The organism is Maribacter ulvicola (assembly GCF_900155985.1).
In the GTDB taxonomy this organism is placed as follows: Bacteria; Bacteroidota; Bacteroidia; order Flavobacteriales; family Flavobacteriaceae; genus Maribacter; species Maribacter ulvicola.
Genome location: NZ_FTMA01000012.1, coordinates 1 through 57,671, shown reverse-complemented (window position 1 = coordinate 57,671; position 57,671 = coordinate 1). Strand labels below are relative to the sequence as shown.

Below are 57,671 nucleotides of genomic sequence, written 5' to 3'. Positions count from 1 at the left end.
TTGAGCAACAGCATATACTTTATCGTAAGCCATGTCATGAATTTTCTTAGCTAAATCAGCATCTTCACGTTCTGGTTCGTACTCACGTACATCTTTTTTACCGAAAGCTTTCGCTAAAGCTTCTTGAGCAGCACATTGAACCTTAATAGCTTCATGAGCAAACTTAATAGCTTCGGTCATTTCTTCTTCAGAAATCTCATCCATCTCACCTTCAACCATCATTACAGAATCAGCAGAAGCACCGATCATCATATCAATGTCAGACTCTAATAATTGAGCACGAGTAGGGTTAATAACGAATTCACCGTTTATACGACCAACTCTAGCTTCAGAGATAGCACATTCAAAAGGGAAATCTGATAACTGAATAGCGGCAGAAGCAGCTAAACCTGCCATTGCATCTGGCATAACATCATCATCATGAGACATTAATTGAATCATCACCTGAGTTTCTGAGTGATAATCTTTAGGGAATAACGGACGTAAAACACGATCCACCAAACGCATAGTCAAAACTTCACCGTCACTTGGTCTTGCTTCTCTTTTGAAGAAACCACCAGGGTAACGACCTGCAGCAGCAAATTTTTCACGGTAATCTACCGTTAGTGGAAGAAAGTCCACATCACTTTGTTTGTAATTGGAAACAACTGTACATAATAACATACATTTTCCAGATTGAACAACAACAGATCCGTGTGCCTGTTTTGCCAATTTTCCGGTTTCAATAGAAATTTCTCTACCGTCACCAAGGTCTATGACCTCTTTAAATACTTTTGGAATCATAAAATTCGATTAAAATTTGCATCGTGCAAATTTGTTAAACAATGGTCTTTCCGACTGAAATTTCTCTGGTCGGAGTTGTTGTGTTGTTGTGTTGACCAATGAAAAACCGTGTGTAGCTTTTTATTCACCTTTGCCAATATGTTTGGCTTAAACTCCTAAGGCAGGAGTATTAAAAAAGGGGATAGCTAAACTATCCCCTTTTGCAATATTATTTTCTAATACCTAGCTCTTTAATTAGCTCTCTGTATTTTACAATATCATTTTTAATCATGTAATCAAGAAGACTTCTTCTCTTACCTACGAGCTTTACTAGTGAACGCTCAGTATTGTAATCTTTATGGTTCTTTTTTAAGTGACCAGTTAAGTGATTAATTCTGTGTGTAAACAAAGCAATTTGTCCTTCTGTAGAACCAGTGTTTGTTTCGCTACCGCCGTGTTTTTTAAAAATTTCAGCTTTTACTTCTTTTGATAAATACATTCCAATATTATTTTAAATGATTTTTATGTACGTGATTGATTTTCAATCAAGCCGCAAAGGTAAGGTATTTTTTGAAATGTTGAATTTAAATATTGATAATTTAATTTCAAAAAGCACAACCATTTGGTAAGGGTTCTACGTTCTCTAAACCTTTGGCAAATTCAGCGTTCAATTCATTAGTAGAAAAGTCAGTATTAATAGAGCCTTTTAGAACTGCAGTTGAATAACCAGTAATATTCATATGTAAAATTCTGTGGTACGATCTAGTTGATTGTTGCTCCTTGATTTTGTAGATACTTGCTCTTTAACGTGGCTATAGGTTAAAACTCTACTATAAATAAGATATCCTTTTACATCTATGTATTTGCCGCCAATCTGCATATTGATTACATCCTATATCTAAACTTGAAATTATAGTGTTAATGGTGTATGGGTTTGGTTCCCTTTATATGCTTACCTACATAAACCTGTGCATTAAAATTAAAAATGCTCGTCGAATCTAAATTCTTCGACGAGCACTTTTTCTTTATCTTTAATATAGTATAAAAACCAAAAAGATAGTATGATGAAAACTAATGATTTTACGCTGTAGCTTTTTCAGCTCTTACAGGATTGTTCTGAATTAAGTCAATATATAGGTTCACTTTTTTCTTTAAATCTCTTCTATGTGAAATGAAATCTAAAAATCCGTGTTCCAATAAAAATTCAGAGGACTGAAAACCTTCGGGCAGATCTTTACCTGTAGTATCTTTTACAATTCTTGGTCCGGCAAAACCGATCAATGCTCCTGGCTCAGCAATATTAATATCACCAAGCATGGCATATGATGCGGTAGTACCGCCAGTTGTAGGATCGGTACATAAAGAGATATATGGTAAGCCAGCTTCAGATAACTGAGCTAATTTAGCTGATGTTTTTGCTAGTTGCATTAACGAAAGCGCTGCCTCCATCATACGAGCTCCACCAGACTTAGAAATCATCATAAATGGTGCTTTCTTTTTAATAGCATAGTCTATGCCGCGTGCAATTTTCTCACCAACGACACTACCCATAGAACCGCCAATGAATTTAAAATCCATACAGCAGATAACAATGTCTTTACCGTACGACTTTCCGTATCCTGTTCTCACAGCATCTTTAAGTCCGGTTTTTTTCTGTGCCGCTTTTAAACGCTCACTATATTTCTTGGTATCCTCAAATTTTAAAGGATCTTTAGAACTAAGGTTGGCGTCAAGTTCCGTAAACTTATTGTTATCGAACAAAATTTCAAAATACTCCTTACTGCCAATTCTTACGTGATAATCATCTTCCGGACTTACATAAAAGTTTTTTGCAAGATCGTCAGACTCCACTATTTTACCTGTTGGTGATTTGTACCACAGGCCTTTAGGTGTGTCTTTTTTTTCCTCTGTAGAGGTTTGAATACCTTTTTCTTTTCTTTTAAACCAAGCCGTCATTTCATCCATTTTTTGGTTGTCCTATAATGTATTTACATTGTTTAAGTCTTCAAAGGTTTTTTTCAAACGCTCTATGAAAGCAGTTTCCCCTTTTCTTAACCAAACTCTTGGATCGTAAAATTTCTTGTTAGGTTCGTCTGCGCCTTTAGGGTTACCTATTTGTGCTTGTAAGTAATCTTTATTGTCCTGGACATAGTCACGAACACCTGCTAAGAAAGCGTATTGTAAATCCGTATCAATGTTCATTTTAATAACACCGTAGCTAATACCTTCTCTAATTTCTTCTACTGTTGATCCAGAACCACCATGGAATACAAAATCGATATGGTTGTGCTCAACACCATATTTTTCAGAAATATACTCTTGAGAGTTTTTAAGGATTTTTGGTGTCAATTTAACGTTACCTGGTTTGTAAACACCGTGTACATTACCAAATGCAGCGGCGATAGTAAATTTAGGGCTAACTTTAGAAAGCTCTTCATAAGCATATGCTACTTCTTCTGGTTGTGTGTATAACTTAGAATCATCTACATCAGAATTATCAACACCATCTTCTTCACCACCTGTGATACCTAGTTCAATTTCTAGCGTCATGTTCATTTTGCTCATGCGCTCTAAGTACCCTTTACATATTTCTATATTCTCTTCTAAAGGCTCTTCAGAAAGATCGATCATATGTGAGCTGAACAAAGATTTTCCTGTTTCAGCGAAATGTTTTTCACTAGCATCTAAAAGACCATCTATCCAAGGTAATAATTTTTTTGCACAGTGATCTGTATGTAATATAACAGTTGCACCATAAGCTTCCGCTAATTGATGAACATGTTTAGCTCCGGCAACAGCACCTAAAATAGCTGCTTTTTGACCATCATTTGACAGACCTTTACCAGCATTGAACTGAGCTCCGCCATTAGAAAATTGTATGATAACAGGGGCATTTAAACTTGCAGCTGTCTCTAAAACACCATTAATAGTATCTGATCCTATTACGTTTACTGCAGGTAATGCAAAACCTTTTTCTTTTGCGTAGTTGAAAATTGCTTGTACTTCATCCCCGGTAGCAACGCCCGGCTTAATATTGTGAGCCATAATTTTGTAGTCTGTTAGTTTCTAAAAAAATGAAAAACAAAAGTAATAAAACAATTATATTTAAAAGGGATAGTTGATGCCTATTTGCAAAACAGAGTTTGCAAAGTTGTAATCTTTAAACCAACGCTTGGATTGAATTTCAGCAGGGTTATAGGTTTTAAAGCCCAGATCTAATCGAAATATAAAATAGGTAAAATCGTATCGTAAGCCTATACCTGTTCCTAAAGCAATATCTTTTAAAGAGCTTACACCGTCAAAAGTAGCATCAGGGTCTTCAACATTGTCAAGAACATTCCAAATGTTACCTGCATCTGCAAAAATAGCTCCGTTAATATCACCGGCAACAGGAAATCTATATTCTAGATTTAAGGCTAATTTCAAATTTGCTTCGTTAAAATCGTTCACGGCAGAAACACTTCCTGGGCCTAATGAGTAAGGAAACCACGCACGGTTGTCATTTGAACCACCGCCAAAATAACTTCGAACAAAAGGAATATTATCAGAATTTCCGTAAGGAATAGCAATGCCGAAAAAAGCACGCGCCGCTAATACATTGGAACGAGATAGATCCCAATATTTAACATACTCAAATTCATTCTTTATATATTGGGAAAAAGGTACACCAAAAACCAAAAGTTGGTCATCATCATTTTTATTGAACGGAATGAATGTTGAAAAAGCTGATAATACATTACCTGCACCTTCAATTTTCCATCGGAACTGATAAAAGGTGTTATCGAGAATTCCAGTTCTATTTGTCTTGTTAAAAGTGTAGTTAGATGCAAAGATTAAGTTGTTTTCGGTAAGTCTAATTCTTCTTTCTTCAATAGTGTTTACATCATTAAAGTCTTTATTTATAGATGGCACCTCATTATTTAATACTGCATTTGTGAAACCTCTAGTGCCGGACGGAATTATTAAATTAAGTTGGTCGTTGTCACTATTGGAATTAAAATATGCTGCTAACTCAGGATATAATGTAGCGTCTTCATAATTATCGGCAATGTCATTTAAAAGTTCATAAGTATTTGTGTAAACGTTGTAAAAACGATTACTATTTACATTTCTAACAAACTGAATGTTCAATAATTCTACATCATGGTTAACAAAATCACTAGGTACCCAATTGTAGCCTAAAATAGTATTGAAGGTCTGTTTGTCTAGACCTATGTTATTTTGAAAATTTGTTCCAATGGCAATTCTCGTTTTTGGTAAGGTGTAATTTGGTATCAACCGGGTGGTGTTGACGAAAGGAAACCAAATTCTAGGAAAATCTAATGTGATATCACCACCAAATTCAGAAAAGTAATTGGCTTCAAAGGTATTGTTACTTAATAAACCATATGATCCATTTGCAGAAATACTTAAATTCTCAGCCCCTTTAAAAATATTTCTAATAAGTAGGGTGGTACCTAAGCCAACTCCTAATCTACGTAAGTTAGAACGGCTAACTTCAAAATTGGTACCAAGAGAATATTTGGCTTTTGGGGCAAGATAAATATTTGTATTTACTTTATTACCTAGAGAATCTGCCTCGAAAATAATATTTGGATATTTAAACACGTTCAATGCATTCAATTGCCTTGAAGTTCTAATTTTGTCTACATCTCTGTAGATACTATCTTTTTTAAAAAAAATGGCATTTGCTAAAGTCTTTGGCTTAATGTCAAAATTCTTGGAGTAATGTATTGTGTAGTCTTGATAGTCAATGGTGTAAACAGAGTCTATTGTGTTTGTAGATAAGTAATCAGTATAAATATTGATTTTATTGATTTTTTCTACTTTGTAGGCAGATGTGGTGACTTCGTTCTCTCCCCTAGTTTTTAAATCTCCAATATTGAGGGTAATGGTCATTTGCTGATCATTTGCTGATTTGATGGTATCTCGTAAAATATCAAACGTAATAGAACTTTCTTGAAAATTACGAATACCATTATTTCTAAAGATACCTGTTAGCCGTTCTCGTTCATTGTTAAAATTACTTAGGTTGAACTGTTGCCCTTCTTTTATTAATGATTGTTTCGAATTTAAAAAATATAAGGAGTCTATTGCGGTAGATGAAATGTTATTCCCAAGCGAATCGATCATATAAGGGTCGCCAAGTTCTATGTGGTAATTTACTATGGCTTTTTTACGCTTGGCACTATCAATTTGGTAAGAAGTATTATTGGTAAAATAACCTTTGCTTTGGTAATATGCACTAAGTTTTACTAAGCTTAATCGTGTTTTTGTAGTATCTAAAATTGTGGGTTCCTCTCCAATATCTTTCAGCCAATTGCTTAATCCTTTTACTATAAATGACTCTCCCAGCCGCTCCACTTGTTTTGCTGAAAGCAGTTTGTCAAGTCTTTTTTTTCTATTCGCTTTTTTATATAACCATGCATTATATGATGAATCTGGGTTTTCTTTGGCAATATTGTAAAGATTCAATCTTAGAGGGAAACCTAATACGGTTGAATTGGGTTTTTGATAGATAAGACTTTCCAGTTCTTCATTGTTTACCTTGATAGAATCGGTATAAATGGCATTTTTAATTACCAAGTATTCATCGGCCTCAACTTTTTTTAATGAGTTGCAAGATAGCAAGAGTATTGCCAGTAGGGATAATAAGCTTAATTTAGCCATGTTGTTTTTGGAGCATAGTGCCATCCTCATAGAAATCAAAAATACATTATTTGAATGGTTGTCAAAAGTGAATTGAAACTTATCAAAAGTCTACAGCAAAAAAAGTGCCGTAATGAGCATGGACTATTTGTTGTAGAAGGAAAAAAGACTGTGGAGGAAGTAGTGAACTCTAACATAAATGCGTATAAGATTTTTGCAGTTGATCCTAGCGGATTAAAGGAGGAAGATATACAGGTTGAAAAAGTAACTGCAAGGGAATTGAGTCAAATGAGCAGTCTTAAAAACCCCAATGGATATCTTGGAGTTTTTTATATTCCAAAACCAATAGAAAGAATAACATCTGATTGGGTGTTGGTGCTTGACGGCGTCCAGGATCCCGGAAACCTTGGAACGATCATAAGGCTTTGCGATTGGTTTGGTATCAGCGATATTGTTTGTTCTACGGATACGGTAGATTGTTATAATTCAAAAGTGTTGCAAGCTACTATGGGTTCAATTACTAGAATCAATATTAAGTACATGAATCTTGAATCTTTTTTATCTGAAACAAAACTGCCTATTTATGGTACTTTTATGGACGGCATAAGTGTTAACGAGTCTAGACTTCCAGAAAAAGGAATTATGGTTATGGGTAATGAAGGCAAAGGTGTTTCTGATGCCGTAGCTCAATTATGTACAGATAGACTGGCAATACCCCAATTTGGAGGTGTTACTACAGAAAGTTTAAATGTTGCATCGGCAACGGCAATCTTACTTCATGAAATTAGAAAGTAATTTGGTATTATAAATTGAAAAATTTATTTTTTGCTAATTGCTAATTGCTAATTGCTAATTGCTAATTGCTAATTGCTAATTGCTAATTGCTAATTGCTAATTGCTAATTGCTAATTGCTAATTGCTATTCAAAAGTAAAATTGATAAAAATACCGCGGGTTTTAAGAGACTCAATATTTCCTGTCCAAGGGCTATTAGGGTCATTGTCAGGAACTAGTTCATCGGTGATAGCAAACACACCGCGTATAGAGGGTGTAAATTTGAAATATTCTAGGTAAAAATCAATACCAAAACCAAGTTCGTAATTGTAGACCCATTTTTTCATTCTAAACGTACCAGAGCTGTTATCATCAAGGCTTTCTTCATTACTGCCCAAGTTTAAGCTTTGTGATCCACCGGCAAGTAAAAAAGGCTTGAAGTTTCCAAATCGTCTAGTGCTTGCTTTAAGGAGAACGGGGAAATTAATATATGTAGATTTTACTTCTCTGATGGCATCTCTTTCATCATCAAAGCCAGGAAACCCAATTAATCTTGATCCATAATGAAGTCCCGGTTCAAAACGAACGTCAAAAAATTCATTAAGGCGTAATTCACCTATTAATCCCACATTAAAGCCAAAGCTTTTGCTTACCAAGATGTCTTGGGCGTTTTCTTTATATTCAATTTTAAAATCGTATTGATTTAAACCTAAGAAATAGCCCCAGTTTAAGATTTTTTTATCTTCGTTTTGTTTGTTCAATATGGGGCTTTCGTTGAATTGAGCACTTACTAAATTGGTAATCAACAACGTTAGGGGTATAAAAAACCACTTTTTCATATATCCTGGTTTGCAATTGTAAAACGTCTAAATATACTGTGAGTAGGCTAAAATTAAAGATTAGCCTTTTTTTGCAATATAAATTGATGCTACCCCAAATGTTTGAGGTTTGTTCGTTACATCTATAAACCCAATTTCGCGTAAAATATTGTTGAAGTTTTCACCATGTGGAAAAACAGAAGCAGATTCGCTCAAATACCCATAAGCAGAATTATCTTTTGAAAATAGTTTTCCAATTAAGGGAAGTATATTTTTAGTGTAAAAATTGTAGCCTTGTTTGTATGGCGTTCTTGTAGGAACAGAAGTTTCTAATACGACCAAGGTTCCGTTTGGTTTTAGTACACGTAAAATTTCTGCCATACCGGTAGTAAGGGTTTCAAAATTTCTTACTCCAAAAGAAACAGTTACGGCGTCAAAAGAATTGTCTTCAAAAGTAAGTCTTTCGCTGTCGCCTACCACCATTTCAATAGTACCGTCTAGCTTTTTATGGCTCACCTTTTCTTTGCCAACAGCAAGCATGCCGGGCGAAATATCTAGGCCTACAATTTTTTTTGCGCCGGTTTTAACAAGGGCTATGGCTAAGTCGCCAGTACCTGTAGCAATGTCCAAAATAGACTGAGGTTGTTCTTTTTTTAAAATATCAACCACCTTTTTTCGCCATTTAATATCTATTCCAAAAGAAATAACACGGTTTAGACCATCGTAATTTTTAGAAATAGTATCGAACATGTGGGTAACTTGTTCTTTCTTGCCTAATTGAGAATCTTTGTATGGAGTAATTTTTTGGGGCATTTTACAGCTATTTTTTTGCAAATATACAATATAGCCAATGCTTAATTACCTTTTAGTCAGATTGGTTGGTAATTGAAGGGTTAAAGAATTGAAAATAAAGAATAAACTAATTTAATTATGTAATTTTGCCCCATTATAAATGCTATATTTTTCAAGGCTACTTTTACATATTTTTATAGTTAAGAGAAGAGAATTGGTGCTTGATAATTGGCGATCTAATCAAATAAATGAAGATTATAATTGCTGGTGCGGGGGAAGTAGGCTTTCATTTAGCTAAGTTGCTCTCTTATGAATCACAGGATATTACCTTGATTGATTCAAAGAAAGAGAGTCTTGCTTACGCGGATAATCATTTAGATATACGTGTGTTAAAAGGTGATGCAACTTCTATCTCGGTATTGAATGATGCTCAAGTAAAAGAATCAGATTTGGTTATTGCGGTAACTTCTTCTGAAACTACGAACTTAACCCTTTGTATGTTGGCCAAACAGTTGGGGTGTAAGCGAACAATTGCCAGAATTTCAAATACTGAATTTATAAAAAACAAAGATCTTTTAAGATTTTCTGATTTAGGTATAGATGAATTAATATCGCCAGAAGCATTGGCGGCTACTGAAATTCAGATGCTTTTAAACAAGTCTGCTTTTAATGATACCTATGAATTTGAAGATGGGGAGTTGATAATGGTAGGCGTATCTTTACTTAAATCTGCCCCCTTTGTTGGTAAGCAAGTGAAAGAAGCTGCCAAAATTTTTCCAAAATTACACTTCATGCCAATTGCTTTACAGCGTACAGGCACACAATATACGGTAATCCCAAGAGGTGATACTCTTTTTAAAGAAGGTGATCAGGTATATTTCATAACTGTAAAAAAAGGAGTTGACGAGCTGTATAAACTTACTGGTAAAAAGAAAGCGGAAATTAAAAACGTGATGATTCTTGGTGGTAGTAAAGTAGGTTACAAAACAGCCAGAGATCTTTGTGCCAATAAATTCAATGTAAAGTTGATTGAAAAAAATAAAGAGAAAGCTTTTGATCTAGCAGATGAATTACCAAATGCTTTGGTAATAAACGGTGACGGTAGAAATGTTGAACTGTTAGATGAAGAGAGTTTAGAGTCTATGGATGCCTTTATAGCGGTAACCGGAAATTCTGAAACCAATATTATGTCATGTTTGGTTGCCAAGTCAAAGTATATAAAAAAGACCATTGCACTAGTGGAGAATATGGATTATTTTCAGCTATCGCATTCCATTGGTATTGATACATTGATCAACAAAAAACTTCTAGCCGCCAATAATATATTTAGGCATATTCGTAAGGGTGAGGTAGTAGCTTTAATGCGTTTAAACAATTTGAATGCAGAAATATTAGAATTTATTGTAAAAAGAAATTCTAAGGTAACAGGAGCAACCATTCGAGAATTAAACTTTCCAAAAGCAGCAACCATAGGTGGTGTTGTAAGGGATGGTCAAGGTTATATTGCTCTTGGTGGATTTGAAATACAGGAAGGTGATAGGGTAGTAGTTTGCTGTTTACCTTCAGAAATTCCTAAAATAGAACGAATGTTCCTTTAAGATGCGGCTTAATTTAAGAATCATATTTCATATCATGGGGCTTTTACTGCTGTGCAACGGAGGCTTTATGCTTTTAGCGGCTGTTGTCAGTGGTATCTACCAGGATGGGGCTACATTAAGTATAGCGCTTGCATCTATAACTACAATGTTCGTAGGTGTTTTTATGATGTACTATACTAGAGGTCATAAAAAAGAAGTGAAACAGAAAGAAGGTTATATTATAGTAACTTTTGGGTGGATTGTAATGTCCATTTCTGGGATGTTGCCCTACTTATTTTCTGGAGCATTGCCCACAATTACAAATGCATTTTTTGAAACCATATCCGGTTATACCACAACGGGAGCTTCAATCATGGATGATATAGAGGCAATGCCAGAAGGTATTCTTTTCTGGCGTAGCTTAACCCATTGGATCGGGGGTATGGGGATCATTGTTTTGGCTATAGCCATATTGCCATTATTGGGGATTGGCGGCATGCAATTATTTTCTGCTGAGGCTCCTGGGCCAACAGGCGATAAACTGCACCCAAGAATTACCGATACGGCAAAACGGCTTTGGTTGATTTATTTTGGGTATACCGTGGCAGAGACTATTTTGTTGCAAGCGGCCGGTATGTCTTTCTTTGACGCTATAAATCACGCTATGGCAACCTTATCAACAGGTGGTTTTTCAACAAAAAATGCAAGTGTAGCTTTTTATAATGACCAGCCCATGATACAATATATCATTATATTTTTCATGTTCTTGGCCGGTAGTAATTTTGTACTTAGTTATTTTGCTTTTAAAGGGAAAGTTCAGAAAGTATTACAAGATGAGGAGTTTAAGTACTATGCAGGATTCATCATCGTTTTTACTATGATAGTAGCGCTTGTAGTTTATTTTCAAGCAAATATTACCGAGCTTACGCCGGGTTACCCTATGGTATTGGGTAAAGCGGAAAGCGCATTTAGGCACTCATTGTTTCAAATAATTTCGGTGATTACTACAACCGGATTCGTAAGTGCAGATTTTACGCAATGGACACCTTTTTTAACTGTGTTTTTCTTCGGGTTATTTTTCTTAGGGGGGTCTGCGGGATCAACGGCAGGTGGTATAAAAGTAATGCGTCACCTTCTAATTATTAAGAACGGTGTGTTAGAGTTTAAAAGAACATTGCATACCAACGCCATTATTCCTGTACGTTATAACAATAAGACTGTTAAAGAGAAAATCGTCTATAATATTATAGGTTTTTTTGTACTCTATATGTTGCTATTTATTATCGGGGCATTAGTTTTAGGCTTTTTGGGATTGGATTTTGAATCTGCCATTGGTGGTGCGGCATCATCACTAGGAAACGTTGGTCCGGCATTGGGGAGTTTAAACCCGGTGAGCAATTTTAATAATTTGCCAGATTTGGCAAAGTGGTGGTGTGGCTTTTTAATGCTGGCAGGTAGGTTAGAATTATTTACCGTACTTATCTTATTGACACCATATTTTTGGAAAAGAACTTAATAGGTAATTATTTATAAATGAAAAAGTCCCATCAAACGATGGGACTTTTTTTATGTTCTTAAAAAGATGCTGAGGTTTATTTCAACGCTTCTTTTATTCTTGATATAGCTTCTTTAATTTCTTTAACCGATGCGGCATAAGAAATACGAATACAGTTTCCGTTGCCAAAAGCATCACCAGTAACGGTGGCTACGTTTGCTGCTTCTAAAATGTACATAGAGAAGTCTGATGCGTTATTGATTGTAGTACCATTAAATGTTTTGCCAAAATAAGCGGTTACATCTGGGTATACATAAAAAGCACCTTCAGGCTCGTTACATTTAAAACCATCAATTTCGTTCAATAAACCTAGAATTAGTTTACGTCTTTCTTTAAATTCATCTACCATGTATTGGATACGGTCTGGAGATTCCTCTAAAGCCGTAATTACGGCACGCTGAGCAATACAGTTTGCACCACTAGTTACTTGCCCTTGTAGCTTGTTGGTTGCACGCGCAATATAAGCAGGAGCACCAATGTAGCCAATACGCCATCCGGTCATTGCAAATGCTTTTGCAACTCCGTTTACAGTTACGGTACGGTCGTACATATCATCAAACTCTGCCATTGAGGCATGTGCTGTAACCCCATAGTTAATATGCTCGTATATTTCATCACTTACCACAATAATTTGAGGGTGGTTCTTTAGAACATCCGCAAGTGCTCGCAATTCTTCTTTGCTATAAATAGATCCACTAGGGTTACAAGGAGAGCTGTACCATAACATTCTAGTTTTAGGTGTGATTGCAGCCTCTAATTGATCAGGAGTCATTTTAAAATCGTTCTCCAAAGAAGTTGCTACTTCTACCGGTACGCCATCTGCTAATTTTACAATATCGCTATAGCTAACCCAATATGGACAAGGCAAGATTACTTCATCTCCAGGGTTTAATATAACTTGTGCAACATTGTATAGCGCTTGTTTTGCTCCGGTTGAAACAACGATTTGAGAAGGTTCGTAACTTAAGTTGTTATCTCTCTTGAATTTAGTGATAATAGCCTTCTTCAATTCTACATAGCCATCAACAGGAGTATAGGAATTGTAGTCATCTTTTACTGCTTGGATGGCAGCCTCCTTAATATAATCTGGTGTGTTAAAGTCCGGTTCCCCTAGACTTAAGCCAATAATATCTTTTCCTTGTGCTCTTAATTCACGGGCCTTAGCGGCCATTTCCAAAGTAGCTGACGGTGTAACGCTGTTTATTCTGTCCGAAAGTTGATTGCTCATGGTTGCTTTTAATTTCTAGTATTGTAATGAAGGCTCTTTGCCTAATTCTTTTAAATGTTTAAAGTGCGAAATTATAGCTTTTCTTGTAGTTTTGTATTCGTGATATGGTAAATTAAATTCCTGTGCCGTTTGTTTCACAATTTTCGAAATATTTGTGTAATGTACATGGCTTATGTTAGGAAATATATGGTGTTCAACTTGGTGGTTTAAACCGCCTGTAAACCAGTTTACAATTTTGTTTTTTGTGCCAAAATTTACTGTAGTAAATAATTGGTGAATTGCCCAAGTATTTTTCATAGTGCCAGATTCATCCGGTAATGGAGTATCGGCATCATCTACAATATGTGCCAATTGAAATACTACGCTTAAAATAACACCTGCAACGTAGTGCATTAAAAAGAAGCCGATTAAAATTTTCCACCATGCAATGTCTAAAATCAACATAGGCAATACGATCCAAATAGTAAGGTATAATAATTTTGTGATTATAAGTGTGCTCCAGTTCATAGTGGCGCTTGGCAATTTACCGTAAGATAATTTACGTTTCATATAGCGGTACATTTGCTGAAAATCTGTTGTAATTGCCCAGTTGAAGGTTAATAATCCATAAAGAAAAACAGAATAAAAGTGCTGAAATTTATGGTGTTTCTTCCATTCGGCATGTTTAGAAAAACGTAAAATTCTACCTGCTTCCATATCTTCATCATGTTCGTGAATGTTAGTATAGGTGTGGTGAAGTACGTTGTGCTGTACTTGCCAATTGTATACATTTCCTGCAAGAATATAAATGCTGCTACCCATTAATTTGTTGACCCATTTCTTGTTAGAGTACGCACCATGGTTACCATCATGCATAACGTTCATGCCAACACCGGCCATGCCAACCCCCATAACTATGGTTAATAAAATATTGGCCCAATTTGGTAGCCCTAAGGTTAATATTAAAAAATAAGGGGCAAGGAAAAGTGCAAACATTACTACGGTTTTTAAATGTAGTTTCCAGTTACCTGTTTTTTTTAATTTGTTTGTCTTGAAATAATCGTTAACTCTGCTATTTAAAGTTTTAAAGAACTTTGCAGAATCTGTTCTAGGGAAACGAATGATATTTTGTTCCATAATTCGGTAATCTTTTACTTAATATAATGTAATTGAATCTATAATAGTTTGATAGCTTAATTAAAAGCTAAATCTTTGCAATAGTTAAAATATTACTAATATCTTTTTACAAATATACGGATGACTGCTGAAATCATATTTGAAAATTTTCCCAATTTATCTGATCATCAGAAACAATTGTTTGAAAAACTTGAGGATTTATATAAAGATTGGAACCAAAAAATTAATGTGGTTTCAAGAAAGGATATAGATGAACTCTATTTAAGACATGTTTTACATTCCTTAGGAATTGCAAAATTTATAGAATTTAAAAATGGATCATCTGTACTTGATGTTGGTACTGGGGGAGGTTTTCCTGGTATTCCTTTGGCAATTCTTTTTCCTGATGTGCACTTCACATTAGTGGATTCTATAGGGAAGAAAATAAAAGTGGTAAATGAAGTTGTTGAAGGTTTACAAATCACCAATGTAACCACCATAAACGCTAGGGTAGAAGAGATACCAGAAAAATTCGATTTTATCGTCAGTAGGGCTGTGGCAGCTATGCCAACTTTTGTGCATTGGGTAAAAGGAAAAATAAAAAAAGAATCAAGCCACCCTGTCCGAAATGGAATATTGTACCTTAAAGGAGGTGATTTAAACGAAGAATTAAAAGACTATAGAACGGCTGAGATTTATAATTTGACCGATTATTTTAAAGAAGATTTCTTTGAGACAAAGAAAATGGTCTACTTGCCGTTAAAATATAAAGGGTAAGCGTAAATGTTTTATAAAAGAAAAGAACTGTAGTAGGCCTTTTTGTATTTACGGGCAAACTCTTTTAAATAATTCCAAGAATGAATCTGTATACATGTAATATGTAATCTAATACTATTGATAGTCATAAGCAATTGATTTTAAGTAGGGTGCAAATTACATAAAATTACCCTTAGTTTACAATTAATTAACGTTAAATTTACATTGAAATTGCCTTTAGGGGATGTTAATGTTTCTTAAATAGCAAAAAAAATGCCCCTTAACTAGCTAGTTAAGGGGCATTTTTTTATGATAAAAGATTTATTTACTCCATGGTGGTATCACATTGTTACTTCTTGCGTAAGCAATTAGTTGGCCTTTATGCTCTCCATTATGCTCCATAATAGCTAGTAGCCCACCTAATTTGTTAGACTTCATAAAACCGAAATCCACTTCTTCGTTTAAGCTACCATCTGCTACTTTAGTGATATGTTCAAGAACAAATTCATTCGATTTTTTAAGAGCTGCAATGATATTTTCTTTACCGGTAATTTTACCAAGGTTCATGACATCTACATCTTCTGGTGGAGCAAACCCTAATTTAGAAGCTAGAAAATAATTTCCTCCGGCAACATGAAGCAAGGCTTCGCCAACGGAGCTGATGCCCTCTGCAGGTCTCCAGTTATATTTCTCTTCAGGGAAAGCTTCAGCAAGTAGAATGACTTGAGACTGATTTCCGGCTAAAACTGTTTTGATCGTTTTTTGTGTTAGTTCTTCTTGTGCGTAGGAAAAGCATCCAATAAAAACGAATGCAGAAAGCAGTAACTTTTTCATAATTAATGTATTAAGGTTAGTGGTAATAAATTTTAAAAGTAGTAATGTACTATAAGTTTTGGGTAAAGCCCAAAAAAAAGGCTGAATTTAAATTCAGCCTTTTAACTTGTTTTATCCTAAAAATGGATATCTGTAATCAACAGGAGTAACAAAAGTTTCTTTTATTAATCTTGGTGAAACCCAGCGTAATAAGTTCTGGGCAGAACCGGCTTTATCATTTGTTCCAGAAGCTCTTGCTCCTCCAAACGGCTGTTGACCAACAACGGCACCTGTAGGTTTGTCGTTGATGTAGAAGTTACCTGCACAGTTTTGTAATGCTTTGGTAGCCTCGTCAATAGCGTATCTATCTTGAGATAGTACAGCTCCCGTAAGTGCGTATTCAGAAGTACCGTCAATTAACTGCAACGTCTCGCTCCAATCCTTATCATCGTATACATAGATGGTAACAACGGGTCCAAATAATTCAGTTTCCATTGTTGTGTACTTAGGGTCTGTAGTTAAGATTACCGTTGGTTCAATAAAGTAGCCTTTAGACTTATCAAAAGAACCGCCTGCATAGATTTCGGCATTTTTGTCTTCTTTAGCTTGTGTAATGTACTTCGCTAACTTATCAAAAGAACCTTCGTGAATTACAGCAGTAATAAAGTTGCTCATATCTTCAGGAGAGCCAGGTTTGTTAAAGGATGCAATATCAGCTTTAACATATTCTAGAATCTCTTTAGAAGTGGATTTAGGTAAATAAACTCTTGAAGCCGCACTACATTTTTGCCCTTGAAATTCAAAGGCACCTCTAGAAATAGCCGTAGCTACTTGTTTTGGGGTAGCGGTTGGGTGTGCAAGTATAAAATCTTTGCCCCCTGTTTCACCAACTATTTTTGGGTATGTTTTGTAGGTGTGTATATTATTCCCTATTTGTTTCCATAGTTCTTTGAATACGTGTGTAGAGCCTGTAAAGTGAATACCTGCAAAATCAGGACTGGCCAATACGGTTTCGGTAATCATTACTGGGTCGCCGTAAATCACGTTGATAACTCCGTCAGGTAGGCCGGCTTCTTTAAAGATGTCAACAATAACTTTTGCAGAGAAAACCTGAGAATCACTCGGTTTCCAAACAACAACGTTACCCATCATTGCGGCACTGGCAGGAAGATTACCGGCAATAGCCGTAAAGTTGAATGGGGTAATTGCATAAATAAACCCTTCTAGCGGACGATATTCTACTCTGTTCCAAATACCTTCGGCAGAATCTGGTTGCTCAGCATAAATTTGAGACATGTATTCTACGTTAAAACGTAAAAAGTCAATTAACTCGCAGGCAGCATCTATTTCTGCTTGGTGAATATTTTTAGATTGTGCGATCATGGTAGCTGCGTTTATCTTTGCGCGGTAAGGACCGGCAATCAATTCAGCTGCTTTTAAGAATATGGCTGCACGTTGCTCCCAAGTTAAGTTGGCCCATGATTCTCTTGATGCTAAACAATTATCTATTGCTGACTGTACATTTTCTTTATTGGCAGTATGGTAGGTACCTACAATGTGTTTGTGATCGTGTGGAGGAGACATTGGCTTGGTATTGCCGGTACGTACCTCTTCTTCGCCAATATACATTGGTATATCTACCTTATTATTAAAATATACTTTGTATTGTTCCAAAACTGCTTCTCTTTCAGGAGATCCAGGAGCGTAGCCTTTAATAGGTTCATTAAATGCTGTAGGAACTTGAAAAAATCCTTTACCCATTGTCAATATTTTTAAATTAAAAAGTTGATCAAAGGTACTAAAAGGGTACTGGACTAAAAACTATAAAGAGGATGAAAAGCAGTTAGTTAAGCGCAAAAGGTGCGCTGAATTTAAATGTAGGGATATAAACTCTGAATTTTACATCATTGTCCATGGTTACCATATTATAATGACCTTTCATTGCACCTATCGGTGAGGTAAGTAGGCAACCGGAATTATAAGTATGGGATTGACCGGGTTCTATTACCGGTTTTTTGCCAATAACACCTTCGCCGTCCAAGGTTTCCATGTCATTTAGAGAGTCGAATATTTTCCAATGACGAGAGGTTAATTGTACGGCGTTTTTACTTTGATTTTCTATGGTAATGGTATAGCCAAAAGCATAGTGCATTTTGTAGTTTTTGAAGAACGTACCTTCAAAAGTTGTTTGAACCGAAATTTTTATGCCTTTGGTAACCTGAGTTATCATCATAATTAATATGTAAATACGCTTGCTGCGATTAATATGGTTATAGCTATACTTCCTAGAATAAAAAATATTGTATTCAGGAAAAAATACTTTATAACTGTTTTAATTCTTCCTTGCTGATAGAAATTGCGCATTGCTTTGTAAAGGTAAATAGCAAATATTAGAATAAATAATTCTTCGCTATTAAAACTGAACACTGCGTTGATCAAATTGCTAACAATGAGCAAGATAAATAATAATGACTGATTGTGGAAACTAAAGATTAAATGATCGGTATAAGTGTATTTTTTTCTGATATATACCATCCAAATGAAAAAAGAAAAGAACGGAAGAAAGAAAAATGTGGCAAATGGTAATTTTGAAATCATTGAGCTTAAAAATGAACCGGGTCGCTTATCTATTTCAATAATACTTGTTGCTAGATTAAAGGCCATCTCATTTTCATAGCTAGTTGGTATGTTGAATTTAGTAGTTCCCTGCTCAAAATAATAAATGGTGTCATTTCTGATAATGGTATTGAAAAAGTCGACTTTATCGGTAAAACGACTTACTAGGCCGCCGGTGTCTATTTTTTTGAAACGTAGTCCAGGGTCAGATAATACAATAGAATCTTTTTTATTGATTCTATTTTTAATGAAGCTGTTAAGCTTGAAAGAGTCTAATTGTGCAAGGGCGATCTTTTTTTCTTCTTCGCTATCAAATTTAATATTGTTGAATTCGTTGTTTAGGTCAAAAACTGAATTTTTATTAATTGAGCCAAACTTGTTAAAGGATTCAAATTTGTTATTGAAGCTTATGATCAAAAAATAGATAATGGCTAAGCTTAAGAGGAAGCGAAAGGGGTTGGTGTAAGATAGTCGTTTGCCTGATATGTATTCCTTTGTTATTTTGCCGGGTCTTAATAAAAGGGCGGCCAATGTTCTCCATAGCTTGGAGTCATAGGATATATAATTGGCTAAAAACTCTTCAAAAAAATCTAAAAGAGTAAGTTTTTTGGTACTGTTGGCTTGCGAACAATTGGGGCAGTATTTATCGCTTAATTCCAGGGGTTGACCACAGTTTAGGCAGTCTACACCTCTGTATTTTAGTTCAAATCTTCCTTTAGGTGGAGTGGTTGGTCTGTTTTCCATAAATGATGAAAAACGTAAATATACATTTAGTTCGTGATATTTCTAGAATTGGCAGATCCAATACCAATAATACTATCGTACGTGTCGCCAAAGTTGCGGTAGTATACCAGAATTAAATAATTGTTCTCTGTAAAGTGAAAGTTGCCTCCAACTTCATTTAATTTTATTGTTTTTTCTCCTTTGACAACGTATTTGTAATTGTAAAAACCTTGTTTCATTTTTAGGGTAGCCTCTAACATACCGTTCTTTTCATTGTAGACCATTTTATTTTCATCGTTAAGGGCGTAATTGTTGAACTTTCCAAAAACGTATACATCATCTAAAGCAATGAATTCGGTGTAAGGCAGGCTAAAATAGACATTGGTGTATTCAGCTTCTTTAGAGGCATTGTTGCCTTGCAGGGTTCTAACCACGAAATCCCCGTTAATGTCAGGAAAATAGGTGTATGGTTTGTTGTTTCGGAAATTATCGGAAAATAAATAATGATTGTATAATTCGGTCAGGTCAATACTTGATATTTGTGAACTTGGTGCTCGCAAATCACTCGTATCAAAAAGTAAATATTCGTTACCGCCATAAAATGAGGTTTCCTGGTCATATTTATAGACCAGTTCATTGCCTAAAGTGTATTGCGGGGCTATGTTTGTTATGGCAGTTGGCCAATAGTGATTTTGAAGAATGGCAATTTTCACTTCCTTTTTTGGGTTTAGTAGTCGTAAAGAGCCAGAGGTTATGCTAAACTGTACCACTTGTTTTTCATTTATGAAATTAAAGTCCCTTGAGCGTTTTACGGAGGTGGCGACCGTGACAATATCCTTGTATACTACAAATCTTCTTGAAAATTGTAATTCGTCATAACTGTTATATATTTCTATTAAATAGTTGCCGCTAACTTTTAATCTAACATTGTCGTTGGGTATGGTAAGCTGATAATTGGAGTAGGATTGTAGGGTGCTGTAACTATTCTCATAATCTGTTATGCGCTGGTTGTCTACGCCGTTTAAATATTGGGATTTTAACAAGGTAGATGGTGTCCAGTCGTAATCGCAGTGTACCACTTTATAATAGTAGTCTTGTTCATTTGCCAGAATATCATCGAATTCAAGGTAAAGAGGTTCTCCTATTTTAATTACTGGAAATTGGTCTTCGGTAGGGCCTTTAAAAATAATGGATTTTATATTTTCTGGTGGATTCACCTCTGTTTGAACCTGTGCAACTATATTTTGCAAAAAGAATAGACAAATAAAATGTTTGAAGAAAATACGCATTAGGCCCCGTTTTTTTGGGTAAAGGTAAACAAAAAGGATGCCTAAAAAATATAGCTCGTTCTATTGTCCAAATTATGGGACAATAATTATGAAAACGAACTTTTTGTACTTAAATTTGCTCAAATTTTGATAACCTAAAGGTCTAAACGCACATGTCAAAAGACATTCGAATTAAAAAAGGGCTCAACATTAACTTGGTGGGCGCCGCAGAACAGACTACTTCAAAAGCTGTTTTAAGTAATGTTTACGCAATACAGTTAAGTGATTTTCACGGAATTACTCCTAAAATGATGGTAAAACAAGGCGCCGAAGTTAAAGCAGGTGAACCTTTGTTTTATAACAAGAACATGGAAAGCATGCTTTTTGTTTCTCCAGTAAGCGGTGAGCTTATAGAGATTGAGAGAGGGGATAGAAGACGTATTTTGACCTTAAAGATATTAGCGGACAAAACACAGGAGCCTTTTTCAGGTACCGCTTTAAATGTTGAGAATGCATCTAAAGAGGAGTTGAAGGCAGTTTTATTGAAAAGCGGCTGTTGGCCATTTATTAAGCAAAGGCCATATGATGTAATCGCTAACCCTGATACTACCCCGAAAGCAATTTTTATTTCTGGGTATTCAAGTGGGCCGTTACAGGCAGATTTGGATTATGTATTACAGGGTAAGGAAAAAGAATTGCAAGCGGCAATTACTGCATTGGGTAAGTTAACGCCTGGTAAAGTTCATGTATCCGTTGGTTCTGGCAAATCACCATTGTCTTCAATGAACGGGGTAGAGTTGCATACCGTTTCTGGTCCGCATCCTGCTGGTTTGGTAGGTACGCAGATCAATAAATTAGATCCTATTAATAAGGGTGAGTTGGTTTGGACCGTAACTCCGCAAGATTTAGTGGTTATAGGTGAATGTTTGTTAACTGGTAAGTTTAATGCAGAGCGTACTATAGCTCTTGCGGGTTCGTCTGTGAAAACGCCTAAATACTATACTACAAAGATAGGGGCGGAAATTTCTACGTTCTTGTATGCTAGTGGTGTAAATGAAGAGAATTTCAGGGTAATAAATGGCGATGTGCTTACAGGTTCTAAAAGTAAGCCAGAGGGTTATTTAGGTTATTATAATAATACCGTAACCGTTATTCCTGAAGGAGACGATTATGAATTGTTTGGGTGGAATAAACCTGTTTTCGATAAAATTTCTGCAACAAGGGCATTGACTTTCTCTTGGCTGCAACCAAATAAGAAATACGATTTAGATACCAATACCAATGGAGAGCATAGGGCGTTCGTGATAACGGGGCAGTATGAGAAAGTTTTTCCAATGGATATTTTTCCGATGCAGCTTTTGAAAGCGTGTATGGTTAAAGATTTGGATGAAATGGAGCAATTAGGTTTGTATGAAGTGGCTCCTGAGGATTTTTCGTTAACTGAATTTATATGTATTTCTAAACAACCGCACCAGAAGATCATTCGTGAGGGGTTAGATTTATTGCAAAAAGAAATAGGATAAGAAATGAGTTTAAAAAGCAAATTACACGAACTTAAACTGAAGTATCAGGGTAAGAAAATGGCTCCTGCCTTTAATGCCTTTCATACTTTTTTGTTTTCGCCAGATGAGACTACTCATGCGGGCGGTACACATGTTAAAGCTGCGGATGATCTAAAGCGTACAATGAACACGGTAATAATGGCGCTAGTTCCAGTGTTGGTATTCTCCATGTTCAACGCGGGTTATCAGCATTTTTCTGCAATCAATGGTTTTCCAGCAGATTTCTCTTTAATGAATGATTTTCTTACTTGGGATAATTTTTGGATCGGTATCATAAAAGTATTGCCGTTAGTGGTTGTTTCTTATGGAGTTGGACTTATAGTAGAATTTATTTTTGCTGTTATTAAAGGTCACGAAGTAGAAGAGGGGTATTTGGTTACCGGTATGTTGGTACCGTTAATTGTTCCTATAGATACGCCACTTTGGATGTTGGCTGTAGCCGTTGTTTTCGGCGTGGTTATTGGTAAAGAGGTTTTTGGGGGAACTGGAATGAATATTCTTAACCCTGCTTTAACAATTAGGGCATTTTTGTTTTTCGCATATCCTACTTGGATGAGTGGTGATAAAGTTTGGGTTTATGGTGCTCGTGAGCGTTCAGAGGAAATTCTTGCTGGTGCCAATGTTGATGCAATATCAGGAGAAACCATATTAGGGTATTTGGCTCAGAATAAAGGAGCTGAAATGACCTATTCTGTTTCAGACATGTTCTACGGTTTTATTCCTGGTTCTGTAGGTGAAACATCCGCATTCCTAATATTATTAGGAGGTTTGTTCTTGATTTATACAAAAATTGCTAGTTGGAGGATAATGGTAAGTGCTGTTATTGGTTCATTGGTAATGGGTTTAATTTTTAATCAGGTTGTTGATTTTGGTTGGATAGGAGAATCAAGTAAGTTTTATGGTTTAATGAGTTTCGATTTTTGGAAACATTTGATTGTAGGCGGTTTGGCGTTCGGTATTGTCTATATGGCGACTGATCCGGTTACCGGTTCTCAAACCAATAAGGGAAAATGGTATTACGGTTTCTTTATAGGGTTTATTTCTGTAATGATACGTGTATTCAACCCTGCGTACCCAGAAGGTGTTTTCTTGGCTATCCTTTTAATGAACGTTTTTGCGCCAACAATTGATCATTATGTTGTTAGAGGTAATATTAAGAGAAGAATGAACAGATTAAAAAATGCAACTATCTATCCCAAAGATTCGGATGGTAAAGCAGAAGAACTTAAAGCTGAAACAGTTTAATTATGGCACTAAATACAGATAAAAATAGTTATACAGTTATTTTTTCAGCCGTTATGGTTGTAGTGGTTGGTTCAATTTTGGCTTTTTTAGCCTCGGTATTAAGACCAACTATTCAGGAGAATGAACGTTTTGCGAAGCAGCAAAATATCCTCTATGCTATGGGTGTAAATGAAAATGGCGATGATACTGGAGGTGTTCATTTTATTCCAACAGATAGAGTAGAAAAGGAATTTGCTAGTTTCATTAAAGAGCAATTGGTTATTGAAAACGGTAAAGCTACCCAAGATGCAGAAGCCTACTTAATTGATATTAAAAAAGAACTTGCTGCTAAAAAGAAAGGGGAGTCTTATAAGTTGCCTCTTTTCATTGGGGAAAAAGACAGTAAGGATTTTTATATTATTCCTATGTACGGTAAAGGATTATGGGATGCCATTTGGGGTTTTATCGCTTTAGATGATACCATGACGATACAAGGGGTATATTTTGATCATAAAGGAGAGACGGCAGGTTTAGGTGCAAATATTAAAATGCGTTATTTCATGGACGACTTTACTGGTGAAACTATTTTAAAAGGGACAAAATATGAAGGTGTTGCGGTTTCTAAAGGTAATAATGATCCTTTGAATAAAATTAAGGATGACAATGAAGTAGATGCTTTGTCTGGTGCAACAATTACTGGAAATGGAGTTGCCGCTATGATAAAAGAGAGTATAGATTTATATAAGGACTATTTAGAAACCATTAGAGTTAAGTAATATGGCACTACTATCAAAAAAAGATACCAATTTAATTTTAGATCCTTTAACGGATAATAATCCTATTACCATACAGGTGTTGGGTATTTGTTCAGCTCTTGCTATTACAGCTGAGTTAGAGGCATCAATTGTAATGGCTATTTCAGTAATTTTTGTAATGGCTACAGGAAATGTGGTAATATCCTTGATGAGGGATATCATACCTTCAAAAATTAGGATTATAGCACAGCTTATTGTTGTGGCTACATTAGTGATTATCGTGGATCAAGTACTAAAAGCATATGCTTATGAATTAAGTAAGACTCTAGGTGCCTTTATTGGTTTAATTATTACCAATTGTATTATCATGGGGCGTTTTGAAGCTTTCGCTTTGGCGAATGGACCATGGCGTTCATTTTTAGATGGCATTGGTAATGCTCTAGGCTACGGGATTATTCTGATAATAGTAGGCTTTTTTAGGGAGTTACTAGGTTCTGGTACGCTTTTAGGTTTTCCGGTATTAGGGGATCCTATTACAAAGACGGGGTTATACGCTACAGGTTATGAGAATAATGGTTTTATGATTATTCCTCCGGCAGCATTGATCGTGGTTGGTATCATTATTTGGGTGCAACGCTCAAGGAACCCAGCGCTTGTAGAAGAGAATTAAATAGATATTTAAGTAGAAATTATGTTAGAACATGTAGAATTATTTTTTAAGTCCATCTTTATAGATAACATGGTATTTGCCGTGTTCTTGGGGATGTGTTCTTATTTGGCGGTATCCAAAAAAGTGGCTACAGCGGTTGGTTTAGGTGCTGCTGTAATATTTGTATTGGCGGTGACGGTACCAATGAATTGGCTATTGGATAAATATTTGTTGCAAGACGGAGCTTTAGTTTGGCTTGGTCCTGAATATGCAGATTATAACCTGAGCTTTTTATCTTTTATCCTATTTATTGCAACCATAGCAACTATGGTTCAATTGGTAGAGATTGTAGTTGAAAAATTTTCACCATCATTATATAACTCTTTGGGTATATTTTTACCGTTAATTGCGGTAAACTGTGCTATCCTTGGAGGATCATTATTCATGCAGGCAAGGGAGATCGAAACATTGGGATTAGCTTTCAATTACGGTGTTAGTTCTGGTATTGGTTGGTTTTTGGCCATATTAGCTATCGCAGCCATTCGTGAAAAGATCAGGTATAGTAATGTTCCGGCACCTTTAAGAGGTTTAGGTATTACATTTATCATTACAGGTTTAATGGGTATTGGCTTTCAAAGTTTTGGTGGTATGTTAACCGGAGGTGGAGAAGAGGCTGAAGAAGCTAACGAACAAGTTAATCAGGTAAGTCAACCAGAGAAAGTTACTCCTGTAAAAGAAGTAATAGTAGAAAAGAACGAAGAAATTGACGAAAAGGTTATTTCTTATAACGACGTAAATAAATAAACATGATTTTAGCTGCAAGTACTGGCGGAACTATAGTAATAACCGTTGTCGCATTTTTAATACTGTTAATGGTGTTGGTGGCCTTACTACTGTTTACCAAACAAAAACTTTCTCCATCAGGTCCAGTGACCATTACTATTAATGGAGAAAAAAAGATTGAAGTTGCTTCTGGTGGTTCGTTGTTATCTACTTTAGGTAATCAAAAAGTATTTTTACCATCAGCCTGTGGTGGTGGTGGAACATGTATTCAATGTGAATGTCATGTGCTTTCTGGTGGCGGTGAAGCGTTACCAACGGAGACCCCTCATTTTTCTAAAAAAGAATTAAACCATGGTGCACGTTTAGCTTGTCAAGTTAAAGTAAAGCAAGACATGGAAATTACCATTCCAGAAGAGGTATTTGGAATAAAGAAGTGGCCGGCCAAAGTGGTGCGTAATTATAACGTAGCTTCTTTTATTAAGGAATTTGTAGTTGAGATTCCTGAGGATATGGGCTACAAAGCTGGTGGTTATATTCAAATTGAAATTCCTGAGTGTGAGGTGAAATATGCTGATATAGATATTACTGCTCACCCAGAGGAACATGAAACTCCGGATAAGTTTAAAGCGGAATGGGATAAATTTAACCTATGGCCATTAACGATGAAAAATCCAGAGACGGTTGAAAGAGCATATTCCATGGCTTCTTTTCCTGCTGAAGGTAGAGAAATTATGTTGAATGTACGTATTGCTACACCGCCTTGGGATCGTGCCAAGAATGGCTGGATGGATGTTAATCCTGGTGTTGCATCATCTTACATCTTTAATTTAAAGCCCGGTGATGATTGTACTATTTCTGGTCCTTATGGTGAATTCTTCATCAATGAGTCAGATTCTGAAATGTTGTACGTAGGTGGTGGTGCAGGTATGGCACCAATGCGTTCTCACCTATATCATTTGTTCAAAACATTAAAGACCAAAAGAAAGGTAACGTATTGGTATGGTGGTCGTTCTAAAAGAGAATTGTTTTATTTAGATCACTTCTATAAATTAGAAGAAGAGTTTCCTAATTTTAAATTCTACTTAGCTCTTTCTGAGCCTCAAGAGGAAGATAATTGGAAAGTTAAAGAAAATATAGATGCACCTGGTGATGGTTTTGTAGGGTTTATACACAATTGTGTAATTGATAACTACTTAAGTCTTCATGAGTCTCCAGAAGATATAGAACTTTATTTCTGTGGACCTCCATTGATGAACAAAGCTGTTCAGAAAATGGGTGAAGATTTCGGTATCCCAGATGAACATATACGTTTTGATGACTTTGGAGGATAATCCCTAAGTTGTTGAATTAAAGAAAACTAACCGATATATAATATATCGGTTTTTTTTTATAATAAAATAGTCGAAAATGCATGTATTAACAGAACAAGAACTTCATAACTTGGCAATGAATATTGTTGGTAAACAATTGGAAGAAGCAGGGTTTGAGTTTTTAGCAGTGAACAGTGAATTGCGAAAAAATCCGCAGTTTGTATGTACCAAAGATAAAAAGATGCGCTTTGTAGTGGTTAAAGCTATTGAATACCCAGGCGACCCAAAAGACATGGATTTCTTTATGTCTGATCTTCAGAAGATGAAAGAGCATGCTGTAAAGTTTGAGGCTACCACATTTTATGCGGGAGTAGGTTTGGTTAACGCGTCAGACCATAATTTGCCGGTTTATTTAGATGAGGAATATATTGTTGATTATGATGGTTTAGTTGAGATATGAGAAAATATGTATTAGTAGTAGCAATGGTAGTAGGGTTATTTCAATCCTGTAAAAATGAAAAAAAAGGTGGATTTCGTAATGATAATGCAGGTAGCGCGTTAGGAACCTCTTATAGTATTATTTCTATTACCGATGAACAAATGGATTTTCAAAAAGATATTGATTCGGTTTTCGCCGTTATCAATAATTCTTTATCTACCTATATTCCAGAATCTGATATCTCAAGAATAAATAAAGGAGATAGTACTATTGTTGTAGATGAAATGTTTAAAGATGTGTTTAGTCTTTCTAAAAAGATATACCATGAGACAAACGGCTATTTTGACCCAACAGTAGGTACTCTTGTAAATGCGTGGGGCTTTGGACCAGAAAGGCAAATATCAATGGACAGCCTAAAAATTGATAGCCTGTTAAATTTTGTCGGGTTAGATAAGATTTCTTTAAATGATAATAATCGGATAATAAAGACAAACCCCAACATCTATTTAGATTTTAATGCCATCGCAAAAGGATATTCTATTGATAGGCTTGCAGCTATGCTTAATGCAAAAGGAGTTGAAAATTACCTTATAGAAGTTGGTGGAGAGTTGGTTGCAAAAGGAAAGAATACGATTAAAGATAAGTCATGGGTTGTAGGTATAGATGATCCGCAAATACAGGAAAATAGAGGCAGTAAAATACTAGTTAATCTAAATGATAGAGCCTTGGCTTCTTCTGGAAACTACCGTAAGTATAGAATTGATGAAGAAACAGGAAAAAAGTATGTACATACTGTAAATCCAAAAACGGGGTTTACCCAATTATCCAACACACTTGCGGTAACTATACTGGCAGATAACTGTGCTACTGCAGATGCCTATGCTACGGCGTTTATGGCTATGGATCTAGATGATGCCTTTATGCTTATAAGTGAAAACAAACGACTAGAGGCTTACATTATTTACTTAGATGAGAATGGCGATACACAAGAGTATTTAACAACAGGTTTTAAAGCACTTGTAGTGGAGTAATTATTTCTTTACAAATGGAATTATCTCGCCTGGTGCTAAACGATATCTATGGATGTTTTCTTGGCTCATGAGCTTGGTAAAATCAATTTCAACTACAGTAAAGCCTATAGTTCTTAATTTGTCAAAATAGTCTCTACCGTAAATGCGTACATGATCGTATTGTCCAAATATTTTAGCACGTTCCAACTTGTTGGTTATGCTATCATCTTCAAAGGTTTCTTTTCTGCTTAAATCTTGCGGAATTTGAAAAACACCCCAACCGCCGGGTTTTAGAATTCTATATAATTCAGACATGGCTTTCGTGTCATCAGGTATATGCTCTAATACGTGATTACATAAAATAACATCAAATGTATCGTCATCAAATGGTAAGTGGCAAATATCTGCCTTAACGTCTGCTAAGGGAGAGTCTAGATCGGTGGTAACGTAATTAAGGTTTTTTAGTTTTCTAAATCTTTTGTAGAAAGCTTGTTCGGGGGCAAAATGCAATACATGTAACTTAGCTGTAAAAAAATCAGTCTCCTCCTTTAAAAATAACCACAGTAAACGATGGCGTTCTAAGGATAGGGTAGAAGGGGAGAGAACATTTTCTCGTGGTTTTTCATATCCGTAAGGTAAAAAACTACGAAAAGTATTTCCGTCAATGGGGTCTTCATAAGTATTACCTCGGTAATATGCCTTAAAAAAAGGCTTTACTAGATAACTAAAAGATATTAATACAGGTCTTGGAATTAGGTTAAGAAAAAATTTAAAAATTTTCTTCATCTGTAAGTTCTAGCTTTTCATTGTAGATGAAGTAAACTCATCTTCCTCATCGCTGATAATGCCTAAAGCGTCATAAATATATTTGAAAGTAGATAGTAATTCTGGTTTTCCATTGACGATGGCAACATCATGTTCAAAATGAGCACTAGGTTTACCATCTGCGGTAAGAATTGTCCAGCCATCTTTTAACTGTTTAATGCTCTTTGTGCCCATGTTTGTCATAGGTTCAATGGCAACGGTCATACCTTCTACAAATTTCTTTCCTCTACCACGTCTACCATAATTAGGCATTTCAGGACCTTCATGCATTTTTCTGCCTAAACCATGACCAACCAATTCACGGACAACGCCATATCCATGGTCCTCAGTAAATTTTTGAATAGCATATCCCACATCGCCAACACGGTTGCCTACCTTAAATTCTCGTATACCAACGTATAATGATTTTTTAGTGACGTCTAGTAGTTTTTTAATTTCTGGGCTAACTTCTCCTACTTCAAAAGTATAGGCATGATCTCCGTAAAAATCATTTTTTAAAGCTCCACAGTCAATTGAAATAATGTCACCTTCAACTAGAGGAGTGTTATTTGGAATACCGTGTACTACCTGAGCATTTGGACTCATGCATAATGAATTAGGGAAATCATATAGACCTAAGAATCCGGGTACTGCACCATGGTCCCGAATAAAAGTTTCAGCTAAAGTATCAAGCTGAAGTGTAGTAACGCCAGGTTTTACCTCAGAGGCAATCATTCCTAATGTTTTAGAAACGATTAATGCGCTTTCACGCATTAATTCAATTTCTTCGGCTGTTTTTATTTTTATCATAAAATCTTGTCCTTTTCTAATGCGTCTAAATTTACACCAAAGAATTTTGGGTCATAAATTTTGATTTTTCTACACCCATTAATTTTAAGATCGTAGGTGCTATATCTCCTAAAACACCATCTTTTATTTGGTGAATATCCTTATCTACTAAAATTAATGGAACAGGGTTGGTAGTGTGTGCTGTGTTAGGACTACCATCTTCATTGACCATTGTCTCGCAGTTGCCATGATCGGCAATAACAATAACGGAGTAATCTTTTTCAATGGCTGCTGTAATAACATCTTTTGCACATTCATCTACGGTTTCACAAGCTTTTACTGCAGCTTCCATAACTCCGGTATGACCAACCATATCAGGATTTGCGAAGTTTAGACATACAAAATCAACATCTCCCTTTTGAATTTCAGGAACAATTTTATCCCTAATTTCATAAGCGCTCATTTCTGGTTGAAGGTCATAAGTAGCAACCTTGGGTGAAGGACATAAAATACGAGATTCCCCTTCAAAAGGAACTTCTCTGCCACCGTTGAAAAAGAAAGTTACGTGTGGGTACTTTTCCGTTTCGGCAATACGTATTTGCTTTTTGCCGGCATTGGCCAAAACCTCTCCTAATGTTTCAACGATATTATCTTTATTGTATACGACATGAACATTATTGTAAGACTCGTCATAGTTGGTCAAAGTAACATAATACAAGTTAAGCTTGTGCATGTTTTGTTCATGCATATCCACCTGACTTAAAACTTGGGTTAATTCTCTACCACGATCTGTTCTAAAGTTGAAGAATATGACAACGTCGTCTTCTTTTACAGAGGCAATAGGGGTACCATCTGTACTGGTCATGACTATAGGTTTTATAAACTCGTCAGTAATGTCATTATCGTAACTTTGTTGAATGCTTTTGCCAATGTCAGTTGATTTTTCACCTTCTGCATTTACAATAACATCATAAGCTTCCTTAACACGTTCCCATCGTTTATCACGATCCATAGCATAGTATCTACCTATTACGGTGGCTAATTTTGTGTTTTTATCGGCACTATAGTGTACTATATCTTCTAAAAAACCTTTTCCACTTTTAGGGTCTACATCTCTACCATCGGTAAAAGCGTGTAAATACATATTTTCTACACCAGATTCTTTTCCGGCTGCAATCAATCCTTTGATATGATTGGTGTGGCTATGTACGCCGCCGTCACTTAATAGTCCTAAAAAGTGAACATCTTTATTGTTCTTTTTAGCATATTCAAAAGCGCTCTTTAAGACAGGTTCGGAACTTAAAGTATTTTCTTTAACGGCCTTATTGATCTTAGCTAAATCTTGATAAACAATTCTACCGGCTCCCAAATTCATGTGACCTACTTCACTATTACCCATTTGACCTTCGGGCAGACCTACGTTCATACCATCGGTAAGAAGGTTAGAATTTGCATATTTGGTATATAAACTGTCTATAAACGGAGTATTGGCTTTATCTACGGCAGATACAGATGGGTCAGGAGATTTACCCCAGCCATCTAGTATCATTAAGATTACTTTTTTGTTCATCTTCTTAAGGTTTTAAGAGTACAAAAATACTATGTTCTACTAAGTTAAGCTACAAGATGAGCTACCTTTTTTATTTAGATGGCGTAACGCAACATTTTTTTAGTTTAGACGAAGATTGGTTTGTTAAAGTTTAGTTATAACAATGTTAAAGGATGAAACAATTTTTGCTGAATAGCGTCTTTTAAATGTACACTATTGTACTCATCAATTAAAATCAATCATCATGAAAAAAGTAATTCTTACATTATCTATGGTAGCTCTTACCGTAGGAACAACTGTTTTAGCTGCTGAAAATGAAAATTCCGCACCTGTTAATGATCACGAACTTGTATCTACAATAGCTATAAGTTCTTTCTGTAAAGCCGTAATGCAAGGAGATTTAGAGACCGTAAAGCGTCTTATTGCTTTGGGGGAAGATGTAAACCAAAAATCTTTAGGAATGACACCTGCAATGTTTGCCGCACGTTATAATAAAGTAGCTGTATTAAAAATGCTTATAGATAATGGGGCAGATCTAAAGGTGCAGAGTAGCCAAGGGCACACTGCAAAACGATATGCGGAGTTATCTAATGCTACTGAAGCTTTAGCATTAATTGAAGCATCCATAGGAGGTTAATTGACATATAGCTTAAGCATTATTTGGCAGATGTACGCTAAAATATTTTTTAATCAATAGCTGCGTAATTTTTTACTTTGCTTAATTGTTAAATATTTACTATTTCTTTCTTAAAATTGATTTTTTAATAAAGTTGTATAGTTAAATTTATGTAATCAGTAATTATAGGAATCAATAAAACGTAAATATTATGAAAAATTCAATTGTAATTATGTGCTGTTTTTGTGTTTTTGTATTTTCGGCAACGTATGCAAATTCCACCAATCAAGTTCATTTGAAAGAAAATATTTCTATTTCTGCTAATGATGAAATAAGTTCTTTGTGCAAGGCGGTTATAAAAGGCGATGTAAATAAAGTGAGAAGCTTGTTGGCTTTGGGCGAAGAACTTAATGAAAAGTCATTAGGTCTTACCCCGGCCATGTATGCCGCTAGATATAACAAAGTAGAAGTATTAAAGGTATTGGTATTGAACGGAGCAAATTTAAATATTAAGAGTGATCAAGGTTATACAGCAAAAGACTATGCAAAAATGTCGAATGCTATGGATGCATTGAAAGTAATTAAAGAAGGGGTCTAGTTCAATTATTAATACAATTAAAAAGGCTCATTGAAATATCAATGAGCCTTTTTTGATAATGCAAATTTCTACTCCAAATAGTGTTCAGGTAAAAGAGTAAAACGCGTTAAAAATCAAATCCATTTGCTGCTCTAACTACGAAGGCATATAATGCCATAAATATCATTAGTGCGCAAAATACAGAGTAAACTTTTAAAATTGTAACCAATATTTCTGGTTTACAATTCTCAAATGCCTGTACGTACAAACTTTTAAAATGTGTAATTGTTCCCATTATAGTATTCTTCTGTGATTAAATTATAGCTATAAAGGCAATTCATAAATGGTAAAATAAGTTTGGGACTTAGTCAAAGTTACAAAATTATAAACACCATATAGCGGGGTATAGATGAAGAGCACTAAAATCGGGTCAACCTTAATTTTTGTACTTTTCTATGGCATCTTTGATCTTTTCAATTCTATTTTCAGGGTCAGGGTGTGTGTTCTGAAACTCTGGGGTGCGGTTTGGTCCTCCGGCCGCTTTCAAAATTTTCATGACATTGATCATTTCATAAGGATCATAACCAGATTGTATCATGAAAAGGACACCTAATTCATCACTTTCCAACTCATCACCTCGTCCATTTTTTAGTAATGTATTCTGACCTATGCTTCCTACAATACTCCCCATATCTCCTGCGCCAACGGTTGCCCCCATAGTTGCAGTTTGCCATGTTTGGCTATCGGCAATTCTTTCTGCAGAATGTCTTCCGATCACATGAGCTATTTCATGGCCAAGAACCCCGGCTAATTGAGCTTCGTTAAGCTGGGAGAATAAAGCGTAGGTAATAAAACATTGTCCACCAGGTAATGCAAAGGCGTTAATGGTCTGTTCGTCTGCCAGTAAATGAAAGTTATATTGATAGGGTGTTTCTTTGGCAATGCTATTTTGAACCAATTTATTCCCTACAGAAGCAACAAATGATTGTAGTTGTTGATCAGGATAAAGGCCACCATGCTGTTGTGCCATTTCTGGAGCGCTTTGCAAGCCTATGGCAATTTCTTGATCAGAGGTCATTGTAATATGTTGGGAGCGACCTGTATAAGGATTTTTTTCTGTATTGCTACATTTCTGTATGAAAGCAAATGCTACAATGGCCAAACCTATGAATATTCTAATTTTCCAACTTCCTCTTCTCATGGTAATGTGTTATGGTACAGAGGCTAAGGTACAAAATGCTTATAACAGGTCTCTATTGATATCTAAAATATTATTTTGAATATAAGATTTTAAAAAGTTCATTGTAAAATGCTCGGCACCATAGTAATCTTCACGTATTATAATAGAAGCAATGTTCTTACCTCTGAATTGTTCTAACATGGGTATGGATAATGGAGCATAGCTATAATGCCATGGCTCATATTTAAAGCCTTTTCTTTTAGCCTCATTGGTATATACTAAATAGAAGCCATAGGTCTCTGAGTTTTCATCCATCCACTTTTTAAAATCAACGTATGGTCCATCGCCTTCATATTTATGAGGAACCAGCACATCGCCATCTACTTTTCTATAGCCGTCAACTACATCAATGTCAGTGCCCCAATGGTGTCTGCTAGTGCCGGGAATGGTAGAATATTCAATAATTTTATCAATAGCATCTGCTGGTTCCATGCCATCAACGTCTGTATATTTTAAAAACTTACGCTCAAAAATGGCTTCTTGTCTATCGTAATTTCTAAAGCTTGATACTATTTTAAGATCAATACCATCTTTATAAGCTGCTTTTTTCATTTCAAGAAAAGCATCGTGAGCTTCTTTTCTAAGGTTAATACCTTTACCGTATAGTTTAATGTCCTCTTTACCCATGAGTTCTAAAATACTATACTCTGTGTCTTCTTGTATAAAGAAATTTGGGGCAAGTGCAAGTGCTAAAGCTGCCGTGCTGCTTCTATTGATAAACGTTCTTCTCTGCATAATTCTATTTTGGTGTTATTTAGTACAAAAGATTTGCCAAACTTGATCAAGACGAAAAAAATGAAAGTAGGAAACCATGCAATGTGATAGTAAAAATAGTGAATCTTGATCTTAAAAAGTTCACTGTGCCATTTTCAAAATGCGTGTTTCCGGTAATTAACTGTAATAAAAAGGTTAATATTTTTATACAACGTAAGTTCAAGGTAGAGGTACACTTGTGCGGTAGCCTCATACAATCAAGATTCTGCAGAAAAAAAGTTGATTCTTAAGTAGGGGCAATATGTTAAATTAGGAAGTGGGCTGGTCGTTTTATTTTATAAACAAGTAAATAAAATAATCTGATGATTATGGTGAAGCTGGCTTAAGCCATTTTTTAACGTGTTAGGTATAGAAAACCTTGGTATTGTAGGTCTTCTTCAGGGATGTAGATAGTGTAAAAATAAACCCCTGACGGTAAGCCTTCTTTTGCGCCAAACGGAACATTGTTTATATTAGAAAAACCTACAAAATCATCTAGGTAATCTGTTTTTTCGAATACTTTTAGACCATAACGATCATAAATCTGTACTAAGTTGCTGTTGAATTCCTGTAACTCTTCTATAAAAAAGCTATCGTTTACGCCGTCGCCATTTACCGAGACATAGAAATTGTCTAATGTTAATACCTTTTTGGACAGCGGTTCATATGGTTTCTTGGAAGTGCCAAGGGTAATGACCTCATAATCATCTGGTATAAATGCGGTGGTGGTAGTAATTCCTTCGTTTAAAGAGCCTAAGGAAGCACCGTTAGATAGGTTGACCCATTCTTTTAAAGTTTTGTGCCACCCAACAGGTATAATCAGAGCAATATCATCTGTAAGGTTGGCCATGGCACTACGCGGATTCCAGCTTAATGACACTGTTGATGAGATTGAGCCTTCTAATCGCCAAAATTCAACAGTGCTAACATTTTCTACATCTAAGGCGGTAGAAGTTGTGTTGAATGTTTCCGGTAGAGAGGTAGGGTTATTGGGATTCTCAAAGAAATAGGCGCATTTGGCAAATAGGTTAACGCTCTCAGATTTTATGACCAAAGGTCTTAGGTATTGGGCGTCACCGATCGGAAAACCAAAATTTTGCTGATTGGTAATTGCCGCATAGCCTTCAATTTTGCTGAAGTCATTTTCACCACTATAAAATGAACTATTTATAAAGTTGTAGAAAATGTCTGGTTGCGAAAGGTTGGTGCTAATATTACCAAAAATAAAGTTGGTGTTGCCCACATTGTCCATACCTAGGTTCAGTTGCATATTGTTCTCCAAAGCAATTTCCATATCATAGAATTGCGGCGTAATACTGCCGGAAACGGTTAAAAGTGCCGGACCATAAAAGCCTGCCAGACCAAGATTATTATCTAAAGGAGATTCGTTTATAAGGTGGGTATGAAAGCCAATAGCACCACCTTCGTGAATGCGCAGGTTGCCATTGTTGTATAAGGCGCTCTGGGCAGCTATAAGTGCGGTGGATAGAGAGAAAAGTAAGAAGGCTATTTTTTTCATTTTAATTAATTTGATGCCATAAACTGCCATCGCTTTGTAGCTTTAAAATTCCTGGAGGAAATAAAACGGAGTTGTCTCCTTCTGAATCGGAAAATTGACTTATTGAAATAGGAGCGCCAGAAGTGTTTTTTAGGATATAAATTTTACCGATATTTAAACCAAGTCCTGTAGTCGAAGGAGCAGGTAAAACAACGCTAGTGGCATTGCTTATGATTAATGTGTAGTCATTTTCTGCCACCAAAATATTTCCATTATTGTTATCGGTTCTAATATTTGTGGAGAAAGAACCGTTTATTGTAACGTTTGTTATGCCGGTTCTTGGTTCGTCTATAGTTAAGGCTAAGTTTCCTCCAACAGAAAATCCTATTTCATCAGCTGCAATACGATACATTCCTGTATCATAGTCATCGTTTGTGTAGAAGCCATACGCTGGTTGTCCGACAGAGCCTTCGCTTGATGTGAAACTGGTAGATTTGGTTTCGCCATCTACATCTAATACCCTATCTGGGGTAATAGTTCCAATGCCTAATCTATTGTTAGTATTATCCCAAAATAGTTCTGTTTCGTTAACGTTTATAGAATTTGAGCCGTCAGAAAATAGAATTGTTCCTGCTGCCGAATCTGGAACACCTCCATTATCAGTTCCTAATTCCCAAATTAAAGTTGTATTGTTCCACTTTAATATTTGGTTATCCGTAGTTCCTGGAATAATATCCAATGCACCTGTAATTGTGCTTTTGGCAAGTCCGTTACCGGCAACATTGGCAGCAATCATCGTGTTTTCAACTGCGTTCGCTGCAATAAAAAGTTCTCCTGTATTTGCAATGGTAGCATCTCCATATAGCGTTAGTGGTGTTGCATCTCCGGTTGCGTTTCCTACTAAAACTTGACCGTCAGGAAGAGTGCCGCCAATATCGGTTCCTAACTCCCAAGTCAATGAAGTTTGATTCCACTTTAGAATCTGTCCATCCGTATCTGCACCCATAGCGTTCAGTTGGTCTAAACCTATTGCGTTTTCTTTGACTTGTAGCGCATCATCTTCAATTTCGATTGTGTTGTTATCAACTATAATATTATAACCTAATGTGCTGCTATGGTTGCTTAATCCATCATTAATATCAGAGTCAGTAATATTAGCTCCGGTGTCATTAGCTACAGTCCAAGCACCTTGACCGGCGTTTAAGGTTTCATCCCATTTAATAACTTGTCCGTTAGTAGCTCCACTTTTATTTATATTCTGAAGGCTTATTGCGCTATTTATAATGTTTAAACTATCAATGATGTTATTAGCCAATCTAAACTCTCCAATATTATTCATGGTAAGGTCGCCACTTACTTCAAATTGTTCAGGGTCACTGTCCGCATTTCCAATAAAAATATATCCCTCATCTAAATTTGTTTTTGGGATATCTACAAAACCACCATCGGTTAAAGATATACGATTACCTACGATAGATAATTGTTGCTCATCTGTATTATCAAGATACTTATTAAGATTAACGGAATTGCCACCAGTTATGGCTAAAGTATTTCCTGTTAAAGCAAGCGATTGGTTGTCAGTATTAACTGTACCTGCTGGTAGTTCTACAGATCCACCATTGGTTAAAGAAATGGTTCTATTGTTAATACTCAAGGTCTGCAAATACGTAGATAAATCATACGTATTAGGGTCATTTTCTATACTTAGAATATTACCTGTGAGATCTAATTGCTGATCGTCAGAACCGATCAAAGCACCCAAGCTAATACTAGAGGTACCTGCGGTAGTAGATCTAGAAATGGTTAGTGTGGTATCTAATTTATTAAATGTTAAGTCATAAAGGTCATTGGAATCTTCCCATTGTACATTACCATTTTCATTGGTGGTTAGTACGCTGAAAGGAGAGTCGTTTGCCATGTTTAAAGGCGTTACGGCACCTTGGGCCAATTCATTTGAGCCAACGGCATTTTCACGAATTTCATCAGATCCCACAGAGGCGGAAGCCAATTTGTCCTGAGTAATAGAATTATTTTGGATATCGTCCGGTCCTATACCACCATCAATAATGTTATCACCCAAAATACTATTTTTAGCTACTTCTAAATTGTACCCCGTTGCAGGTTGGGTAAGTTCAATTGTACTTCTGCCATTTATAATGGGGTCGTTGGTAATGGTGAAATTAACGGCATCGCATAAATTGATCCATTGAATACCATTGTAATAATGAATACATTCTGTATCTATATTATATACCATACCGCCACGATGAGGTACAATGGCTTCCATTTCTAATGAAGTAACCCGGGTAATTACCAGAACTTTAGAGGTGCTTTCCAGTTCTAAAACAGACGAAGCATTTATATTTTGAGGATTGTCTCCTATTTTAATTTGTCCAAAAACGGACGGTATTGCCAGGGTGATAAATAAAATAAAAAAAAATAGTGCTTTCATACTTAGTGCGTTATGACTAGAAAATGGTAATAAACAAAAATAGAGTTATCTTCTTAATACCGTTTATTTTTAAGTTGAAATAAAGGGCTAATAGGTTGAAGTACATATATAAACGTTATATAAACTATTTTTGTTGGCGAAAAGAGTTTATGCGTACCTTATAACTACTGCGGCCAATGAAGAAATTAACAAAAGTTTATTGGCGTGTTTTTTTTTATAAAGGTTACAAATCTTTTCTTTATCTTTTAAATGCCCTGTGAGTAGGGTGTTATACTTCTTAATACACACTAAATGACCAAAAAATTACTTTTTTTATTAGTATTATTTACAGCAGTATCAGGCTTTTCTCAAGATGATACCAGAAGACCTTTAAACGGTTCGGTAATTTATATGAATGTTGGCGTGCCCAATGAAAATGTTATAAATTCAACTGCCGAGCATGCCACAATCACCAATAATCAAGGTTTGTTTCGTATTAATGTAAAAGTGGGTGATCAACTTGTATTTACCGCGGTCAACTACAACATTAAAGTAGTGACCATAACCGAGGAAATTTTGGCGAACAACCGTCTGGTAGTAGAAGTAAATGAAAAAGTAACCGAGCTAGATGAGGTTGTGATTACACCAGAGCAGCAAGAACGTTTTTTAGAAATGAAGAACGAAGAGTTTAAGGAGCATGAATATGAAATTGATCGTACCACAGAGGTTGAAAATATAGCCATGTCAGAGGTAAGTAGAGGTATGGAGAACGGACTCGATTTTGTAAATATATTCAGGGCTATATTCAAATCTCAGGACAAGACAACAGAAGAAGCTCCTAAATTGAAAGTAAGTGAGGTGCTACGTCAGGTATACGATGATTCCTTTTTTGTAATGGATTTGAATATACCTCAAGATAAAATCAATGAATTCCTGTATTACTGTGATGCTAGAATGCCGGCACAGTCATTACTTAGAAAGGAAAACGAATTTCAGTTGATTGATGCTTTGGTAAATTATAGTAAGTCATTTCTTAAAGATTTAAATGAGGAGTAGACACCTTGTGTTTTTCCTTTTATCTAGCGTTTTTACATTCGCACAAATTGGCGAGTTTAAAAAAATGGAAGGTAGGGTATATAGTGATGATGGTGATGTAGCTGCTACACACGTGCTGAACTTAACTTCTCAAAGAGCCAGTATTACAGATGAATATGGGTACTTTTCCATTCCGGTAAAATTGTATGATACGTTAGAGTTCTCTGCTGTTCAATACAAAAAGAAAATTATAGTTATCAGTACGGCTATTTTTGAAAGCAAGCTCATCTCCGTAGGTTTGGAAGATGCGCTTACAGAATTAGATGAAGTAACGGTAACGCCTTATAATCTTAGTGGTAATTTGTTGGCAGATCTACCTACATTAGATTTGGACCCTATAGTTACAGCCTCTACGTTGGGGCTACCAAATGCTTACGTTAAAATACCTACAAAGGCAGAAAGAGAACTACAAGCGGCAACAAAGAACCCGATCATGAGTGTGGATGCCTTGCTAAATAGTATTTCTGGTAGAACCAAAATGTTGAAAAAAAGGGTAGAGCGTAATAAGCTGTATGACCGTACTGAACGTGTGCGAGAATTCTATGCAGATAGTGTTTACCAAAAACAACTTTTGATTCCCATTGATAAAATTGATGATTTTTTATACTACTGCGAAGTAGACCCTAGATTTCAAAAGGTGGTAGACACCCATAGCGAATTAGAGATTTGGGAATATTTACGACAAAAAAGCATACTTTACAGGGCCAATAATTCTTTAAAGTAGCCGTACTATCTTTGGCACATGGTTTGTAAAAGAGTTATGAAATAATATACTATGAAATTTTTAAGACCGGTTTTGTTGCTCTTGATACTGCCGCTTTTTGCATTTACGGGCGCGCATAAATTCTATATTAGTGTTACCAATGTAGATTATTCTGAAAAAGATCAAGCTGTACAGATTATAACACGCGTATTCATAGATGATATGAACACCGTTCTTAAAGAAAGGTATGGTTATGCAGCGGTACTGGGTACAGAAAAGGAAACAGAATTAGATAGAGATTTCTTAGAGAAATACCTGCGGACCAAATTTTTGGTAGAAATAAATGGTAAAACCGCTAAGTATGATTTTATTGGTCATAAGTATGATTCAGATATGGTTATTTGTTATTTAGAGGTAACAAATGTTCCCTTACCAACCTTAAAGCAGATAGGTATAACCAATGAGGTGCTTACAGATATATATGACGATCAACAAAATGTAGTACATATTAAGGCAAATGGTAAGAAAAAGAGTCACGTACTTATAAAATCACGTATTAAAGGAATGTTAAATTTGTAACATATATTAAGATATCCTTTTAAAAACTTTAATTTTCCTGCACTAAAAAATAAGAAATGATAAGAGTAAAGTACGCATTTGCGTCTATTTTATTCCTTTTTACCGCTGTAACTTTCGCACAAGAGACAGTTACCAAAGAAAAGGAACCTGGGCATGGTAACCAGAGTAAGTTCAAACAATTGTATGAAGAGTTCGCTACTCCAAATACCTATAGGTCGGCATCTGGTGCTCCTGGGCCTGATTATTACCAACAGCAGGCAGATTATGTAATGGATATTCGTTTAGACGATAAGAATGCTAAAATATTTGGTACAGAAACCATTACCTATACAAACAACTCCCCAGACAATTTAGAGTATTTATGGGTGCAGTTAGATCAGAATATTAGAACAAAAGATTCAAAGGCGGCACTAAAGAACGGTAGTGGAGTTTCATTTGGGGATTCTCCTGAAAAATTTGTGGGTAATTATATGACAGCGTCCTTTGATGGCGGATTCAATATAGATTACGTAAAAGATGCTTCAGGAAAAGCTTTACCATTTACGGTAAACTTTACTATGATGCGTGTAGATTTACCTACTCCGCTTAAAAGTGGCGATAAGTTTTCTTTTGATATCAAGTGGAACTACAACATACCGGACCATACCGTAAACAGAGCTAGATCTGGTTACGAGTTTTTTGAGGAAGATGGTAACAGGGCTTATGTAATTGCTCAATTTTTTCCAAGAATGGCGGTTTACAATGATGTAGAAGGATGGCAGAACCACCAGTTTTGGGGTAATGGGGAATTTGCACTTCCATTTGGTGATTATGAAGTAAACATTACGGTACCTGCAGATCATATTTTAGATGGAACAGGTGTGCTTCAAAATAGAAAAGAGGTATATACCAAAGAAATGATGAAGCGTTATGAGCAGGCAAAAAAATCTTATGACAAACCTGTTATCATTGTTACCCAAGCGGAAGCGGAAGCAGCTGAAAAAGGTTTTTCTGAAAAAACAAAGACCTGGAAATTAAAGGCGGAAAATGTTCGTGATTTTGGTTTTGCAACATCAAGAAAATTTATTTGGGACATGCAAGCGGTTAAGTTGGGAGACAGAGATGTAATGGCTGTTTCTATGTATCCAAAAGAAGGTAACCCATTATGGGAAGAGTATTCTACAAAAGCAGTTGCCCATACTTTAAAATCATATTCATCGCACACGTTTGATTATCCTTATCCTAAAGCAATATCTGTGCATGCTAAGCAGCAAGGTATGGAATACCCAATGATATGCTGGAACTATGGTAGGCCAAATAAAGATGGTAGCTATTCAGACAGAACTAAATACGGTATGATCAGTGTAATTATTCATGAGGTAGGTCATAACTTCTTTCCAATGATCGTAAACTCTGACGAACGTCAGTGGGGCTGGATGGATGAAGGTTTGGATACTTTTATGCAGTATATGGCAGAGCAAGAATTTGGCGAAGCTTACCCAGCGGCAATTGCACCAAATGCAAAATATCCTTCTAGAAGAGGTGATCCGGCAAAGATCGTACCTTATATGAGTGGTGATCAAAGTACTATAGCACCAATTATGTCTAACCCAGAGAATGTATACCAACTAGGGCCTAATGCCTATGGTAAGCCGGCAACAGCATTAAATATATTAAGAGAAACTGTTATGGGGCGTGAGTTGTTTGACCATGCATTTAAAACATATGCACACCGTTGGAAATTTAAGCACCCTACCCCGGAAGATTTTTTTAGAACAATGGAAGATGCTTCCGCTGTTGATTTAGATTGGTACTGGAGAGGATGGTTCTATACTACGGACTATGTAGATATGGCAGTAAAGGGTATCAAAAAATATTATGTTAGCGATCAGCCAAACAAAAAAATGAAAGCTTATTTAGCGGAACGTGGTATTCCAGAATCTAATTTACCTCCAATGGTATATTTAGAGGAGTACGGTGATACTGATATTATAGCGCCAGAGTTAAAGGACAATTTACCTTCAGAAACTTCAAAAACTCTAAAAGAGTTCATGATGGATAACATGACGGCGGCAGAAAGGGCAGCAATAAAAGAACCTAAGTATTTTTACGAAGTAACGTATAATAGCCCGGGTGGTATACCAATGCCATTGATTGTAGAGTACACATATGCAGATGGTTCTGTAAAAAATGTAACCTATCCTCCAGAAATTTGGAGAAAGAATAGCAAGGAGGTAACCATGGTAATTTCTTCTACGTCCGAGTTAAAAGGTGTAAACATTGATCCTAAAATGGAAACGGCAGATATAGATGTCACCAACAACAGTTGGCCGAAGAAAGAGCAAGAAAGCGATTTCGATAAAATGAAGAATGGTGTTAAAAGAAAATAAATAACAAAATAATTATTGCAAAAAGCCTCGTATAACTACGGGGCTTTTTTAATTTTGGTTAGGAAACTTGTTTATATTTGTAGTATGATTGCTATGTATTTATTATTTATTAGTGGCGCAGAAATTTTCTTCATTATGTTTATCGTGGTGATGGTGTTCGGTGCCGACAAAATTCCTGATATTGCCAAGGGCTTGGGGAAAGGTATGCGTCAACTTAAGGATGCTACCGAAGACATTAAACAAGAAATTCAAAAGAGCGCTGACAAGCAGGGTATCGATACTAGTTTCGTAACCGATATTAAAAAAGATATCGACGATATGAAAAGTGATATTGGATCTGGCTTAGGAAGTGATGTTAAGAAGCAAATTAGCGATGTTAGTACAAAAATCAATGATGTAACGGGCAGTATCAAGAGAAAGTAACCCATTATGTTAGATAAGATTTTACAATGGGATCGAGATACCTTTATCTATTTAAACAGTCTTGGTATTGAGCAATATGATGCTTTTTGGTCTACGGTAACCAAATTTCCACCATGGATTCCGCTTTTTGCCCTTATCATCTTTCTTTTCTTTTTTAAGTTTCTGAAGCGTGAGGCAATAACCATGATCTTGACCATTTTGATTATGGCAGCTTTTGTAGCTACCATTACCGATTTGACCAAGCACGTTGTAGCACGATTACGTCCCAATAATGATGAAGAACTGAATACGCTGATTCGAATATTACGGAGTCCGTCAGGGTTTAGTTTTTTCTCAGGTCACGCCTCATCATCTTTTTCCATAATCACCTTGACCGTACTTTTTTTAAGGCAGAAATTTAAATGGGTGTACTTATTTTATATCTGGCCACTTTTGTTTGCCATGAGTAGGGTGTACGTTGGTGTACATTTCCCAATTGATTTAATGGTGGGGGCATTGGTTGGTATACTATCGGCTTGGTTATTCTATAGATTATACGGGTTGCTTATTTTACCCTACTTAGGGTCAGTCCGTCACGAATAGGAAGTAATACTGTTTCTAAAAGCGGATGCTCACTAAGTTTCTTGTTATAATCTAGCAATACTTTGGTAGTTACATCTTTTGGGTTTAAAGGTTCTACCACCTTTCCGGACCATAGTACATTATCAGAAAGTATTACCGATCCAGATTTGGTTTTGGGCAGAACAGCTTCCAAATATTTATCATACTGCTTTTTTTCAGCGTCGATAAAAATAAGGTCAAAAGTCATATCCATTTTAGGGATAATATCCAAGGCGTTGCCCACATGTTGTATGATTTGAGAACCATAATCGCTTCGGTCAAAAAAGGAACGTTGTATTTGTTCTAATTCTGCATTTACATCTATAGTATGTAGTTGTCCGTTTTTCTGTAATCCTTCCGCAAGGCATAAAGCAGAATAACCGGTATAGGTGCCAATCTCAAGAATATAGGTAGGATTCATCAATTTAGAAAGTAAACTTAACACACGACCTTGAAAATGGCCGGTAAGCATACGTGGCTGAATTACTTTTAAATGAGTTTCACGGGTAAGTTCCTGTAATAATGAAGGTTCTGCCTGTGTATTATCGGCTAAATAACTTTCTAAAATAGGTGATAAAAAATGCATGGGTTTCTTTTTGCAAAAATAGCGTTTTAAGCCTTAATTTAATGGGCTGAAAATAGGAGAGTGATGAATAATGAAATTACGATAAGAGAAGCTGTACAAAGTGATGTGCCTGTATTGTTACAATATGAACAAGGGGTAGTGAAGGCAGAACGCCCAATGGACCCGACTATTAGGGATGGCGAAGTTACTTATTATGACTTAGAGGCGCTTATGGAAAACCCGAGGGCCACGGTCATGGTTGCTTGTGATGGGAAAAAAATTGTAGCTACCGGCTATGCCTTGGAGAAACCAGCAAGATCTTATTTAGATCATGAGACCTTTGCCTATTTGGGTTTTATGTATACCGATCCGGAATATAGAGGTAAGGGAATAAACGGTAAAATAGTAAATGCTTTACAAGAATGGTCTACAAATGCCGGACTAACCGAAATAAGGTTACATGTGTATTGTGAAAACGAACCAGCAATAAGAGCTTACGAAAAAAAAGGGTTTAAGAGACATATGATTGAAATGCGACTAAGAACAGAATCGTAGTTACCCTATTATTGAATTGAGCTTATCTAATTATAGGCTTATGCTTACTTTTATATAAAATTAGCTATGGAATTTAAAAATACGTTGGCTTTTGCACGATCATTAGATGCAAAAGACAATTTAAAAACATATAGGGACGAATTTATTTTTCCTAAAATCAACGGAGAAGAAGTCATTTATTTTACCGGAAACTCTTTAGGTCTACAACCAAAACGAACCAAGGCTTTTGTAGATGAGGTAATGAAAGATTGGGGAGAACTTGCTGTAGAAGGACATTTTTATGCAGAAAAACCATGGTGGGATTATCATGAGCGCTTAGCGGCACCTTTAGCAAAAGTGGTGGGAGCATTACCGGAGGAAGTATCGGTAATGAATACCTTGACGGTAAATCTTCATCTAATGATGGTTTCATTCTATAATCCAACAAAAAAGAGATTTAAAATTCTATGTGAAGAAAAGGCTTTTCCTAGTGATCAGTATATGTTTAAAAGTCAGGTACGTTTTCATGGTTTAGATCCAGAGGATACTATTATTGAAATAAAGAAGCGCGATGGCGAACATCACTGGAGGACAGAAGATATACTTGCAAAAATTGAGGAGTTAGGTGATGAGCTGGCACTTGTTTTAATAGGTGGGGTAAATTATTATAACGGTCAGGTGATGGATATGGAGGCCATAACCAAAGCAGGTAAAGCTGTAGGCGCTAATGTAGGTTGGGACCTTGCCCATGCCGTAGGTAATGTAGCGCTGAAACTTCATGAATGGGATGCAGATTTTGCATCGTGGTGTAGCTACAAATATATGAATAGCGGACCGGGCAACGCATCTGGAATTTTTGTCAACAAAAAACACTTGAATAAAAAGAACATTCAACGGTTTGAAGGTTGGTGGGGAACAAAAAAGGAGACTCGTTTTTTAATGAAACCAGAATTTGAACCCATGGTAAATGCCGATGCTTGGCAAATAAGTAATGTCCCTGTACTGTCTGTTGCTCCGTATTTGGCTTCGTTAACCATGTTTGAAGAAGTGGGAATGCAAAAGTTAATAGAAAAAAGAAAACTGATCGTATCTTATCTCGAATATATATTACGTGAGATTGATAAGGAGGTGGATAGCTCCTTTGAAATTATCACACCCAAAGATAGAGGGTGTCAGCTATCTGTTTTCTTACACGGACAAGGAAAACCTTTATTTAATTATTTGATGGATAAAGGTGTAGTAACAGATTGGCGAGAACCTAATGTAATTCGTTTGGCACCTGCACCATTTTATTCTACTTATGAAGATATGTACCGTTTTGGTCAAATTTTAAAAGCAGGAGTTTTAGCCAATTAAAGTGTATAGGGAATAGAATATAGAAACAAGAGGTTTTAGGTAAGAATAGAATACCTAGAAAACTTAGAATGTGTTCATAGAATTCATTTAAGGACAACCGGAAAGGAACAACTAGTAACCGCCAACCGACAACGAAAAATTAATGAAATCATTACGATTAATATTAGGGAATGCCAGATATTTTGGACCTTCTTGGGTCTTTGCCAGTATCAATATATTATTTGGTACATGGGCAATTTATATACCTACGGTAAAAGAATATTTAGAGATTAGTAAATCAGAATTGGGTATTGCTATTTTCTTTTTGGCTCTTGGTGTTTTTACAATTTTTCCATTTGCATCAACTATTATCAATAGGATAGGAGTAGGTAAATCTACATTTTACGGAGTACTGTTAAGTTGTGCAGCAGCTATGTTACCGCTTTTAGCTCCAAATTATTATTTGTTAATGGCAGCGCTGTTTCTCTTTGGTGCAGCAAACGGTATTACAGATATATCCATGAACACCCTGGTGACGGAAATAGAAAAAAAAGATAACGTAAAATTTATGGCTGCATCTCATGGTTTTTTTAGCTTAGGCGGAGTTCTGGCAGGCTTGGGCAGTTTTTTGATCGGTCCATTGTCAAATCCTGTTTTACACATGTCTATTGCTGTGGTATTGGTTTTAGTGGTCAATTTTAAATTTAGAGATCAGTATTTATCCGAAGCAGGTGAAGAAATGGAAAATGAGCCATTTAGTTTTGGTCTGCTAAAACCATTGCTATTGCTAGGTCTTATATCTTTTTTGGCAATGGGTAGTGAAGGTGCCATTGTAGATTGGAGCGGATTATATTTAAAAGAAATTACATTAGCACCAGAAGCGTTGTGGGGCTTAGGTTTTTTAGGGTTTCAAATCACCATGACCTTAGGACGTTTTTTAGGTGATGGAATTAGTGATAAAATAGGTTCGGTTAAAATAGTAGTACTAGGGGCTATTATCGCTATAATAGGTTACCTTTTGGTCCTGTCGGGAAATACTTATTTGAGTATCATTGGTTTTGCACTGAACGGTTTAGGTTTTTCCGTTATGATACCTGAAGTATTTAGAATAGGAGGTAATGTAAAGGGAGTGGATTCCTCAAAAGGGATTGCATTTATTGCAGGAACAGGGTATGCAGGTTTTTTATGCGCACCACCAATTTTAGGGTTCTTGGCAGAAAATTACAGTCTTATTGATAGTTTTATAGTATTACTCGTATGCGGATTCTTAATTCTACTTTTTACATTCTTGATAAAGCGAAAAAAAGCGTAGTAAATTTCAGCTTTTAGTATTATTTAAATTATAATTGTCTACTCTGCTAATAGAAACTTTGTTCAATGCCAAAATACCTTTGTTACTGTAAATGTTTTCGTTTACGATATTAAGTGTTGTTTAGTATGTATCCTTTTCAATTCTATAAACGATTATAAAACCTCAACTAGAAGTGTTCTGAAAATGCCCTTCTGCACTGTTCATGGAGCAATCTTTACTCGATCATCTAGATTTAGATACTTTAACGCTATCGTCCAAATATTAATTATGTTTTTAATACAATGCCTTGGGGGCTTGCTCCGTAGTTATTTTCTATTGTAGCTACCAACAAGTTCCAAAGGGGAATGGTCTTCACGATCCAAAACAGTAGCATTAGCATAGCATTGTGTTGGGTGTAATCAGAAAAATAAATAAAGTGAATAATGAGAATTGCCTGTAAGGTTAATTGGGTCTAAAGAGATAGTAGACCCGCTACCATATTATTTTACTTCAAGACCTGTAAAGTAAAGTGAGAAATCGGCGTCCGGTCTTTTGTGCATCATGCTGATGTTCAGTCCGTTTAATTCCTTATAATTTTCCCACGTTGTAGTCATGTTAGGTTCAGATTGATTTTCTTTTCTATATACCCATTCCTTAATAATAAAATCATCTCCAAAATAATAATCATATGCATCACCAGGAGTGTAACCACCGTCATTAGAATAAACCGTGGTTAATTTATGCATATTGGCTTTGCTGATTGGAGCCTCTACATTTTCTGTATGCTTGTGCGTAAAACTTTTCTGGTCCCATACCAACTGAAAAGGTGCCAGAAGCCAGAACTTATCGTTTACAAATCCACCATCGGTTGCGGTCATGGCACTATCAACCATTTTTCTGTTATAAGTGATGGTATCTTGTCTGGTCATAAAGGTTACATTGTTAGTTGTTGTTTCCCATAACCAAGTACGTTCAAAGTGCTCGTCATCTCTGTCTACGTTGAATGTAAATTTGATACTTTCTATCTCTTTCCAGTTTTCAAATCCGTTGGCATTGGCTATTTTTTCAAGAACTGTCAATTCCGTATCTTCGGTAATAGCAGCTTTATGGTTTTTTGGGTCGGTTTTACAGGCTGTAAAAACACTTGAGACAAGAATGGAAAGAAGAATAATTTTTTTCATTTTCAACAAAATTTCAAGTAAATATATCAATTACAGTACCTTTTACCTACTTTTATTTTTTGTAAATTCTATATCAGAGTGACGTTTCTTAAAAAGTTATGTTTTATAATTATTGGAAACCAATTCAACAAAAAATTGGTTTCTGATGGTGTAAATGAAAAGTATACCGATTTAGAGTTGGTAGAACGTATTGTTGCAAACAATGACTCTATGCTTTTTGGTGAGCTTTATGATCGCTACTCGAAATTAGTTTACAACAAGTGTCTGGGTTTTGCCAAGTCTAATAAAGAAGCAGAAGATTTGACCCAAGATATTTTTTTAATGCTATTTGTAAAGTTAGGTTCTTTTAAAGGTAATTCTAAATTCTCTACTTGGCTATATTCATTTACCTATAATTTCTGTGTCAATTATGTAAATAGAAATAAGGAGAGAAAAATTAATGACAATTCAGTAAAATATGACAATCAAGAAGATGTACCTGTAGACGTAACAGATAATTTACTGTTACAGATGCAGGTAGATAAACTAAAAAAAGCCTTAGAATTAATAGCACTAGAAGATAAATCAATATTACTATTAAAATACCAAGATGGGGCGTCTATAAAAGAACTTGAAGATATTTTAGATTTAAAACCGAGTGCTATAAAAATGAGGCTCAAAAGGGCAAAAGCGAAAGTAATAGAAATGTATAAAACGCTACCTTAATGCAAGATCAGGACAATAATCCGTTTAAAAATTTACAAGGGGATCTTAAAAACGTTCCTCCAGAGCTGCGTAAAAAAGTGATGGACGATGTTGCCGCTGCTAAGTTAATTTTAGAGTTGACCAATCTTTTTACGGGTAATTTTGCCGGTATTATTGAAGGCATGTTAAAAACAAATACAAAACCTAACCAGAAAAAATAGTAGAATACCAGATATGGAAACAGTAGATAAGTGGAAAGACCTAACGTTTGAATCGCTAGGTAATATATTCAAAGATATAGCAGCGGCGTTACCAGGAATATTCGGGGCTTTTGTTGTAATCATATTTGGATGGATAATTATTAAAATAACCTCTTTTATTCTTAGAAAAGTATTTAGAGTAATTAAATTGGATAGTATCTCTAAAAAAATTAACGATGCCAAACTTTTTGGAGATTCTGATATTAAAATAGACTTGCCCAAGGTTATTTTGACTTTTGTCAAGGTATTACTCTGGTTAGTGTTTATTATAGTTGCATCTGATGTTATGGGCTTGTCCATTATATCAACGGAAATAGCTAACCTATTGCGTTATCTGCCAATTTTGCTATCGGCAATGGTAATATTCATGCTAGGATTATTTTTAGCAAAAACTATAAAAGAAACTATAATTAAGGTTTTTGATTCCATTGGTCTTGGTGGAGGCAAGATTTTAGGCAATGTTTTATTTTACCTAATTATAATTTTTGTAAGCATAACAGCGTTAAATCAAGCAGGTATAGATACACAGATTATTACCAATAATTTTACCATTGTACTTGGAGCTTTTTTATTGGCAATTGCGTTGGCATTAGGTTTAGGCTCTAGAGAAATTGTAGGCGATTTATTAAGAACGTTCTATTCCAGAAAAATCTACGAAGTAGGGGATAAGGTTAAAATAGGAGATTTACAAGGAACTGTAGTTGGTATAGATAATATCTCTATGGTTTTAAAGACCAAAAGCGGTAAGGTCATCTTACCTATTAAGAAAGTTGTGGAAAAAACTGTGCTAGTAGAAGAGCGGTCACTACCCGAAGATAAATAATAAAGGCGAATTTAAATGTGTAAAAGAATACAGGGCAATAAGGGTAATGATTGTCACATCTGTTTATGAATTAATTCATTAATTTTGTTAGAGATAAATAAACTTAAAATATGAGTGCTAAAAAAGGAAAAATTCAGGAAGCCATAGATGAAAAAATGCTGGAGGAAAGAAAAGTCTTTCTATGGGGTATGGTTGATGACGATTCTGCAAAACATGTAATTGACAGGTTGTTATATCTAGATATGCAGAGCGATAAAGAAATTCAATTATATATTAATAGTCCTGGAGGGTATGTTACTTCTGGTTTTGCCATGTATGACACTATCAAATCATTAAAAAGTCCGGTTTCTACAATTTGTACCGGTTTGGCCGCATCAATGGGGTCTATTTTATTATCGGTAGGTAAGAAAGGTAGAAGATTTATTCAGCCACATGCTCAGGTTATGATTCATCAGCCTAGTGGAGGGGCAAGGGGTCAAGCTTCTAACATAGAAATACAGGCAAGAGAAATTATTAAGACCAAAGAATTGAGTGCGCAGATATTAGCGGATAATTGTGGTCAGGATTTTGAAAAGGTATTAAAAGATTTTGATAGGGATTATTGGATGAATGCCGAAGAATCTATTAAGTACGGTATCGTTGATGGTATTTTGGAATAAATTAGTGTAAGTGTTATAAATTCAAAAGTCCTTTACCTATCTGGTAAAGGACTTTTTTATGGTTGATTGTTGGTTATTTTGATGCAATAATACCCTTTTTTATTTGCAAAATAGGGAATTCAGTTCTTCTATTCAATTCTAATTCTTCTGGCGAGCAGTTTTGTTTACCGGTACAATGGTTAATAGGAATTCTTTTTCCAAAACCTTTGTAAGAAACGATTCTATCTTCTGAAACTCCGTTATTTATAAGATATTCATAAGTAGATTTTGCCCTTTTTTCAGAAAGGTTGTCATTATAAGCATGGCTACCTACAGGATCGGTGTGGGCTTCTAGCTTAATAATCATATCTGGGTAGGTATTGTTCATTACTCGTATTACCTTGTTCAGCTCAGCAGCGGCATCTGGTCGAATATCACTTTTGTTAAAATCGAAGTATATTTTGTTAAGTCCTGCTAACAATTTTAAATCATGCACCGGTTCAAGAACAATATCTTGTCTCATTATTTTTTGAGCCTTTGGGGTAGATGTGGTATTAAAGTACACGTTTTTATGAGGATGGGTCTTTCTTACCGCTTCGATCATATAATTTGTGTTCCTATTCACCGGAAACCTATAATATCCATTTTGGTCAGTAGTAGTTTGCGCCACTAATGTATTGGTAATTTGATCAAATAGTTTAACCTGAATTTGGTAAAATGAACATAATCAGTAGTTAAGGTGATTTTATGACATTGAAATTACTGTTAATTTTAAAAATTGTTGATATAAAAAAGGACTTAAATAACAACTGCCTTTCCTTTCTTTGAAAAATGTTTTGAAATTAGGTGTTTGCACAGGTTTTGCTATTACAATACTATTTTAAAGTAATTTTTTAAATATGATGCGCTATTGCTTAACTCTTAATAAATGTCTAAATTTTCAATAATATCACGGGCTTTTTTTTGTATTTCATAAACTTGATTTTTATCCATTTTATCTAAAAGAGCCATCATCATATTCATCCGTTGATTGTCTTTAAAGTGTTCTCTTTTTTCTGATAAAAAATTCCAATATAATGAGTTGAAGGGGCAAGCTTTTTCACCTATTTTTTTAGTAGGACTGTAATAACATTTACCACAATAATTACTCATTTTATTAATATAGTTGGCGCTACTTACATAAGGTTTAGTGGCTACAATACCACCATCTGCAAATTGGCTCATGCCTCTAGTATTGGTAATTTCAACCCATTCAATGGCATCAATATAAACGCCTAAGTACCATTGATCTACTTCATTTGGATCAATTTGCGTTAGCAAAGCAAAATTGCCAATAATCATAAGACGTTGAATATGATGAGCGTAAGAGGTATCTAAACTTTGCCCAATAGCCTTATTTAGGCAGTTCATTTTTGTATTACCTGTCCAAAAGAATTCTGGTAATTTGTTTTTATTTTCTAAGATGTTTAGTTTTTTATATGCGGGCATTTCTTTCCAGTAAATACCTCTCATGTACTCTCTCCATCCCAAAATTTGACGAACAAAACCTTCTACTTGAGAAACATTTATGTCGTTAGATTTGTCGTAAAAATGGTCTAAAACAGTATGAATAACTTCTTTAGGTGATAGTATTTTGGCATTCATGGCGAAAGATAATCTAGAATGAAAAAGAAACTTCTCGTCATCATGCATCGCATCTTGGTAATCGCCAAAATGGGGTAGTAGCTGTTCACAGAAATAGTCTAATGTATTTAGGCATTCCACTCTTGTTACCGGCCATGTAAATTTTGTGTCATCTATATTGCCAAACGTTTGCACATTTTCATCATGCAATAGTTGAACGATGTCATTTACATTTTTAGGGAATTCTTTTTCTTTTGGAACCGGGGTTTTACCCTTCCATTTATTTCTATTGCTTTGATCGTAATTCCATTTTCCACCTTCAGGTTGGTCATTGGTTACCATGATGCCATGCTTTTTACGCATCATTCTATAAAAGTTTTCCATGACCATTTGCTTTTTACCTTTATAGAAATCCTTCAACTCTAATCGTGTGGTGTAAAAATGTTCTGTATCATGGCTATCAGTAGTTATATTTAAAGAATTACAAATTTGTTCTAGCTGCTGGTCAAGTCTAAATTCGTCCGGTAACAGATACTCAAATTTGGTGGCATTTGTTTCTTGTATCGTTTTTGAGATAATTTCCGCCAACTGTTGGGGATTGTTTTTATCATTTAATTTGTAATAAATGAAATGATGCCCTTTTTTGGAAAGATCTTCTTTGAAATTTCGCATGGCTAAAAAGAAGGCAACCACTTTTTGAATGTGATGTTTTACATAATCTGTTTCTTGTCTCATTTCTGCCATGACGTAGGTGATATCATCATTTACGTCATTGAACCATGAGTGATTTTGATTTAATTGGTCACCTAAAATTAAGCGTACTGTTTTCATTTTCATGTTTGTTATTTGGTGTTCAGGCTAGAACAAGGACTCTTGTAACCACAAGCGTTGATATTTACCTGCAGCGTCATACCTTTCCGCTTGAGCTTTACTATTAAATTTTCTGTTTCTAGGGTCGTTACCTACTCCGCTTATGTACATCCAATTTCCCCAATTGCTGTGAACATCAAAATCTATTAGCATACTTTCAAAATAAGCTGCCCCAATGCGCCAGTCTTGTTCTAATTCTTTAGACCAGTAACTAGCTACATTTTGTCTGCCTCTGTTACTCATCCATCCAGTTTTGGATAGTTCTTTCATGTTGGCATTTACAAAAGGTTCTTTAGTTGAACCGTTGATCCAATTTTGTTTATATATTTTAATGGTTTTAGGATTGTACGTACTATTTAATATTCCCCCTAATCTAAAGATCATATCTTGGTATTTTAGGGAAACGTATTTAAAATAATCCCTCCAAATCAATTCAAAAATTAGCCAATAGGTATCTTGATTTTTGACGATTTCTTTTTCAAATTTTTTTACTTCCCAGTAAATGGTTCTTGGTGATATACTGCCATTTGCTAGCCATGCAGATAGTTTAGAGCTATAGTCTGTACCAATTAATCCGTTTCTGGTTTTCTTGTAAAAACCTAGTTTTTTGGTATCCCAAAAGTAGCTCTGAATTCGTTTTAATGCCTCTAATTCCCCGCCTTTAAAGGGAAATGCCGTATTTGTGTGTGTAGAGAAATTTGCTAAACCTAAATCACCTAGTGTAGGGATTTTAGTTTCTGTTGCCTTAAAATTGGTGCTAGGCATTTGGGTTGGGATTGTTGTGATAGGTCTGACCTTGGCATTAGCTTCGCACTTTTTTCTAAAGTTTGTAAAAACATCTGGAATAGTATTAAAATCATCATAAGGAATATCATCTGGATGAAATAAAAATTGGTCATATACTTCATGAAAATTAATAGTGTGATCTACGTTGTTCTTTACATTATTTAGTAAAACCTGTTCATCTCTAGTCCATTCTTTTTGCAAGAAAATAGTATCGATATTATGTTCTTGAATTAAATTGGGTAAGTAATCTGCCGAATTACCCTGATAAACAAATAGCGGAATATTGAGTTTCTCAAGTTCTTGTTTTAGTTGTTGTACGGTTTCAATTAAAAACTGTGCTCTATACTTTTCAGTTCTTTTAAATCCGAATGCATCTATCTCAAAAAATAAAGATTCAAAACAGTAGAATCCCATAACATTAGACCCTTTCATTGCCTCGACTATAGATGAGTTGTCTTGTATTCGTAAATCGTTTCTAAACCAAATTAGATTATTCATGAATTTCCTTTTTCAATGTATTGCGTCTGCATTTTTCTCCGCAGTATTTTACATTATCCCAATTGCTTTCCCATTTTTTGCGCCATGAAAATGGTTTCTTGCAGGTGGCACAAATTTTAGATGCAAGATGTACTTTTTTATGCGCCATAGTTAGATAGGTTTAGTAGGTGTATTTGGCTCGGCATAAGCAAAACGTGCTAAAAGTTGTGGTAAGGCATAAGCGTCTAAACCGTTAATGGCAACCGTTTCTGCTTTATGGAGAGAAAGCCATCCGTCTTCTTGAATAATATGCTCTGGCAAGTACAAATGTTCAATGGCGCCAATAATTAAAAGGCAACCATTTTCTTTAATCTCATATTCGTTAACATAGCTACAACCTATTTTAATAGCGCTTTCTTGCACATACGGAGCTTGAAAATTATTAAGATAAGTCTCGGTCAAATTGGTTTTTGAAAACTCGGATATATTTTCAAGGTAACTAGCGGCCGTATGGTGCGCATCCTCTATTATGGTTGCGTTTACTTGGTTAACAGTGAAAAAACCTGTCTCTTTAAAATTGGCATACGTGTTTCTTTTAACGGTAAGTGGTCTTAAAATAAAACCTAGCATTGGTGGAGAACTACCAATATGCATAACAGAACTGAATATCGCCAAATTGCTAATACCAGAACTAGATTTTGAACCTATGAGGTTAGCAGATTTAAAGCCGGTACAACTATTGATTAAATGCGCTTTAAACCGGCTAGGCAGGCTACTTAAATCTTGTTTAGTGAAATACTTCAAGTTATTTATATTTTTGTTTAATAAAAATACGTAAAAATTAAACAAAAATAAAATACAAGAGACAAAATGATTTATTTAGTTTATGTAAGTATTACCAGAAATTAGGGTATAATTCCCTATTTTTAACATTGAATTAATGTTGGCTTAAAGCCGTATACATGACCCAAGAAAAAAAGAATATTGCCATTATAGGCTCAGGCTTGGTAGGATCCTTGCTTGCCATTTACCTGAAAAGGTACGGACATCAAATTACGGTATTCGATCGCCGACCAGATATAAGAAATATAGAATTTTCTGGTAGATCCATAAATCTTGCCATGAGCAATAGAGGCTGGAACGCATTGAAGGCGGTTGGCATAGAAGAGGAAATAAAGGAAATTGCCATACCCTTGGATAAAAGGGCGATGCACGTCATTGGAAAGGAACAATATTTTCAGAAGTATGGTAAAGATGGTGAAGCTATTTGGTCTATATCGCGAGGTGTACTTAATAGACGCATGATTGACCTTGCCGAAAAGAACGGAGTAGATTTTCGTTTTGAGGAAAAAGTATGGGATATTGATTTACCCGAAGCAAAGGTTTATACGGGTGAGAGTGAAAAAGGGGAGTGGATAGAGTACCCATTTGATTTGGTATTTGGTTGCGACGGTGCATTTTCAAGGGTACGTCATAAAATGCAAAGGCGCAGCAGATTTGATTATTCACAGAATTTTATTGATGTAGGTTACAAAGAATTGACCATACCTGCAAATGCAGATGGTTCGCATAAATTAGATAAAAATTCATTTCATATTTGGCCACGCGGTAAGTTTATGTTTATAGCCATGCCAAATTTAGATGGCAGTTTCACCTGTACTTTATTTATGCCATTTGAAGGCGAGGTTTCTTTTGATAGTCTTAAAACTAAAAAAGAAGCAGTACAATTTTTCAATACATATTTTCCGAATGTAAAAGATGAAATAGAAAATTTAACCGAAGACTTTTTTAAAAACCCTACTAGTGCAATGGTAACCATGAAATGTTACCCATGGACCTATTGGGACAAAGTAGCTCTTGTAGGTGACTCTGCACATGCTGTAGTGCCTTTCTATGGACAAGGTATGAATGCCGGGTTCGAAGATATCTTTGTGCTAGATCAAATTATACAAGAGTTAGGGAATGATTGGCAGCGTATTTTTGAAACCTATCAAGAGAAACGCAAGCCTAATGCTGATGCTATAGCAGAATTAAGTTATCGTAATTTTGTAGAAATGAGTAGCAAAACTGCCGATACCAATTTTTTATTACAAAAGAAAATTGAAAAACATTTTGCAGCCAAGCATCCAGAGAAATGGGTGCCAGCCTACAGTAGGGTAACGTTTTCAGATAGATCTTACGCGGAAGCACTTGCAGAAGGTGATGCCCAAGAAGAAATAATGAAAGAAGTTATGAAAACATCTAATATCTCTGAAAAATGGGATAGTGAAGAAATTGAAAAACTGATGCTTCAACTTATAGGGTAGCTCCAATTTTAATATTAGAATGAGTCGTCCTAAAATAGGTTGACAGTTTTTAAATTATTAATATTAAACCAGAGAAGCTAGCTTCTCTGGTTTTTTGTTATGTATAAAGTTAGGT

Annotated in this window: 58 protein-coding genes (1 of these 58 running past the window's edge); 28 read left to right on the top strand and 30 right to left on the bottom strand. The window is 35.5% G+C overall.

Annotated elements, in window-relative coordinates; translation table 11 throughout:
• The 6 genes from BW936_RS18760 to tamL form a co-directional block, all read right to left on the bottom strand.
• On the bottom strand, positions 1–783 hold the 5' portion of the coding sequence (locus BW936_RS18760) for a polyribonucleotide nucleotidyltransferase (protein ID WP_076551332.1). It extends 1,434 nt beyond the left edge of the window; the window shows 783 of its 2,217 coding nt (coding positions 1–783); the start codon lies at positions 781–783; its stop codon lies off the left edge, out of view.
• 208 nt (positions 784–991) lie between these two features.
• Positions 992–1,261 (bottom strand): 30S ribosomal protein S15, encoded by a 270-nt coding sequence (gene rpsO / locus BW936_RS18755; RefSeq protein ID WP_036156156.1) that lies wholly within the window; start codon positions 1,259–1,261, stop codon positions 992–994.
• Positions 1,262–1,367: 106 nt separating this feature from the next.
• A complete protein-coding gene (locus tag BW936_RS20085) occupies positions 1,368–1,502 on the bottom strand; it encodes a hypothetical protein (protein WP_262494016.1) in 135 nt (44 codons plus the stop codon).
• Positions 1,503–1,842: 340 nt separating this feature from the next.
• Positions 1,843–2,718: an acetyl-CoA carboxylase, carboxyltransferase subunit beta gene (accD, locus tag BW936_RS18750; RefSeq protein ID WP_076551357.1), complete on the bottom strand. Its 876-nt coding sequence runs from the start codon at positions 2,716–2,718 to the stop codon at positions 1,843–1,845.
• A 21-nt stretch (positions 2,719–2,739) separates the two neighbouring features.
• Positions 2,740–3,807 (bottom strand): class II fructose-bisphosphate aldolase, encoded by a 1,068-nt coding sequence (gene fbaA / locus BW936_RS18745; RefSeq protein ID WP_076551330.1) that lies wholly within the window; start codon positions 3,805–3,807, stop codon positions 2,740–2,742.
• Positions 3,808–3,867: 60 nt separating this feature from the next.
• Entirely contained in the window at positions 3,868–6,432 is a 2,565-nt protein-coding gene (gene tamL / locus BW936_RS18740; protein ID WP_244156277.1) for a translocation and assembly module lipoprotein TamL, read from the bottom strand.
• 54 nt (positions 6,433–6,486) lie between these two features.
• Here tamL and BW936_RS18735 point away from each other — a divergent pair, with 54 nt between their 5' ends.
• Positions 6,487–7,206 carry a TrmH family RNA methyltransferase gene (locus BW936_RS18735; protein ID WP_076551324.1) on the top strand — a complete coding sequence of 240 codons (720 nt, stop codon included), beginning with the start codon at positions 6,487–6,489 and terminating at the stop codon, positions 7,204–7,206.
• A 124-nt stretch (positions 7,207–7,330) separates the two neighbouring features.
• Here the strand turns inward: BW936_RS18735 and porT are convergent, their stop codons facing one another.
• A complete protein-coding gene (gene porT, locus BW936_RS18730; RefSeq protein WP_076551322.1) occupies positions 7,331–8,023 on the bottom strand; it encodes a type IX secretion/gliding motility protein PorT/SprT in 693 nt (230 codons plus the stop codon).
• A 60-nt stretch (positions 8,024–8,083) separates the two neighbouring features.
• Positions 8,084–8,815, bottom strand: coding sequence for a bifunctional demethylmenaquinone methyltransferase/2-methoxy-6-polyprenyl-1,4-benzoquinol methylase UbiE (gene ubiE / locus BW936_RS18725; RefSeq protein ID WP_076551319.1), 732 nt, complete (start codon positions 8,813–8,815; stop codon positions 8,084–8,086).
• Between the two features lie 227 nt (positions 8,816–9,042).
• On the opposite strand from ubiE, the gene trkA reads away from it, so the two are divergent.
• On the top strand, positions 9,043–10,392 hold the full coding sequence (trkA, locus tag BW936_RS18720; RefSeq protein ID WP_076551317.1) for a Trk system potassium transporter TrkA: 1,350 nt from the start codon (positions 9,043–9,045) through the stop codon (positions 10,390–10,392).
• A gap of 1 nt (position 10,393) precedes the next feature.
• Positions 10,394–11,887 carry a TrkH family potassium uptake protein gene (locus BW936_RS18715; RefSeq protein ID WP_076551314.1) on the top strand — a complete coding sequence of 498 codons (1,494 nt, stop codon included), beginning with the start codon at positions 10,394–10,396 and terminating at the stop codon, positions 11,885–11,887.
• A gap of 76 nt (positions 11,888–11,963) precedes the next feature.
• On the opposite strand, the gene BW936_RS18710 is transcribed toward BW936_RS18715, so the two are convergent.
• Together BW936_RS18710 and BW936_RS18705 are read right to left on the bottom strand one after the other, a co-directional pair.
• Positions 11,964–13,154 carry a pyridoxal phosphate-dependent aminotransferase gene (locus BW936_RS18710; protein WP_076551311.1) on the bottom strand — a complete coding sequence of 397 codons (1,191 nt, stop codon included), beginning with the start codon at positions 13,152–13,154 and terminating at the stop codon, positions 11,964–11,966.
• Between the two features lie 15 nt (positions 13,155–13,169).
• On the bottom strand, positions 13,170–14,270 hold the full coding sequence (locus tag BW936_RS18705; RefSeq protein ID WP_076551308.1) for a fatty acid desaturase family protein: 1,101 nt from the start codon (positions 14,268–14,270) through the stop codon (positions 13,170–13,172).
• Positions 14,271–14,390: 120 nt separating this feature from the next.
• On the opposite strand from BW936_RS18705, the gene rsmG reads away from it, so the two are divergent.
• Positions 14,391–15,026 carry a 16S rRNA (guanine(527)-N(7))-methyltransferase RsmG gene (gene rsmG, locus BW936_RS18700; protein ID WP_076551305.1) on the top strand — a complete coding sequence of 212 codons (636 nt, stop codon included), beginning with the start codon at positions 14,391–14,393 and terminating at the stop codon, positions 15,024–15,026.
• Between the two features lie 300 nt (positions 15,027–15,326).
• Here the strand turns inward: rsmG and BW936_RS18695 are convergent, their stop codons facing one another.
• From BW936_RS18695 to BW936_RS18675, 5 genes are all read right to left on the bottom strand, one after another.
• Positions 15,327–15,839 (bottom strand): DinB family protein, encoded by a 513-nt coding sequence (locus BW936_RS18695; protein WP_076551302.1) that lies wholly within the window; start codon positions 15,837–15,839, stop codon positions 15,327–15,329.
• A gap of 111 nt (positions 15,840–15,950) precedes the next feature.
• Positions 15,951–17,579 carry an L-glutamate gamma-semialdehyde dehydrogenase gene (pruA, locus tag BW936_RS18690; RefSeq protein WP_076551299.1) on the bottom strand — a complete coding sequence of 543 codons (1,629 nt, stop codon included), beginning with the start codon at positions 17,577–17,579 and terminating at the stop codon, positions 15,951–15,953.
• An 82-nt stretch (positions 17,580–17,661) separates the two neighbouring features.
• Positions 17,662–18,048, bottom strand: coding sequence for a Co2+/Mg2+ efflux protein ApaG (apaG, locus tag BW936_RS18685; RefSeq protein ID WP_076551355.1), 387 nt, complete (start codon positions 18,046–18,048; stop codon positions 17,662–17,664).
• 5 nt (positions 18,049–18,053) lie between these two features.
• Complete coding sequence (locus BW936_RS18680; protein WP_076551296.1) at positions 18,054–19,178, bottom strand: DUF3667 domain-containing protein; 1,125 nt, start codon at positions 19,176–19,178, stop codon at positions 18,054–18,056.
• A gap of 26 nt (positions 19,179–19,204) precedes the next feature.
• The gene (locus BW936_RS18675; protein WP_076551294.1) at positions 19,205–20,446 is read right to left on the bottom strand and encodes a type IX secretion system plug protein; all 1,242 of its coding nucleotides are present in this window, start codon (positions 20,444–20,446) and stop codon (positions 19,205–19,207) included.
• A 152-nt stretch (positions 20,447–20,598) separates the two neighbouring features.
• On the opposite strand from BW936_RS18675, the gene BW936_RS18670 reads away from it, so the two are divergent.
• The 8 genes from BW936_RS18670 (at position 20,599) to BW936_RS18635 (ending at position 28,178) form a co-directional block, all read left to right on the top strand.
• Positions 20,599–21,948: a Na(+)-translocating NADH-quinone reductase subunit A gene (locus BW936_RS18670; RefSeq protein WP_076551291.1), complete on the top strand. Its 1,350-nt coding sequence runs from the start codon at positions 20,599–20,601 to the stop codon at positions 21,946–21,948.
• 3 nt (positions 21,949–21,951) lie between these two features.
• Positions 21,952–23,232: an NADH:ubiquinone reductase (Na(+)-transporting) subunit B gene (locus BW936_RS18665; protein ID WP_076551289.1), complete on the top strand. Its 1,281-nt coding sequence runs from the start codon at positions 21,952–21,954 to the stop codon at positions 23,230–23,232.
• Positions 23,233–23,234: 2 nt separating this feature from the next.
• Entirely contained in the window at positions 23,235–23,987 is a 753-nt protein-coding gene (locus BW936_RS18660; protein WP_076551286.1) for a Na(+)-translocating NADH-quinone reductase subunit C, read from the top strand.
• Between the two features lies 1 nt (position 23,988).
• On the top strand, positions 23,989–24,636 hold the full coding sequence (locus BW936_RS18655) for an NADH:ubiquinone reductase (Na(+)-transporting) subunit D (RefSeq protein ID WP_076551283.1): 648 nt from the start codon (positions 23,989–23,991) through the stop codon (positions 24,634–24,636).
• Between the two features lie 21 nt (positions 24,637–24,657).
• Positions 24,658–25,419 carry an NADH:ubiquinone reductase (Na(+)-transporting) subunit E gene (gene nqrE, locus BW936_RS18650; protein WP_076551280.1) on the top strand — a complete coding sequence of 254 codons (762 nt, stop codon included), beginning with the start codon at positions 24,658–24,660 and terminating at the stop codon, positions 25,417–25,419.
• Positions 25,420–25,421: 2 nt separating this feature from the next.
• Positions 25,422–26,729, top strand: coding sequence for an NADH:ubiquinone reductase (Na(+)-transporting) subunit F (gene nqrF, locus BW936_RS18645; protein WP_076551277.1), 1,308 nt, complete (start codon positions 25,422–25,424; stop codon positions 26,727–26,729).
• 76 nt (positions 26,730–26,805) lie between these two features.
• Positions 26,806–27,168, top strand: a complete 363-nt coding sequence (locus BW936_RS18640; RefSeq protein ID WP_076551275.1) for a Na(+)-translocating NADH-quinone reductase subunit F — start codon at positions 26,806–26,808, stop codon at positions 27,166–27,168.
• Entirely contained in the window at positions 27,165–28,178 is a 1,014-nt protein-coding gene (locus BW936_RS18635; protein ID WP_076551272.1) for an FAD:protein FMN transferase, read from the top strand. The genes BW936_RS18640 and BW936_RS18635 overlap by 4 nt, the downstream gene beginning before the upstream one ends.
• Here the strand turns inward: BW936_RS18635 and BW936_RS18630 are convergent, their stop codons facing one another.
• The 3 genes from BW936_RS18630 to gpmI are packed head-to-tail and all read right to left on the bottom strand — an operon-like array spanning position 28,179 to position 31,320.
• Positions 28,179–28,943, bottom strand: a complete 765-nt coding sequence (locus BW936_RS18630; protein ID WP_076551269.1) for a class I SAM-dependent methyltransferase — start codon at positions 28,941–28,943, stop codon at positions 28,179–28,181.
• A 9-nt stretch (positions 28,944–28,952) separates the two neighbouring features.
• Positions 28,953–29,771, bottom strand: coding sequence for a type I methionyl aminopeptidase (gene map / locus BW936_RS18625; RefSeq protein ID WP_076551266.1), 819 nt, complete (start codon positions 29,769–29,771; stop codon positions 28,953–28,955).
• Between the two features lie 31 nt (positions 29,772–29,802).
• Complete coding sequence (gene gpmI, locus BW936_RS18620) at positions 29,803–31,320, bottom strand: 2,3-bisphosphoglycerate-independent phosphoglycerate mutase (RefSeq protein WP_076551263.1); 1,518 nt, start codon at positions 31,318–31,320, stop codon at positions 29,803–29,805.
• A gap of 223 nt (positions 31,321–31,543) precedes the next feature.
• On the opposite strand from gpmI, the gene BW936_RS18615 reads away from it, so the two are divergent.
• Together BW936_RS18615 and BW936_RS18610 are read left to right on the top strand one after the other, a co-directional pair.
• Positions 31,544–31,936, top strand: a complete 393-nt coding sequence (locus BW936_RS18615) for an ankyrin repeat domain-containing protein (protein ID WP_076551260.1) — start codon at positions 31,544–31,546, stop codon at positions 31,934–31,936.
• 190 nt (positions 31,937–32,126) lie between these two features.
• Complete coding sequence (locus tag BW936_RS18610) at positions 32,127–32,513, top strand: ankyrin repeat domain-containing protein (RefSeq protein WP_076551257.1); 387 nt, start codon at positions 32,127–32,129, stop codon at positions 32,511–32,513.
• Positions 32,514–32,619: 106 nt separating this feature from the next.
• On the opposite strand, the gene BW936_RS20145 is transcribed toward BW936_RS18610, so the two are convergent.
• From BW936_RS20145 to BW936_RS18590, 5 genes are all read right to left on the bottom strand, one after another.
• Positions 32,620–32,787 (bottom strand): DUF6747 family protein, encoded by a 168-nt coding sequence (locus BW936_RS20145; RefSeq protein WP_317042905.1) that lies wholly within the window; start codon positions 32,785–32,787, stop codon positions 32,620–32,622.
• Positions 32,788–32,928: 141 nt separating this feature from the next.
• Positions 32,929–33,693 (bottom strand): M48 family metalloprotease, encoded by a 765-nt coding sequence (locus tag BW936_RS18605; protein ID WP_076551254.1) that lies wholly within the window; start codon positions 33,691–33,693, stop codon positions 32,929–32,931.
• Positions 33,694–33,732: 39 nt separating this feature from the next.
• A complete protein-coding gene (locus tag BW936_RS18600; RefSeq protein ID WP_076551251.1) occupies positions 33,733–34,467 on the bottom strand; it encodes a M15 family metallopeptidase in 735 nt (244 codons plus the stop codon).
• Between the two features lie 373 nt (positions 34,468–34,840).
• Entirely contained in the window at positions 34,841–36,004 is a 1,164-nt protein-coding gene (locus BW936_RS18595) for a T9SS type B sorting domain-containing protein (protein WP_076551353.1), read from the bottom strand.
• 1 nt (position 36,005) lies between these two features.
• Positions 36,006–38,435 carry a hypothetical protein gene (locus BW936_RS18590; RefSeq protein ID WP_076551248.1) on the bottom strand — a complete coding sequence of 810 codons (2,430 nt, stop codon included), beginning with the start codon at positions 38,433–38,435 and terminating at the stop codon, positions 36,006–36,008.
• A gap of 291 nt (positions 38,436–38,726) precedes the next feature.
• Between BW936_RS18590 and BW936_RS18585 the strand changes: the two genes are divergently transcribed.
• The 6 genes from BW936_RS18585 to BW936_RS18560 all read left to right on the top strand — a co-directional run bounded on the left by BW936_RS18585 (position 38,727) and on the right by BW936_RS18560 (position 44,165).
• Positions 38,727–39,470, top strand: coding sequence for a hypothetical protein (locus tag BW936_RS18585; RefSeq protein ID WP_076551245.1), 744 nt, complete (start codon positions 38,727–38,729; stop codon positions 39,468–39,470).
• Positions 39,460–40,233: a hypothetical protein gene (locus tag BW936_RS18580; RefSeq protein ID WP_076551242.1), complete on the top strand. Its 774-nt coding sequence runs from the start codon at positions 39,460–39,462 to the stop codon at positions 40,231–40,233. The genes BW936_RS18585 and BW936_RS18580 overlap by 11 nt, the downstream gene beginning before the upstream one ends.
• A 51-nt stretch (positions 40,234–40,284) precedes the next feature.
• On the top strand, positions 40,285–40,791 hold the full coding sequence (locus tag BW936_RS18575) for a DUF6702 family protein (protein WP_076551239.1): 507 nt from the start codon (positions 40,285–40,287) through the stop codon (positions 40,789–40,791).
• 56 nt (positions 40,792–40,847) lie between these two features.
• Entirely contained in the window at positions 40,848–43,160 is a 2,313-nt protein-coding gene (locus BW936_RS18570) for a M1 family metallopeptidase (RefSeq protein ID WP_076551236.1), read from the top strand.
• Between the two features lie 84 nt (positions 43,161–43,244).
• On the top strand, positions 43,245–43,583 hold the full coding sequence (locus BW936_RS18565) for a Sec-independent protein translocase subunit TatA/TatB (RefSeq protein WP_076551233.1): 339 nt from the start codon (positions 43,245–43,247) through the stop codon (positions 43,581–43,583).
• Between the two features lie 6 nt (positions 43,584–43,589).
• On the top strand, positions 43,590–44,165 hold the full coding sequence (locus BW936_RS18560) for a phosphatase PAP2 family protein (RefSeq protein WP_076551230.1): 576 nt from the start codon (positions 43,590–43,592) through the stop codon (positions 44,163–44,165).
• Here the strand turns inward: BW936_RS18560 and BW936_RS18555 are convergent.
• On the bottom strand, positions 44,128–44,769 hold the full coding sequence (locus BW936_RS18555) for an O-methyltransferase (protein ID WP_076551227.1): 642 nt from the start codon (positions 44,767–44,769) through the stop codon (positions 44,128–44,130). The two genes, BW936_RS18560 and BW936_RS18555, sit on opposite strands and share 38 nt — an antisense overlap.
• 63 nt (positions 44,770–44,832) lie before the next feature.
• Between BW936_RS18555 and BW936_RS18550 the strand changes: the two genes are divergently transcribed.
• The 3 genes from BW936_RS18550 (at position 44,833) to BW936_RS18540 (ending at position 47,929) form a co-directional block, all read left to right on the top strand.
• Positions 44,833–45,303, top strand: coding sequence for a GNAT family N-acetyltransferase (locus tag BW936_RS18550; RefSeq protein WP_076551225.1), 471 nt, complete (start codon positions 44,833–44,835; stop codon positions 45,301–45,303).
• A 66-nt stretch (positions 45,304–45,369) separates the two neighbouring features.
• Entirely contained in the window at positions 45,370–46,638 is a 1,269-nt protein-coding gene (gene kynU / locus BW936_RS18545; protein ID WP_076551223.1) for a kynureninase, read from the top strand.
• A gap of 142 nt (positions 46,639–46,780) precedes the next feature.
• Positions 46,781–47,929 carry an MFS transporter gene (locus BW936_RS18540; protein WP_076551221.1) on the top strand — a complete coding sequence of 383 codons (1,149 nt, stop codon included), beginning with the start codon at positions 46,781–46,783 and terminating at the stop codon, positions 47,927–47,929.
• A gap of 479 nt (positions 47,930–48,408) precedes the next feature.
• Here BW936_RS18540 and BW936_RS18535 read toward each other — a convergent pair whose 3' ends face one another.
• Positions 48,409–49,089 (bottom strand): hypothetical protein, encoded by a 681-nt coding sequence (locus BW936_RS18535; RefSeq protein ID WP_076551219.1) that lies wholly within the window; start codon positions 49,087–49,089, stop codon positions 48,409–48,411.
• A 78-nt stretch (positions 49,090–49,167) separates the two neighbouring features.
• Here BW936_RS18535 and BW936_RS18530 point away from each other — a divergent pair, with 78 nt between their 5' ends.
• The 4 genes from BW936_RS18530 (at position 49,168) to BW936_RS18515 (ending at position 51,515) form a co-directional block, all read left to right on the top strand.
• Positions 49,168–49,794: an RNA polymerase sigma factor gene (locus tag BW936_RS18530; protein WP_244156276.1), complete on the top strand. Its 627-nt coding sequence runs from the start codon at positions 49,168–49,170 to the stop codon at positions 49,792–49,794.
• A complete protein-coding gene (locus tag BW936_RS18525) occupies positions 49,794–49,994 on the top strand; it encodes a hypothetical protein (protein ID WP_076551216.1) in 201 nt (66 codons plus the stop codon). Before BW936_RS18530 ends, BW936_RS18525 begins: the two co-directional genes overlap by 1 nt.
• Before the next feature lie 13 nt (positions 49,995–50,007).
• Complete coding sequence (locus BW936_RS18520) at positions 50,008–50,856, top strand: mechanosensitive ion channel family protein (protein ID WP_076551215.1); 849 nt, start codon at positions 50,008–50,010, stop codon at positions 50,854–50,856.
• 110 nt (positions 50,857–50,966) lie between these two features.
• Positions 50,967–51,515, top strand: coding sequence for a ClpP family protease (locus BW936_RS18515; RefSeq protein ID WP_076551214.1), 549 nt, complete (start codon positions 50,967–50,969; stop codon positions 51,513–51,515).
• A 73-nt stretch (positions 51,516–51,588) separates the two neighbouring features.
• On the opposite strand, the gene BW936_RS18510 is transcribed toward BW936_RS18515, so the two are convergent.
• The 5 genes from BW936_RS18510 to BW936_RS18490 all read right to left on the bottom strand — a co-directional run bounded on the left by BW936_RS18510 (position 51,589) and on the right by BW936_RS18490 (position 56,054).
• Positions 51,589–52,098 carry an OmpA family protein gene (locus BW936_RS18510; protein ID WP_143744224.1) on the bottom strand — a complete coding sequence of 170 codons (510 nt, stop codon included), beginning with the start codon at positions 52,096–52,098 and terminating at the stop codon, positions 51,589–51,591.
• 317 nt (positions 52,099–52,415) lie between these two features.
• Positions 52,416–53,948, bottom strand: coding sequence for a cryptochrome/photolyase family protein (locus tag BW936_RS18505; protein ID WP_208611144.1), 1,533 nt, complete (start codon positions 53,946–53,948; stop codon positions 52,416–52,418).
• 27 nt (positions 53,949–53,975) lie between these two features.
• A complete protein-coding gene (locus tag BW936_RS18500; RefSeq protein WP_076551205.1) occupies positions 53,976–55,271 on the bottom strand; it encodes a DASH family cryptochrome in 1,296 nt (431 codons plus the stop codon).
• Complete coding sequence (locus tag BW936_RS18495) at positions 55,264–55,419, bottom strand: DUF2256 domain-containing protein (RefSeq protein WP_076551202.1); 156 nt, start codon at positions 55,417–55,419, stop codon at positions 55,264–55,266. Before BW936_RS18495 ends, BW936_RS18500 begins: the two co-directional genes overlap by 8 nt.
• 2 nt (positions 55,420–55,421) lie before the next feature.
• Positions 55,422–56,054: a flavin reductase family protein gene (locus BW936_RS18490; RefSeq protein WP_076551348.1), complete on the bottom strand. Its 633-nt coding sequence runs from the start codon at positions 56,052–56,054 to the stop codon at positions 55,422–55,424.
• Between the two features lie 158 nt (positions 56,055–56,212).
• Between BW936_RS18490 and BW936_RS18485 the strand changes: the two genes are divergently transcribed.
• On the top strand, positions 56,213–57,556 hold the full coding sequence (locus BW936_RS18485; protein WP_076551200.1) for an FAD-dependent oxidoreductase: 1,344 nt from the start codon (positions 56,213–56,215) through the stop codon (positions 57,554–57,556).
• Positions 57,557–57,671: the final 115 nt, after the last annotated feature.

Coding starts and splice junctions, on each gene's coding strand:
- rpsO (WP_036156156.1), bottom strand. CDS start 1,261: ATGTATTTATCAAAAGAAGTAAAAGCTGAAATTTTTAAAAAACACGGC.
- BW936_RS20085 (WP_262494016.1), bottom strand. CDS start 1,502: ATGAATATTACTGGTTATTCAACTGCAGTTCTAAAAGGCTCTATTAAT.
- accD (WP_076551357.1), bottom strand. CDS start 2,718: ATGACGGCTTGGTTTAAAAGAAAAGAAAAAGGTATTCAAACCTCTACA.
- fbaA (WP_076551330.1), bottom strand. CDS start 3,807: ATGGCTCACAATATTAAGCCGGGCGTTGCTACCGGGGATGAAGTACAA.
- tamL (WP_244156277.1), bottom strand. CDS start 6,432: ATGGCTAAATTAAGCTTATTATCCCTACTGGCAATACTCTTGCTATCT.
- BW936_RS18735 (WP_076551324.1), top strand. CDS start 6,487: ATGGTTGTCAAAAGTGAATTGAAACTTATCAAAAGTCTACAGCAAAAA.
- porT (WP_076551322.1), bottom strand. CDS start 8,023: ATGAAAAAGTGGTTTTTTATACCCCTAACGTTGTTGATTACCAATTTA.
- ubiE (WP_076551319.1), bottom strand. CDS start 8,815: ATGCCCCAAAAAATTACTCCATACAAAGATTCTCAATTAGGCAAGAAA.
- trkA (WP_076551317.1), top strand. CDS start 9,043: ATGAAGATTATAATTGCTGGTGCGGGGGAAGTAGGCTTTCATTTAGCT.
- BW936_RS18715 (WP_076551314.1), top strand. CDS start 10,394: ATGCGGCTTAATTTAAGAATCATATTTCATATCATGGGGCTTTTACTG.
- BW936_RS18710 (WP_076551311.1), bottom strand. CDS start 13,154: ATGAGCAATCAACTTTCGGACAGAATAAACAGCGTTACACCGTCAGCT.
- BW936_RS18705 (WP_076551308.1), bottom strand. CDS start 14,270: ATGGAACAAAATATCATTCGTTTCCCTAGAACAGATTCTGCAAAGTTC.
- rsmG (WP_076551305.1), top strand. CDS start 14,391: ATGACTGCTGAAATCATATTTGAAAATTTTCCCAATTTATCTGATCAT.
- BW936_RS18695 (WP_076551302.1), bottom strand. CDS start 15,839: ATGAAAAAGTTACTGCTTTCTGCATTCGTTTTTATTGGATGCTTTTCC.
- pruA (WP_076551299.1), bottom strand. CDS start 17,579: ATGGGTAAAGGATTTTTTCAAGTTCCTACAGCATTTAATGAACCTATT.
- apaG (WP_076551355.1), bottom strand. CDS start 18,048: ATGATAACTCAGGTTACCAAAGGCATAAAAATTTCGGTTCAAACAACT.
- BW936_RS18680 (WP_076551296.1), bottom strand. CDS start 19,178: ATGGAAAACAGACCAACCACTCCACCTAAAGGAAGATTTGAACTAAAA.
- BW936_RS18675 (WP_076551294.1), bottom strand. CDS start 20,446: ATGCGTATTTTCTTCAAACATTTTATTTGTCTATTCTTTTTGCAAAAT.
- BW936_RS18670 (WP_076551291.1), top strand. CDS start 20,599: ATGTCAAAAGACATTCGAATTAAAAAAGGGCTCAACATTAACTTGGTG.
- BW936_RS18665 (WP_076551289.1), top strand. CDS start 21,952: ATGAGTTTAAAAAGCAAATTACACGAACTTAAACTGAAGTATCAGGGT.
- BW936_RS18660 (WP_076551286.1), top strand. CDS start 23,235: ATGGCACTAAATACAGATAAAAATAGTTATACAGTTATTTTTTCAGCC.
- BW936_RS18655 (WP_076551283.1), top strand. CDS start 23,989: ATGGCACTACTATCAAAAAAAGATACCAATTTAATTTTAGATCCTTTA.
- nqrE (WP_076551280.1), top strand. CDS start 24,658: ATGTTAGAACATGTAGAATTATTTTTTAAGTCCATCTTTATAGATAAC.
- nqrF (WP_076551277.1), top strand. CDS start 25,422: ATGATTTTAGCTGCAAGTACTGGCGGAACTATAGTAATAACCGTTGTC.
- BW936_RS18640 (WP_076551275.1), top strand. CDS start 26,806: ATGCATGTATTAACAGAACAAGAACTTCATAACTTGGCAATGAATATT.
- BW936_RS18635 (WP_076551272.1), top strand. CDS start 27,165: ATGAGAAAATATGTATTAGTAGTAGCAATGGTAGTAGGGTTATTTCAA.
- BW936_RS18630 (WP_076551269.1), bottom strand. CDS start 28,943: ATGAAGAAAATTTTTAAATTTTTTCTTAACCTAATTCCAAGACCTGTA.
- map (WP_076551266.1), bottom strand. CDS start 29,771: ATGATAAAAATAAAAACAGCCGAAGAAATTGAATTAATGCGTGAAAGC.
- gpmI (WP_076551263.1), bottom strand. CDS start 31,320: ATGAACAAAAAAGTAATCTTAATGATACTAGATGGCTGGGGTAAATCT.
- BW936_RS18615 (WP_076551260.1), top strand. CDS start 31,544: ATGAAAAAAGTAATTCTTACATTATCTATGGTAGCTCTTACCGTAGGA.
- BW936_RS18610 (WP_076551257.1), top strand. CDS start 32,127: ATGAAAAATTCAATTGTAATTATGTGCTGTTTTTGTGTTTTTGTATTT.
- BW936_RS20145 (WP_317042905.1), bottom strand. CDS start 32,787: ATGGGAACAATTACACATTTTAAAAGTTTGTACGTACAGGCATTTGAG.
- BW936_RS18605 (WP_076551254.1), bottom strand. CDS start 33,693: ATGAGAAGAGGAAGTTGGAAAATTAGAATATTCATAGGTTTGGCCATT.
- BW936_RS18600 (WP_076551251.1), bottom strand. CDS start 34,467: ATGCAGAGAAGAACGTTTATCAATAGAAGCAGCACGGCAGCTTTAGCA.
- BW936_RS18595 (WP_076551353.1), bottom strand. CDS start 36,004: ATGAAAAAAATAGCCTTCTTACTTTTCTCTCTATCCACCGCACTTATA.
- BW936_RS18590 (WP_076551248.1), bottom strand. CDS start 38,435: ATGAAAGCACTATTTTTTTTTATTTTATTTATCACCCTGGCAATACCG.
- BW936_RS18585 (WP_076551245.1), top strand. CDS start 38,727: ATGACCAAAAAATTACTTTTTTTATTAGTATTATTTACAGCAGTATCA.
- BW936_RS18580 (WP_076551242.1), top strand. CDS start 39,460: ATGAGGAGTAGACACCTTGTGTTTTTCCTTTTATCTAGCGTTTTTACA.
- BW936_RS18575 (WP_076551239.1), top strand. CDS start 40,285: ATGAAATTTTTAAGACCGGTTTTGTTGCTCTTGATACTGCCGCTTTTT.
- BW936_RS18570 (WP_076551236.1), top strand. CDS start 40,848: ATGATAAGAGTAAAGTACGCATTTGCGTCTATTTTATTCCTTTTTACC.
- BW936_RS18565 (WP_076551233.1), top strand. CDS start 43,245: ATGATTGCTATGTATTTATTATTTATTAGTGGCGCAGAAATTTTCTTC.
- BW936_RS18560 (WP_076551230.1), top strand. CDS start 43,590: ATGTTAGATAAGATTTTACAATGGGATCGAGATACCTTTATCTATTTA.
- BW936_RS18555 (WP_076551227.1), bottom strand. CDS start 44,769: ATGCATTTTTTATCACCTATTTTAGAAAGTTATTTAGCCGATAATACA.
- BW936_RS18550 (WP_076551225.1), top strand. CDS start 44,833: ATGAATAATGAAATTACGATAAGAGAAGCTGTACAAAGTGATGTGCCT.
- kynU (WP_076551223.1), top strand. CDS start 45,370: ATGGAATTTAAAAATACGTTGGCTTTTGCACGATCATTAGATGCAAAA.
- BW936_RS18540 (WP_076551221.1), top strand. CDS start 46,781: ATGAAATCATTACGATTAATATTAGGGAATGCCAGATATTTTGGACCT.
- BW936_RS18535 (WP_076551219.1), bottom strand. CDS start 49,089: ATGAAAAAAATTATTCTTCTTTCCATTCTTGTCTCAAGTGTTTTTACA.
- BW936_RS18525 (WP_076551216.1), top strand. CDS start 49,794: ATGCAAGATCAGGACAATAATCCGTTTAAAAATTTACAAGGGGATCTT.
- BW936_RS18520 (WP_076551215.1), top strand. CDS start 50,008: ATGGAAACAGTAGATAAGTGGAAAGACCTAACGTTTGAATCGCTAGGT.
- BW936_RS18515 (WP_076551214.1), top strand. CDS start 50,967: ATGAGTGCTAAAAAAGGAAAAATTCAGGAAGCCATAGATGAAAAAATG.
- BW936_RS18510 (WP_143744224.1), bottom strand. CDS start 52,098: ATGATCGAAGCGGTAAGAAAGACCCATCCTCATAAAAACGTGTACTTT.
- BW936_RS18505 (WP_208611144.1), bottom strand. CDS start 53,948: ATGAAAACAGTACGCTTAATTTTAGGTGACCAATTAAATCAAAATCAC.
- BW936_RS18500 (WP_076551205.1), bottom strand. CDS start 55,271: ATGAATAATCTAATTTGGTTTAGAAACGATTTACGAATACAAGACAAC.
- BW936_RS18495 (WP_076551202.1), bottom strand. CDS start 55,419: ATGGCGCATAAAAAAGTACATCTTGCATCTAAAATTTGTGCCACCTGC.
- BW936_RS18485 (WP_076551200.1), top strand. CDS start 56,213: ATGACCCAAGAAAAAAAGAATATTGCCATTATAGGCTCAGGCTTGGTA.